Origin of the sequence: Nocardia wallacei, from assembly GCF_029869545.1 — a bacterium.
Taxonomy (GTDB): Bacteria; Actinomycetota; Actinomycetes; order Mycobacteriales; family Mycobacteriaceae; genus Nocardia; species Nocardia wallacei_A.
Genome location: NZ_JARWQD010000300.1, coordinates 1 through 42912, shown reverse-complemented (window position 1 = coordinate 42912; position 42912 = coordinate 1). Strand labels below are relative to the sequence as shown.

Sequence of the window (42912 nt, the reverse complement as noted above, 5' to 3'; positions counted from 1 at the left end):
CCCCCGCCCCGTCTCGACCCCCCCCCGCCTTTCCTCCCGCCCCCCGCCCCGCCGGGCGGCGCGGGGGGGGGGGGGCGGGGACGTGGAGGGCGTGCGGGAATAGGGGTTATCGCAGGGGCTGGGGGCGGCCCCGGGGGGCGGTGCGGAGCGGTGTGAGGGGGGTGGTGTGGATGTCGAAGCGGGTGCGCAGGGCGTGGCGGGCGGCGTAGAGGCCGGACATGCCGTGGACGCCCGGGCCGGGTGGGGTGGCCGAGGAGCAGAGGTAGACGCCGGGCAGCGGTGTGCCGTAGGGATTCCAGCGCGGGGCGGGGCGGAAGACGGTCTGCCACAGGCTCATTGCACCGGCCGCGATATCGCCGCCGACGTAGTTGGCGTTGTAGGCGGGCATGGCCGAGGCCGTGCGGACGTGCTGGGCCAGGATCAGGTCGCGGAAACCCGGTGCGAAGCGCTCGATCTGGGCGATGACGGCGGCGCTGACATCGCGGGTGGAGCCGTGCGGCACGTGTGCGTAGGCGTAGAGCGTGTGGCCGCCCTCCGGCGCGCGGGTCGGATCCACGACGCCGGGCTGGATCGCGAGGACGTACGGGCGCTCGGCGTGTTCGCCTGCGGCCACGGACTTTTCGGCGGCGACGGCCTCGGCACGGGTCCCGACGAGGTGGAGCGTGCCCGCGCTGGCACAGCCCTCGGCCTGCCACGGCACCGGGCCCGACAACGCGAAGTCGACCTTGCACGCGGCGCCGCCGTACCGGAAGCGCCGCAACCGCCGCGAATACCCGCCCGGCAGGCGATCACCGGCCAGGCGCAGCAGTTCGGCGGGGGCGGTGTCGAGGAGAATCGTTCGCGCACCGGCGAATTCGGCGAGCGAGTCGACCCGGTGCCCGGTCACGATGCGACCGCCGTGCAGCTCGACCTCGGCGGCCATCGCGTCCACGATGGCCTGGCTCCCGCCGCGCGGCACCGGCCAGCCGCCCGCATGCGCCAGAGTGCCGAGCAGCAGCGCGACGCCCGCGGCCGCGAACGCCCGCGGCGGCGTGATGGCGTGCGCGCTGACACCGGTGAACAATGCCGGTGCCATCTCCTCGCGAAAACGCAGGCCCCACAGCGGACTCGACTGTTCGAGCAGCCTGCGCCCGAAGCGCACCCCGGTCGGCGCGTCCAACGGTGGGTGCCGCAGGTCCGACATCCCCAGCTCGACCAGCCGCTCCCAATGCGCGACCAGCGGTCCGAACAACCGCCGCCAAGCGTTGCCGTCGCGCCCCAGCCCGGCGGCCGTCCGATCCAGGTCGCGCCACGCCACCCCGGCCACGCCGCCGTCGAGCGGATGGGCGTAGGAGGCCTCGGGCGTCAGCAGGTCGACACCGTGCGCGGCCAGATCGAAGGCGCGGAAGAACGGCGACGCCAATGCCATCGGATGCGCGCCCGCGCACACGTCGTGCCGGTATCCCGGCAGGGTGAGCTCGGCCGTCCGGCATCCCCCGCCGATCGTCTCCGCGGCCTCGTGCACCTCGACCTCGAGCCCCGCCCGGGCGAGAATCACTGCCGCGGCAAGCCCGTTCGGCCCCGACCCGACCACTACCGCATCCGCCATGTTTCCCACTGTATGCGCGCCGCACCGCCCGTCCCGCCACCCATGACCGGAGTCACCGAGACGACGACAGCCGCGAACGGGCCTCAGCCGCGGGTCCAGTGCCGCACGAGAATGGCTAGGCGCTGGTCGCGAAAGTCGGGGCGCAGGCGGCCGTCCTGGTCGAGGGTCGCCAGGCCGTGCAGTGCGCTCCAGGCGACCTCGGTGAAGGTCTCCACGTCGTCGTCGCCCGCGAACGGGCCGAACACCGCCGCCAGTTCGGCGAAGGCGTCACGCAGGGCCTGCGGTGCGTCCGGGCCGAACTTCAGGTCCACCTTCATCACGAACATGGCGTTGTAGAGGGCCGGACTGGTGCGGGCGAATTCGAGGTAGTCCCGCGCCACCGCCGTCAGCGCCTGTTCGGGAGTGGCCGCGGCCGTGCGCAACCGGCGCGCGCGGTCGGCCAGCACGGCGCAGCCCTGCTCGGCCACCGCGGCGACGATCGCGTCCTTGCCCGCGAAATGGCTGTAGAGCACCGGCTGGCTGTACTCGATCGCATCGGCCAGGCGGCGCACCGTCACCGCATCCCAGCCCTGCGTCTCGGCAATCTCGCGGGCCGTGTCGATGATCTGCTGATGCCGCTCGGCGCGCTGGCGTTCTTTCCGGGTCTGCGTGCTCATCCGCCAAATTCTAGCACCGCTAGACAAGATAGCCATGCCTGCTTGCCCGCCGCACCGGATTCCGGCCAAAAGCACGCCGGAAATTCGGATGGAGCGCTGGGCGGATATGAGTGCGCTGAGCGGGAGGCTTTCTATACGTCGGTGGAGAAGCGGATGCCGCCGTCGGGGATTTCTACGCCGGGCCAGACTCGGGCGCCGCGTAGTAGTTCGCAGCGGGCACCGACCTCGGCGCCGTCGCCGATCACGGCGTCGCGGACCAGGGCGCGGGGGCCGATGCGGGCCCCGAAACCGATGATGGACCGCTCCACGGTGGCGCCGGCCTCGACTCGGGCGCCGTCGAACAGCACCGCGCCGTCGAGCCGGGCACCGGCGCCGACCTCGGCGCCGCGGCCGACGACGGTGCCGCCGATCAGCAGTGCGCCCGGCGCGACCCCGGCGCCGTTGTGTACCAGGGACTCTCCGCGCTGGCCCGGCAGCGCGGGCGAGGGCGCGATACCGCGCACCAGATCCGCGGAACCGCGCACGAAATCCTCCGGCGTACCCATATCGCGCCAGTACGAGGTGTCGACGTGGCCCTGGATGTGGGCACCCTCGGCCAGCAGCGACGGGAACACCTCGCGCTCCACCGAGACGGGACGACCGGCCGGGATCTTCTCGATGTATTCGCGCCGGAACACATAGCAGCCCGCGTTGATCTGATCGGTCGGCGGATCCTGGGTCTTCTCCAGGAACGCCGTCACGCGGCCGCTGTCGTCGGTCGGCACGCAACCGAACGCGCGCGGATCGCTGACCCGCACCAGATGCAGCGTCACATCGGCATTGGCGGAGACGTGGGTATCGAGCACCGCCCCCAGATCGGTGCCGCCGAGCACATCGCCGTTGAACACCATCACGGTGTCGGCGCGCAGCTTCGGCAGCACGTTGCGGATGCCGCCACCGGTGCCCAGCGGCTCGGTCTCGGTGACGTATTCGATCTCCAGGCCCAGGTCGGCGCCGTCACCGAAATGCTCCTCGAACACCTCCGCCTTGAACGAGGTCCCGAGCACGACGTGGGTGATCCCCGCGTCGGCGATGCGGGCGAGCAGATGCCGTAGGAACGGGAGACCGGCCACCGGCAGCATGGGCTTGGGCGCCGACAGCGTGAGCGGGCGCAGCCGCGTGCCCTGGCCACCGACCAGGATCACGGCATCGGTCCCGTTGTCGGCGGCGGGCCTGGTGTCGGTGTCCGGCATCAATCTCCCCTGTTCAGGTTCGGTCCACGCGAGCGTGGTTCAACTCGTCGCGCACTACTGCTGCGCGGTGCGCTCGCGCAGCGCAGATCGAACCGCAAGCTTGCAGCGGATCGCAAGTCCGACTCGCAACGCGAGCCGCAGCGGCGCCTGCCACCAGTGCGGATGCCGGTCGGCCTGGAAACGATAGGCGGAAGCGTGATGGGCGGGCAGCATGGCCTCCGGATTGCGCCCGGCCGCATGGCCCTTCGCGTGCGTGACCTCCGCCGACGGCACGAATACATTGTGCCAGCCGGCGCGGCCCATGCGGTCGCCGAAGTCGACGTCCTCCATATACATGAAGTAGCGGGAGTCGAATCCGTCGATGGCGTCGAACGCGGAGCGGCGCACCAGCAGGCAGGAGCCCGACAGCCAGCCCACCGTGCGCTCGGAGACCTGCTCGTTCTCCTGCCGATAGCGGCGCGTCCAGGGATTGCCGGGCCACAGGGTGCCGAGTACGGCGTGCCCCGCGCCGTCGAGCAGTCCGGGCACCGAGCGCGCGGACGGATACAGGCTGCCGTCGGGCTCGCGCACCAGCGGACCCAGCGCGCCCGCGCGTGGCCAGCGGCGCGCGGCGGCGAGCAGCTCGTCGATGGCGTCGGTGCCCCAGCGGATATCCGGATTGGCGAGGATGACGAACTCGATCTCGGGGTCGATCTCGGCGACCGCGCGGTTGATGGCGCCGCCGTAGCCGATGTTGCCGCCGGTGCGCAGCAGGCGCACGTGCTCGTTGGCCTCGGCCGCCAGTTCGGGAGTTCCGTCGGTCGAACCGTTGTCGGCCAGGATCACCTGCGGCTTCTCCGCGGTGGCGGTGGCCAGGGTGCTGATGAAGTGCTCGAGATGCTCACCGGGGGAATAGGTCACCGTGACGACCGCCAGGCTCGGGCGCGCTGTGTCGGGGGTTCGCTCACTCACGACGATGCAGCCTAGTCGGCGAGGCGGTGCAGCGCGTCCCCCAGTGCATCGCGCCAATCGCGCAGCGGTGTCAGCCCGGCGTCGATCCAGGCGCGATCCGACAGCACCGAATACGCCGGGCGCCGTACGGGACTCGGGAATTCGGCACTGGTGCACGGCCGCACCCGGCCGGGATCGGCGCCCACACCGGCGAAGACCGCGCGGGCCAGGTCGAACCAGCTCGCCCGGCCCGCGTTGGTGGCGTGCAGGATCGGCGGGACGGCGGCGCCCGCGGCACGGCGGGCGACCAGGTCCAGCAGCGCGGCGGCCAGGTCGGGGGCGAAGGTCGGCGAGCCGATCTGGTCGTCGACCACGCTGACGGTGTCGCGCTCGCGCTCGAGCCGCCGCATGGTGGCGACGAAATCGCCGTGGTCGCCGGTATACACCCAGGCCGTGCGCACGATGTGAGCCGACGGCGCGAACCGCAGCACCGCCCGCTCCCCCGCCAGCTTGGAACGCCCGTACACGCTGGTGGGTCCGGTCGGATCGCCGGGCTCGTACGGCCGATCCGCCGTGCCGTCGAAGACGTAGTCGGTGGACAGATGCACCAACCCGGCGCCCACTTCGGCACAGGCCGCGGCGAGCACCGCCGGTCCGGTCGCGTTACCGGCGAAGGCGGCGTCGGGATCGGACTCCGCGGCATCGACGGCGGTGTAGGCGGCGCAATTGAGCACCGTGTCCCCGGGGCGCAGCACCGCCCGCACCGCGTCGGCGTCTTTGATGTCCAGGTCGCGCCGGGCGAACCCGACGGCCTCGGGTGCCAGCGCGAGCAGGGCGCGGCCGAGCTGGCCCCCGGCCCCGGTGACGATGAGCCGCGGGCGTTCACCAGCGGCGTTACCCCGCGCCGAGGCCACCGGCGCACGGGCGACGCCGGGCGACGCAGCGGCGGGATCGGGACCGGCGGGGGCGGGATCGGGACCGATGGCGGCAGCGCCGCCATGGGACTCGGGCGGGGGCACAGCAGGCACGCGGCCAGTCTGGCACGCCGCGCCATCAGCGGTTGAACCGTCGGCGCCGCCGCGTTGGCTAGCCTCGTTCCGGGGAAACAAACACTGTACGGGGTCATCATGCCGGGGTTGGGGGAAATGCCCGAAAGGAACGGAAGAGTGCCGGAGAGCAGACGCGAATCGGTGCGGCCGCGCAGCGCCGGTTTGCCGCCGCTCCACGGCACCCGAGCACGGGTGGGCGGGCGGCCGCCGCACCGATCGGCCCGGACGCTGGCCCTGGCCGCGGCCGCCATCGTCTTCGTGGTCACGGGATTCGGCTGGCACAGTGTCGACGGCCTGATCTCCGGGATCAACCGGATCGGAAACCTGGGCCTGGGCGGCGCCAAGGACGGCGCCACCGACATCCTGATGGTCGGCATCGACAGCCGTACCGACGCGCACGGCAATCCGCTCAGCGACGACGAGCGGGCCATGCTGCACGCCGGCGACGAGGTCGGCACCAACACCGACACCATCGTGCTGGTCCGCGTGCCCAACGACGGCAGCTCCGCCACCGCCGTCTCCATCCCCCGCGACTCCTATGTCGACATCCCGGGATCCGGTATGGGCAAGATCAACTCGGCGTACGGCAACGCCAAGGAGGGTGCCCGCGCCAAGCTGCTCGCACAGGGTAAATCGGATGCCGAGGCGGAGCAGCAGTCCACGCAGACCGGGCGGCAGGCGCTGATCAAGTCGGTCGCGGGCCTCACCGGCATCACGGTCGACCACTACGCCGAGGTCAGCCTGCTCGGCTTCGTGCTGCTCACCGACGCCGTCGGCGGCGTCGAGGTGTGCCTGAACGACGCGGTCTACGAGCCGCTGTCGGGCGCGGACTTCCCGGCCGGGCAGCAGCGCCTCAGCGGTCCGCAGGCCCTGAGCTTCGTGCGCCAGCGCCACGATCTGCCGCGCGGTGACCTGGACCGGATCGTGCGCCAGCAGGTGTTCATGGCGTCGCTGGTGCAGCAGACGCTGAGCGCGCGAATCCTCGCCAATCCCGGTAAATTGCAGCAGCTCAGCGATGCGGTCGGCCGCACCATCGTGCTCGATGAGGACTGGGATGTGGTGCGGTTCCTGCAGCAGCTGCAGGATCTGTCCGGCGGGCAGGTGAAATTCGAGACGATCCCGGTCAAGGATCTCAACGGCAGCACCGCCGAGGGCGAATCGGTGGTGAAGGTGGATCCGTCGGCGGTCAAGGCGTATGTCAAGGCCATGATCGCCGGAAGGTCCGAGGGCAAGGATTCCGACGAGGTCGCTCCGGCCACGATCACCGCGGACGTCTACAACGCCGGCGGCACCCCGGGCCTGGCCGGTCAGGTGGCACAGGCGTTGGTGGGCAAGGGTTTCCGCACCGGCACGGTGGACAACTGGATCGGCGGGCCGGTGCAGAGCAGCCGGGTGCTGGCCGGTTCGACCTCCGACGAGAAGGCCGAGGCGGTGGCCGAGGCGCTGGGCGGGCTGCCGGTGCGGGCGGAGGCCGGGCTGCCGGAGGGGGCGGTCCGGGTGGTGATCGCCGGTGACTACTCTGGTCCGGGTTCGGCGGCGGGCAGCCTGTTCGACCTGTCCGGGTCCTCGGGCACGGCGACACCGGTGCCTCCCGCACCACCCATCGACGCCGGCCAGAACGGACCGAAATGCGTGAACTGAATCAGACCGTCACCGAGGCCCTGCTCGACCCCATCCTCGCCCGCGACCCCGCCGGACCCCGGATCACGTACTACGACGACGCCACCGGCGCCCGCATCGAGCTGTCCGCGCTGACGCTGGCGAACTGGGCGGCCAAGACCGCCAACCTGATTCGCGACGAGTTCGGCATCACGCCCGGCGGCCGGGTCGCCGTGCTGCTGCCCGCGCACTGGCAGACCGCGGCGGTGCTGCTGGGCTGCTGGTGGGCGGGTGCCGAGGTGGTGCTGCGGCCCGACGAGGACGCCGAACTGGCGCTGGTCACCGCGGACCGGCTGACCGATGTCGAGGATGTCGCCGAGGTGGCGGCGCTGTCGCTGGATCCGATGGGCCTTCCGGTGCGCGATCTGCCGCTGGGCATCACGGACTTCGCGACCTCGGTGCGCACCCACGGCGACCAGTTCCTGCCGGGCGGCGTGGGTGTCGCGCTCGACGGCCTGCCGGTCGCCGACGTGCTCGCCGAGGCCCGCAAGTCCGCTGCCCGCCAAGGGTTTTCCGCCACGGACCGGGTGCTGTCCAGCACGCCGTGGGACACCCCCGCCGAACTGATCGACGGCCTCCTCGCCGTCTACGCCGCGGGCGCCTCCCTCGTCCAGGTCGTCAACCCCGACCCCGCCGAGCTGGATGACCGCACCCGCACCGAGCGGGTCACCACCACCCGCCCCTGACCCGTCACGCACCCCTTACACGATCCCGCACCCGGTACAGGGCCATGCAAGGCGTGCGAGAACATGCAAGGCGTGCGGCGTTGCGAAGTTGGTCGTGCGTCCTACTCGGGTAGGTGGCGTGCTCCGACTGTGGGACGTTTCACTGCGGGGCGTTGTTCCGTACCGTGAGAGAGAGGTCGGACGACGAACGGGGATGGGCGATGAAGCCGCGGTACTGGTTCCGGTGGTTGGTGGTGCAGGGCACGCCACGACTGGTGTTGAAGACCTACTCCCGGCGCGGAGAGGCGCTGGCGCGGTTGATGTCCGCGCCCTCCTCGGTCGAGGATCCGATACCGCTGCTGGAATCGCTGCGCGCCCGGGGACGGATCGTGCGCACCCCGCTCGGCTGGGCGACCACCGACCACGAACTGTGCCGGACCGTCCTGCGCGACAGCACCTTCGGAGTCGCCGCGGCCGAGGGATTCGTGCCCAAGCCGCTGCGGCGTTTCATGGAGCGGACCGAGCTGCCGCCGAATCCGGTGAGCCCGCCCTCCATGCTGGTGATCAATCCGCCCGACCACACCCGGATGCGCAAGCCGGTGGCCTCGGCGTTCACCCCGCGCGCGATCGCACGACTGCGCGACCGCGTCGAATCGGTGACCGCGGAACTGCTGGACGCGCTGCCGTCCGGGGGCGCGGCGGATCTGGTCGCCGCCTACGCCGCACAGGTGCCGATCGCGATCATCTCCGAGATGCTCGGATTCCCCGACCACGAGCGCGAACGCTTCCTCGCCTGGGGTGATGCCGCCTCGCCGCTGCTGGATATCGGCACCAGCTGGCGCACCAACCGCGCCGCCTCGGCCGCGATCGTGGAAATGGACCGCTACCTCGACGAGCACATCGCCCGGCTGCGCCGCGAACCCGGCGAGGACATCCTCTCCGGCCTGGTGACCGCCGGGGAGCTGGACGACCGGGAGCTGAAGGCGTCGGCCACGCTGCTGATGGGCGCGGGCTTCGAGACCACGGTGAACCTCATCGGCAACGGCGTGGTCCAGCTGCTGAACCACCCCGGCCAGCTGGCGCGCCTGCGCGAGGAGCCGGAGCTGTGGCCGAACGCCGTCGAGGAGGTGCTGCGCTTCGACGCGCCGGTGCAGAACACCGCGCGGATCGCCGGGCGCGACCTCGAGCTCGGGGGCGCGCCGATCCGCGAGGGCACCACGGTCGTGCTGCTGCTGGCCGGGGCCAACCGCGATCCGAAGGTCTTCGACAATCCCGAGCGATTCGACATCACCCGCCCCAATGCCAAAGAGCACCTGACGTTCTCGTCCGGCATCCACGTCTGCCTCGGCGCCAGCCTGGCCCGCATGGAGGGCACCTACGCGCTGCAGGCATTGTTCGAACGCTTCCCCGACCTGAAACTCGCGGGCACCCCGCAGCGGCGGCCACTGTTCACCCTCCACGGCTACAGCCACCTGCCGGTCACGCTCGGCCAGCGCGCCGAACAGACAGCGCCCGTATAGGCGCCCGGCCGTATAGGCGCGCCGCCCGAATTCCCGGCCCGAGCAGCCACCCCACCCGCGTTTCCGGACACGAGCAGCACCCCCGCGTTCCGGACGCGGGTAGCACCCCACCCGCGTTTCCGGGCGTGAGCAGCATCTCCACCCGTATTTCCGGCGTGCTTTTCGCCGGAATCAGCTGAAGCCGACGACCTGGTCGCCCCAGGCGGTGAGCAGGTCGTGGTCGGGGTCGTCGACGACACGGTCGGCGGCGTCGATGACCAGGGTGGTGCGGGTGGACTCGCGGTAGGGCGGCCAGTGCTTGGAGCCGTCGAGCGCCGCGGGCACGCCGTGTTCGGCGAATGCCAGCCAGCGCCGCATCATCCGGCCCGACACCTCCGTCGCGGCCCTGCGCCCGCCCAGCCAGAACGTCGGATCGTGGTTCAGGGTGCCGAAATTGCCGAAGACGTACGGCAGTTCGGTGGCGTGACCGGCACCGACCCGGGCCGCCTTGAGCATCGGCGTGGCCTGGTCGAAGCGGTACATCCAGGTGCGGGTGTGGCGGGAGTGCGCGTCGGCGACCCAGTGCGCCGGCATCCGGAAGGCGGCGTCGGTGGACATCGCCAGGGCGCCGCGCGTCGTGCCCAGATCCGGGTAGGCGGAGGTGATCTCGGCGATGCGCTCGGCGGGCAGATCGGGGTGATCGGCGGCGACGGCGTTCAGCATGGCGTTCACCGCATCCGGGGTGACGGGCATGATCGGCGAGCGGAACAGCCGGAACAGCGACGCCTCCTCGCGATTGGTGCCGATGATCAGCGGCACCCGATGCGAACGGCCCTCCTGGAAGCGGTCGGTCGGATAGGCGGGCAGCAGGTCGCCGTCGACCACCGGCGCCGCCGCCAGCCGTCCCGGACTCTGCAGCGGCACCTCGTCGAGCAGGATGCCCGCGGCGTCGACGATCCGCTCGATCGGACACTCCAGCAGTTCGCTGGCGCGCTCCCGCGGCAGCTCCAGCAGCTCGAGGAAGCGGCGCGCCACACCGGCGGCCCGCTCCGGCCCGAAAACCGTTGTCGCGGGCGGGCTCTGCGCGATCGCGCGATGGAACAGCCCGGCCGCCCGCGGCGAGGTGAGCAGCGCGGTGACGCAGCCCGCGCCGGAGGACTCCCCGAAGACGGTGACATTGCCCGGATCGCCGCCGAACGACGCGATATTGTCGCGCACCCACTCCAGCGCGGCGATCTGGTCGTGCAGGCCGAGGTTCGGAACGAAGTCGTGGCCCAGGGAGGACAGGTCGAGGAAGCCGAGCGCGCCGAGCCGGTAGTTGACCCCCACGACGACGACCCCGCCGGTCTCGACGAGCTTGCGGCCGTCGTAGATGCCCTGGGCCGCGGTGCCGAGGCAGTAGGCGCCGCCGTGCAGCCACACCATCACCGGGCGCGGCTCGTCGGAGGTGGTGGCCGGCGCCCAGACGTTCACCCACAGGCAGTCCGCCCCCATCCGCAGGCCGGAGTCCACCGGCACCATGGCACCCATGGACTGCGGGGCGATCTCCCCGATCTCCGTGCAGTCGCGCACGCCGTCCCACGGTTCGGGCGGCTGGGGGCGGCGGAACCGCTTCGGTCCGGCGGGGGCGGCCGCATAGGGAATGCTGCGCCAGACGTGCACCGAGCCGTCCCGCACACCGCGCACCTCGCCCGCCGTGGTCCGCGCGACGGGGCCGGGGCCGAACTCGTCCACGCCGGGGGCCGACTCGAAGTATTGAGTGCTCATCGTTCCGCACCTCCTCGTACTCCCTTCTAACGAGAGTACGTCCGAGATCATGTCCGACGGCTGTATCGATTCGGCGACACCCTCAGGAGGGTTCGATGTGGCCGCGATCGATGTGGCCGAGGTCGCGATCGGGATCGATGCGGTCGCGGACCCGCTGCTTGAGTACCGCGATCTCGGGAAATCCGCCGTCGGCTTTGCGTTCCCAGATCTGTTCACCGTCGAGCGTGATGCGGAAGACCCCACCCGAACCCGGAACCAGCGCGACCTGCGACAGCTCCGTGCCGAAGGTGCTCAGCAATTCCTGGGCCATCCAGCCCGCTCGCAGCAGCCAGCGGCACTGGGTGCAGTACTCGATCGCGACGTGTGGCATATCCGAACCCTACGCGAGGCGTCAGGGGCGGATCTGTGTGAAAGCGTTCTTCGGGCCACCCCTTTGCGTCGGTCTCTCGTATTTCTATCTGGAACAGTATGGGCGCCATTCGGGCGTCGCAACCTTTTCTAGCACATTCACGGCAAACGTTACGATTCGATATCACCGTCGATATACACCCACGCACCGCGCACCCTGGCAAACCTGCTGCATTCATGTAGGAATCCGCGCTTGCCCGCCTCGCGGTAGTGGGCGCGGAATTCGACAACACCGGTGTCGTCGAACGGCCCGCCCCGCTCGGTGCGCTCGATCTCGAGAAACAACCAGCGCTGGTGCGGGTCGAGCGTCAACCGCCGCGGCCGGGTACGCGGATGCCAGGTGGTCAGCAGATAGTCGGCGTCGCCGAGCGCGAAGGCCGTGTAGCGCGAACGCATCAGCGCGGCGGCGGTCGGGGCGGGCCGGGTGCCGTCCAACCGGGGCCCGCAGCACTCGCCGAAGGTCTCGCCGCTGCGGCAGGGGCACGGTGCGGTGACGGCGGGGCGCTCGGGCATGCGCCGATTATCCAGGGTGTGCCGGGGTGCTCGCGGCGCGGCCGAGCCCGTCCAATTCCTCGGCCAGCCGGGTGGTTTCGTCGTACCACCCGCGCAGCTCCACGACCGTCGGCGCCAGCTCGTAGTCCTGGTGGTGGCCCGCCCGCGACAGCGTCGCCCACAGCGCGGCGATCCGGGCGGCGGTATCGGCCTCGGTATAAGACTCCAAGGCCAGCAGCTGCGCCCGCATGCTGCAGCGCGCCACCGGCGGCGCCACCCGCAGCCACAGCTGATCGATGGACTGCTCCAGCACGATGCGCAGGATCCACACCGTGGCGCGCGACCACAGCCCGCCCGCGTCGGTGACCGATCCGCGCAGCAGTTCGTCGGCGGCGGCCAGGCGCTGCGCCACGGTCGGGGTCAGGGATTGATCCACTTGACGAGTTTCCTTGTGCCGGAGAGCAGTTCGCCGCCGCCGCGATCGATGCGGATATGCGCGCCCGCGGCCGCGTCGCGCAGCACCGCGCGCGCCCAGGCCGCCTCGCGGTCCATCAGGGCGTTGAGGTCGTCGACCCGGTCCGGATCGCCGAACACCGCCAGCGACACCTTCTCCCAGGTGGTCCGGGCGGCGTCCACGCGGCGCTGCACCTCCCGGTGGTCGACGCCCGCACCGAGCAGCGTGCGCCGGGCCCGGGCGAGCGCGGCGGCCTCGATCGCCGAGCGGCAGCAGGTCACGACCAGCTCCGCGGCGATGGCCCGCGGCAGCTGCCGGGTGCGCAGCAGGGCATTGGCATCGCTGAGATAGCGGCGCACCGGATCCTCGGTCACGCGGATCTCGACCGTGGAGCGCTCCCGCCGCTGCACGTCGAGCACGGTGGCATCCAGGCGCAGCCGCCGCACCGCCTCGGCCAGGCGCTCGTCGTGGGTGAACACCACGACCTGGCGGCCGCTGCGGGCGGCGGCGGCCAGCACCCGGGCCAGCCCGTCCACCTTGGCCGGGTCCATCGCCTGCACGGGATCGTCGATCACGACGAATCCGAACGGGCTCTCCGGCACGGTGGCCCGCGGCAGGAACAGCGCGAGCCCCAGTGCGTGCAGTTCGCCCTGGCTCATCACGCCCAGGGCGGTGCCGCCGGTGTCGTCGACGGTGACGTCCAGCAGCACCTTGCGGGTGGCTCCGGCGTTGCCCTGCAGGCGAATCGCGCCCAGGTCCACATTGCTCTGCTGGCGCAGCCCGCGCCAGATGCGCCGGGCGTGGTCGGCCAGCGGGGCCATCCGCTCCTCGCGCAGGCCCGCCGCGGCGGACTTGAGCCACTCCTCGGCGCGGCGCATGGTGCGCAGTTCCGGCTCGGCCGCGGCCACCGCCGTGGCCTCCTGCAGCCAGGCCGCGATGCGCGGGACCAGCGGAGTCCAGACCGCGTCCAGGCGGTCCAATTCCTTGCGGGCCGAACGGCGTAGCGTCTCCAGCCCGCGCACCGCGTCGGCGTGTGCGACCCGGAGCCGGTCGGCCAGGTCCGGAGAGTAGTCGGCGTCGCCGAGCGCGGCCCAGGCCGACCAGGTCCGCCGCGCCGGGCCGGTGTCAACGTTCGGTGCCTGCGGCGGGGGCGGATCCAGTTCCGCCGGAACGGGTTTCACCAGCAGCCGCGCCCGGTCCACGGCCCGCTGCAATGCCGTGCGGGCGGCGGTGAGCGCCGCGGCACGATCGGTCAGGCGGGCGATCTGGGCGTCGGTCTCGCGCTGCCAGGTCTGGTCGAGCGCGCCGCGGCCGCAGACCGGGCAGGCACAGCTACCGGCGGCGTCGACATGCGCGCGGGCCCGGCGCAGCAGATCGAGCACGCGCAGTTCGGATTCGGTGTCTCCGGTGGCGCGCGTCGCCAGGTCGGCGGCGCATCGGTCGATATCGACGGCGGCGGCATCGACCTCGGCCGGTTCGGGCAGCCGCAACCGCAGGATGGCCTGCAGGGCGGCCGCACCGGTGGGATCGTGCCGCGCGCCCGCCAGTTCCCGGCCGATCGCCCCCAGGTCCGCGGGCGTGCCCCGCAACAGCTCGGCGACCCGGGTGGCACGCTCGTCCGCGACGGTGGACAGCGCCACCAGCAGCGCACTGCGTTCGTCCCGCGATTGCCGTGCGGCACGCTCCAATTCGAGCCGGCGGATGCGGGTGCGCTCCTGGGCAGCGGTGAGGTCGTCGAGGCCGAGGAGCTGATGCAGGGCGTCGAACAGATCGCTGGGGCGGCCGTCGACGAGGGCACCGAGTTCGCTGTAGGACAGGAACGGCCGGTACAGCTCCAGCGCCCGGGCCCAGCCCTCGGCGTGAAATTCGGTGGGCGGCCCGTCCTTTCGCCCCTGTGTCCAGGTGCCGCCGGTGAGGTCGGCGCCGTCCGGCCACTCCCGGGTGATGGTGAGCTCACCGTCCGGGCCCGCCGTAGTCAGTTCCAGGTCGATGCGGGAGACGCTGCCGTCGTGCAGGTTTCGCCAGCCCTCCCGCCAGACCGCGGAGCGGCCCTCCCAGCGGCGATTGACGCCGGTGAGGGCCAATTCGGCGGCCTCGGCGAAGCTGGACTTGCCGGATCCGTTGCGGCCCACCACCAGCGTGAGGCCCGGGCCGGGGCGCAGCTCCAGCGCCGCGGCCGGGCCGATGCCGCGAAAGCCGCGAACCCGGATGGCGCGCAGGAAGATTCCGGTATATCCCGGGCCGGAGTGGGTGCGGTCGGACTCGCCGCCGAGCGCATCGAGCACCGTGTGCGCGACTTCGGGGGTGACGGACGGGTCGGAGTTCAGGCGGCGGGATACCAGCTCGGGCAACCGCGGCGCGACATCCTGCAGTCCTTCCCCCAACTGCCCTCCTCGTGCGCTCGGCCTTCGATGGGTGGGGCCCGCGACGGACCCCACGTCGTGCCGAACGCTACCGGATGGCAGCTGAATCCGCGCCCACGACAGCACATCCCGGTGAACCGGCCCGGGCGGGACGCTATGGCCATCGATACGGTTGATCCGCCCGATGTCCACCCCTCGGCCGTCCCGGCCGGGCAGTTCTACGGGGTTCACCCGAAATCGGGTGGCTCGGATCAACCGAACAGGTCAGAATGCCAGAATCGGGCAAGATAAGCAAGGCTGCTTAACATTGCAATCGTCCTCTGCGCCATCACATTTGGCTCGCTACCGACCAGCGAACCTACCGGGCGGCGCGCAGCAGGCGCAGCTGCCCGATCTCGGCGGCGTTCTTCATCAGCTCCGCGTTCACCCACGCCGCCGTGTGGGCGACGGTGCGATCCGCGTCCTCGCCCCAGGGGAATGCGGCGGGCGAGTCCAGGTCGGCATCGGTGTAGCTCTCCAGCCGGCGGCGCCAGCGGTCGCGCAGATCGCCGAGCCAGTCGACGACCCCGTCCTCGCCGGGCCAGTGGATCTCGCCGCGCTCGCGCGCCGGATGCCCCTCGGCATGGTCCAGCGTCACCGACCACCACCAGCCGATATGCCAGGTGAGCCAGGCGATCGTGGGTACCGGGATCGGATCGGGCTCGGTGTCGGACCAGTCGGGGATCCAGGCGCCGTCCGGGCCCGGCCGGACCGTCCAGACCAGCGGCGCCGGTTCCCAGCGGTAGTCGGCGGGGACGAGTGCGGTCAGATGCAGGTCGAGCAGGGCCCAGGTCAGGTCGAATTGCCAGCACAGCAGGTCACGGCGGGAGGTCGGCATCGGGCGATGATCGCACGGCGCGGCGGGGGACGCGATCGAGTTTGTCGGTGGGGTGGAGTAGAAATCCGGTCAGACGAGCGAACGGGGGGCGGCGGTGACGACGACACGAGCGGGGGTGCAGCCCATGAGGTGGACGGCGGAGCAGGTGGCCGCGCTGGCCCCGGATGCCGCCGCGCTGCACGCCGCGCGGAAGCTGCAGAGCGCATGGCGCGGCACCGGCCGGAGCGGATCCGCGCTGTGGGGGCTGTGCCAGGGCAGTGGCTCCGCGCCGTACCGCACGATCGTGGATCTGAGCGGGCCCGCGTACAAATGTTCCTGCCCGAGCCGGAAATTTCCCTGCAAGCACGCGCTGTCGCTGCTGCTGAGCTGGTCCGACGGAGCGGTCGGGGAGGCCGACGAACCCGCCGACTTCGCGGCGGAATGGATCCGAGCGCGGGCGGCACGGACCGACAAGCCCGCCGCCACGAAGACGCCGAGGGCGGCGACGGCCGAGCAGCGCCGGGCCCGGGTGGCGGCCGGGCTGGAGGATCTCGACGTCTGGCTGTGTGATCAGGTCCGGACGGGGCTGGCCCAGGCCGATCGGTCCTTCGGCGCATTCGAGGCGGTGGCGGCGCGCATGGTGGACGCGCAGGCGCCGGGCGTGGCCGCGGCGCTACGGCAACTTCCTCGCAATGTGGTCGTGCGCGAGGACTGGCCCGCGCTGCTGCTGCGCGAGTACGGCCGTCTGCGCCTGCTGATCGTCGCGCACCGGCGGCTCGCCGAGCTTCCTGCGGCCTTGGCGGCGAGCGCCCGCGCCCACCTCGGGTATCCGGTGACGGCCGACGCCGTGCGCAACGAGCCGCCGGTGCGCGATCGCTGGATGGTGCTGGGGCGGCGCATCACCGAGGACGAGCGGCTGTACACCCGGCGGGTCTGGCTGCGCGGACGCGGCACGGGTCGCTGGGCGGTGATCGTCGACCACTGTTTCGGCAGCCCCGGCTTCCCCACCGATATGCCCGCACCCGGCCTGATGATCGACGCCACGCTCCACTTCTATCCGGGCGCGGCCGCGCTCCGCGCGCTGTGGGGCGCCCGGTACGGCGCACCGGAGCCCTTCACAACCATCCCCGCCACCCCGACACCGGGCACATCTCCCGTCGGATCGATCGCGGACCGTGCGCGGGCGGTGGATACCGGTGCGTGCGGCGCTGTTGCCGGGGCGCTTGCGGACCATGCGCGGGCGTTGGGTGCCGATCCCTGGCTGCGGGCGTGGCCGATGCTGTTGCGTGAGGTGGTGCCGGTTGCGGGCGAGAACGGTTGGTGCGTCGCCGAATCCGACGGGACGGCGCTGCCGCTCGCGCGCACGGCCGAGGAGCCGTGGCAGTTGCTCGGGCTGTCCGGGGGCCATCCGGTCACGGTGATCGGTGAGTGGACGGCCGATGGGCTGGTGCCGATTTCGGCATTCGCGGCGGGCGAGATCGTCGATATCGGTGTGGAGGCGATCGGTGGTTCCGTCATCGCCTCGTCCGAGGAGTTGACCTCGGTCGCCTTGCTGGGGACGGCCCGCCGGGCACCGGATCCGACCCGATTGCCCGCGCCGGTCGCTACCCCCGCCGCACGGTTGACCGGCGATCCGGCGCAGGTCCTGCTCGACACCGCCGCGCTGCTCGACACGTTCGCACGCGGCGGCGTGGCCCCGGGCACGGCGACGCTACCGGAACCCGCCGCCGACGACGACCGTCCGGCACTACCGCCGCCCGCCGCGGCGCGCCTGGCGCGGCTGCTCACCGAGCGCTCCGCCTTCCTGCCCGAATGGTTCGAGGCGATCGCCCCGCACGACTACCGAGCCCCGGACGCGCTGTGCAGCCTGCTGCTCGAACAGGCCAGAAGCCAAGCGGCCCTGCGGGAACCGCTGCTGCGCCTGGCCGGAGAGCGGGGCCGCTGGCTGGCACGCCACAACCCGCGGTGGCGGAACCTGATTCGCCCCGGCGACGGGGACGACGTCTGGACGCACGGCCGTCCCGCCGAGCGCCGGGCATGGCTCGCGGCGCTGCGCGGCCGCGATCCCGAGGCCGCGCGCCGGATGCTGGCGGCGAGTTGGCGCACCGAGCCCGCCGCGGCACGCGCGGAGCTGCTGGCCGTCCTCACCGAGGGGCTCGCCCCGGCCGACGAGCCGCTGCTGGAATCGGCCCTCGACGACTCCCGTGCCGACGTGCGCCGCCGCGCCGCCGATCTGCTTGCCCGCCTGCCCGATTCGGCATTCGCCCGGCGCATGCGCGAGCGCGCGGCGCGGTGGCTGACACTGTCGGGCCAGCGGCTGGTGGCACAGCTCCCCCGCACCCTCGCCGATGCCGACCGTCGCGACGGGATCGCCGACCGGCCCGCCGCCACCGCCTATCGGCTCGACGGGGCACCGGACGCCGCGGCCGAATGGCTGCGCCGCGTCGTGGCGGCGACGCCGCTGCCGCACTGGGAGTCCCTGCTGACCACGCCCGACGCCGCGGTCCGGGTACGAATGGAGGAGGGGATGCTCGGCCCGATGTTCGCCGGGTGGGCCGACGCCGCGCTCGCCCAGCGCGATACCCGCTGGGCGGCAACGTTGTTCGACGTCTTGACCGCAACCCCGACCCTCGGCGCCGACCCGGATCTGCGCCGGGAGCTGTTCGCGCTGCTCCCGCTGGACGACCGGGTGCGCTACCTGCGGAAGCTGGACAGCAGCTGGCTGGCGGAGTTCGAACTGCTCGTGCGGGCGGTGCCGCGGCCCTGGCCGGTGGCACTGGCCGAACATCTGATCCGGCTGCTGCTCGAGCGCGCCCGGCTCGCGGCGGCGCGTCCCGGCGGCCCGGGCCTGTCCCCCGCCGCGTACCGGACCCTGTTCCGGACCGCCGCCGTGCACTTCCCGGTCGCCGTGACCGGCACCGTCGCCGCCGTCGCGCATCGCTGCGGTGATCCCTCCTGGCAGCGCGCCTTCGACCAACTCGCCCACGACCTGACCCAACGCACCATGATGCTCGAGGAGCTGCAGTGACCACGACCCAGCCGGCACCCGACGATCTGCTGCGCCCGCACGCCGAGCAGGCATTCGCCGAGGAACTGCGCGCCCTGGCCGCGATCGACGACCGTCCGCGTCCGCCGTCGTGGCGGCTGTCGCCCTGGGCGGTGGTGACCTACCTGCTCGGCGGCACCCTCGACGACGGCACCGTCATCAGCCCGAAGTACGTCGGGCCGCGCCGGCTCATGGAGGTGGCGGTGGCCACCCTGGCCACCGATCGCGCCCTGCTGCTGCTCGGGGTGCCCGGTACCGCGAAAACCTGGGTGTCGGAACATCTTTCGGCCGCCGTCTGCGGGACGTCCACGCTGCTGATCCAGGGCACGTCCGGCACGGCGGAGGAGGCGGTCCGCTACGGCTGGAACTACGCCCGCCTGCTGGCGGAGGGGCCGAGCGAGGGTGCGCTGGTGCCCTCGCCGATCATGACGGCCATGCGCCGGGGCGCCGTCGCCCGCGTCGAGGAGCTGACCCGCATCCCGTCCGACGTCCAGGACGCGCTCATCACGGTGCTGTCGGAGAAGACGCTGCCGGTGCCCGAGCTCGGCATCGAGGTGCAGGCGGCCAAGGGCTTCACCGTGATCGCGACCGCCAACGACCGCGACCGCGGGGTGAACGAGCTGTCCTCGGCGCTGCGCCGCCGGTTCAACACGGTGGTGCTGCCGCTGCCGGCGAACGAGGACGAGGAGGTCGCCATCGTCACCCGCCGGGTCGAACAGCTCGGCGCCGCACTGGAATTGCCCGCGGTGCCCGCCGCCGCGGAGGAGGTGCGCCGGGTGGTGCGGGTGTTCCGGGAGCTGCGCTCGGGCATGACCGCGGACGGGCGCACCAAACTCAAATCGCCGTCGGGCACGCTGTCGACCGCCGAGGCCATCTCGGTCATCACCAGCGGCCTGGCGCTGTCGGCCCACTTCGGCGACGGCGTGCTGCGCGCCTCCGACGTGGCCGGTGCGGTACTCGGCGCCGTCGTCAAGGATCCCGTCGCCGACGGCGTGGTCTGGACCGAGTACCTCGAGGCCGTCGTGCGCGAACGGACCGACTGGGCCGACTTCTACCGCGCCTGTCGCGAGGTACACGAATGAGCACGACCCGCGGCGACGCCACCGCCAGCGCACGCCGCACTTCCACCGACCGCGACGCCGAACACCCTGTGCGCCTGAGCGGTTCGATGGCCGAGTGTTCCGGTCGCGCTCGGGACGGGGCCGAGCCGCGCGCGGTGGCGCGGGGCTCGGGTCCGGAGACCCGGGTCTTCGGGATTCGCCATCACGGGCCCGGGTCCGCGCGGTCGTTGCGGTTGGCGCTGGACGCCTTTCGTCCCGATGCGATCCTGATCGAGGGACCCGCCGATGCCGATCCGCTGGTCTGTCATGTCGCGGCCGAAGGGATGCGGCCTCCGGTCGCGCTGCTGGCATATGTGCCGGACTCGCCCGCGCGGGCCGCCTTCTGGCCCTTCGCGGTCTTCTCCCCCGAGTGGCAGGCGCTGCGCTACGCGGTGGAACACGCCGTGCCCGTGCGCTTCTGCGACCTGCCCGCCACCCACACGCTGGCCCTCGACGCCGAACCCGGCGACCGCACCGACCCCCTCGCCGAACTCGCCTCCGCCGCCGGTTACGACGACCCCGAGCGCTGGTGGGATGCGATCATCGAATCCTCCGCCGACGCGGACACCTTCACCGCGATCACCGAGGCCATGGCGGCCCTGCGCGAATCCGCCGGAACCGCCGAACCGGAAATGCCTGCGGCCGTGAGACATTCGCACGGTGCTCGCACCCCTCGAGCAACCGCCTCTTCCCCGAGCCCAGGCGGCGACAATGGTACCGGCGGGCAGGGTGATTCGATTCGCGAGCCGGTCGATGCGCATACGCTGCGGCGCGAGGCGTATATGCGGCAGGCGATGCGGAAGGCGTTGAAGGACGGCGCTACCCGGCTGGCGGTGGTGTGCGGGGCCTGGCACGCACCCGCGCTGGACGGGAAACTCGGCCCGGCGGCGCCGGACGCGCGGCTGCTCAAAGGAATGTCGAAGGTGAAGGCGACGCTGACGTGGGTGCCGTGGACGCATTCGCGGTTGGCGGGAGCCTCCGGCTACGGCGCCGGAATCACCTCGCCCGGGTGGTATCACCACCTGTTCACCGAGACCGAGCAGCCGATCGCGCGCTGGCTGACCAAGGTCGCCGCCACGCTGCGGGTCCACGATCTGCCGGTGTCGAGCGCGCACATCATCGAATCCGTCCGGCTCGCCGAGACCCTCGCGGTGCTGCGGGCGCGGCCACTGCCCGGGCTCTCGGAGGTCACCGACGCCACCCGGGCCGTGCTGTGCGACGGCGACGAGACCATGCTGCGCATGATCAGCACCGAACTGGTGATCGGCGAGGCGCTCGGCTCGGTCCCCGAGGACACGCCCACGGTCCCGCTCGACGCCGACCTGCGCGCCCGGGCCCGGTCGCTGCGACTCCCTCAGCGGGCGGCGGCCCGGCAGCTCGATCTGGACCTGCGCCGCGATATCGACACGGCGCGATCCCATCTGCTGCATCGGCTGCGGCTGCTCGGAATCGACTGGGGCACACCGGCTGTCGGCGAGGTGCGCAATACCGGCACCTTCCGCGAGACGTGGACGCTGCGGTGGGAGCCGGAGCTGTCGGTCGCCGTCATCGAGGCGTCCCGCTGGGGTACCACGATCCGCACGGCGGCCGAGGCGAAGCTGCTCGACACCGCGTCGGCGCCCGGATCCTCCGTCGCCGATCTGAGCGCGGCGCTCGAGCGTGCCCTGCTGGCCGATCTCGGCGGCGCCGTCGGTGGTCTGGTGGCCCGGCTGGAATCGGCCGCGGCGCTGGACCACGACGTCACCCATCTGCTCGCCGCCCTGCCCGGCCTGGTCCGCACGCTGCGCTACGGCGATGTGCGTGGCACCGATGTCGCGGCGCTCGCGCACGTCGCCGACGGCCTGCTGGTGCGGATCTGCGCGGGTCTGCCAGGTGCGGTGACGGGACTGGACACCGACGCCGCGACCGAGGTGCGCACCCTGATCGACGGCGCCCACCTGGCCCTCGCCATCCGCGAGAACGCCTGGGCGACCGAACAGTGGCTGACCGCGCTGCGCACCCTCGCCGACCGCCCCGACATCCACGGGGCACTCGTCGGCCGTGCGGTCCGATTGCTCTGCGACGCGGGCATTTTCGATGATGAGGAGGCGGCCCGGAGATTGTCCGCCGCACTCTCGATCGGCCCCGCCCCCGCCGAGAAGGCGGCCTGGATCGACGGCTTCCTGGGCGGCCGCGGCCTGCTGCTAGTCCACGACCGGGAACTGCTGCGCCTCATCGACACCTGGCTGCGCGCCCTCGACGACGACCAATTCGTCGCCACCCTCCCCCTGCTCCGCCGCACCTTCGGCGCCTTCGAATCGGGTGAACGCCAGGCCATCGCGGGAGCCATTCGCGACGGCGGCCCGGTCACGGCCGCCCCACCCGGCAGCACCACCCGCGATGCCCGGCGCGGCGTACTCGCCATGCGGGCGGTCACCGACATCCTGGAGGTCACCGGATGACAACGAGTCACAGCGCGGACCTCGGAGACAGCGTTCTCGATGGGCCGCCGCGGACGTTCGGTTCACGAAACCTTTGTGCGGCACCAGCTCCCGAAATCGGCGTAGTCCGGAACGCAGCACCCGACGCCGTACCGAACGCGACGTCGGCACGGCACGACGGAGAGGCGGCAGCGTGACCTCGAGCGACGAAATACAGTCTCGCCGTTGGCGTTTGGTGCTCGGTGCGGCCGCGGAGCCGGAGTTGGGCGGGCTCGGGTCCGGGGCGGATGCGGCGATGGATCGGGCGCTGTCGGCGTTGTACAACGCGGACGAGCAGTCGGCGGCGGAGAAGCGGGCGGCCGGGCTGAGTGGGTCGGCGCCGAAGGTGGCGCGCTGGCTGGGCGATATCCGCACCTATTTCCCGTCGACCGTCGTGGAGGTGCTGCAGCGCGACGCCGTGCAGCGACTCGACCTCACCCAGCTGCTGCTCGAACCGGAGCTGCTGGAGGCGGTCGAACCGGATGTGCATCTGGTGGGCACCCTGCTGAGCCTGAACCGGGCGATGCCCGAAACCACCCGCGCCACCGCACGCACGGTGGTGGAGAAGGTCGTGCGCGAGATCGAGCGCCGCATCGCCGCCCGTACCGTCGCCGCGGTATCCGGCGCCCTGAATCGGGCGGCGCGGATGTCACGACCGCGGCTGCGCGATATCGACTGGGACCGCACGATTCGCCGCAACCTCGCCCACTACCTGCCCGAGCACCGCACCGTGGTACCGGAGCGCCTGGTCGGCTACGGCCGCCGGGCCCGGGCCGTGCATCGCGACGTGGTGCTGGCGATCGACCAGTCCGGCTCGATGGCCTCCAGCGTGGTGTACGCGTCGGTGTTCGGCGCGGTGCTGGCGTCGATGCGCTCGCTGCGGACCTCGCTGGTCGTCTTCGACACCGCCGTCGTCGATCTCACCGACCGGCTGGCCGATCCGGTGGACGTGCTGTTCGGCACCCAGCTCGGCGGCGGCACCGACATCAACCGCGCGATCGCCTACTGCGCGCAGCTGATCACCCGCCCGGCGGACACCCTGTTCGTGCTGATCTCCGACCTCTACGAGGGCGGCATCCGCGAGGAGATGCTGCGGCGCATCGCCGCCCTGCGCGAGTCGGGAGTCCAGGTGGTGGTCCTGCTGGCCCTGTCCGACGACGGGGCACCCGCCTACGACCACACCAACGCCACCGCCCTGGCGGATCTCGGCGTCCCCGCCTTCGCCTGCACGCCCGACCGCTTCCCCGACCTGCTGGCCGTCGCCCTCGACCGCGGTGATGTCACGGCCTGGGCACACGCCAACACCGGGAAGAGTTAGCCGAGAACCGAAGCGTCGCAACAGCTCCGGCGTCGGCAGGCCGCATCGCCGGTGCCGCACGCGAGCCGAGTCACGCGTCCGCGATCGCCGCCAGCGGCGGGGTCCGCGCGGCCCGCACGCCGGGCCAGAGCGCGGCCAGCACACCGACCACGCCCGAGCCGATCAGCATCGCCACCACCTGAATCCAGGGCACGGTGATGGTGCTCAGGCCGAGATCCCGCAGCGTGCGCAGGAATCCGACGCCCAGCCCGAGCCCCAGCACGACCCCGACCACCGCGCCGAACACCGCGATCAGCATCGACTCCAGATAGATGCTGCGGCGCACCTGGGCCCGCTGCATACCCACCGCGCGCAGCATGCCGATCTCGCGGCGGCGTTCGACCACCGACAGCGCCAGCGTGTTGACGATGCCCAGGATGGCGATCACCACCGCCAGCGCCAGCAGCCCGTACAGGATCGCCAGCATGGTGTTGATCTGCTGCCCCTGCGCGCCCTTGAACTCCTCCCGATCCTGCACCTGCACCACCACATACGGTGCCGTCGCCTTCTCGAGACCCGCACGCAGCGCGGCCATATCGGTGCCCGGCGCCGCGGTCACCAGCGTGAGCACATCGGTCCGGAACGCCACCGGCATCACCTGGTTGTACAGCGCCGGCGACACCACCATCGGCCCCAGCAGCTGGGTGTCCTTGTAGACGCCCGATACCGTGACACCGAACTTCTTGTTGTCCAGGCTGATCAGCTCCACCCGGTCACCGGCGTGCCAGTTCCGTTCTCCCGCTACGGTTTCCGAGATCAGGATGTCGTTGTCGCCGAGCGTACCCGGGCCGGAACGGATGTCGTAGTTCAGCACCCGGTCCAGCGCGCCGCTGGGCGAGGTACCGAACAGCTGATCGTCGCCGATCTTCATCGCCACGCCCCGCAGCGACACCACATCCTGCACGCCCGCGACATCCTTCGCCGCCTGCGCGGCGCCCAGGGGCACCCCGATCATCTGCGGCCCGGCCAGCACGTAGTCGGCCTTCACGCCCTTGTCGACCAGCTCACCGACGCTCGCCTTCGCCGAGGAACCCAGCATGCCGAACAGCGACACCAGCATCAGCCCGAGCGTCAGCGCGAACGCCGTGGCGGCCGTGCGCCGCGGATTGCGGGTGGCGTTGTTGCGAGCCATCCGCCCGATGGGGCCGAACGGCCGCACCAGCACCGACAGCCCGCCCACCACCGGCCGCGACAGCGCGGGCGACGCGGACAGCATCGCGAAAATCAGTGCGGCGGCGCCGATTCCGACGGTCAGCGCCGCGCTGTCGCCGGTATTGCGGGCACCCAGCACCGCCAGCACGACACCGGCCACCGCCAGCACCGCGCCGATGACCGTCCGCAGCCGCAGCGACTCGCCGACCGACGCGAACTCCTCGCGCATGGCCTCCACCGGCGGGATCTTCGCCGCCCGCCGCGCCGGTGCGTACGCACTGGCCACGGTCACGACAAGGCCGACGGCGAGCGCCGCGAGCACGGTTCGCGGCAGCACCTGCATGGTGCCGGTGGGCAGCCCGAGATCGAAGGCGTTGAGCAGCGCCGACAGCCCGAACGCCAGCCCGATACCGGCCGCGAGACCCACCGCGCTGCCGATCAGCCCGATCACGGCGGCCTCGGCGACCACCGAGGTGCCGACCTGCCTGCGGCTGGCGCCGACCGCGCGCAGCAGCGCCAGCTCGCGCAGGCGCTGCGCCACGATCATCGAGAAGGTGTTGTAGATGATGAACGTGCCCACCAGCAACGCCACCGAACCGAACGCCAGCAGGAAGTAGTTGACGAACTTCAGCGCATCGCCCAGCTGCGCCTTCAGATCCTCGCGCACCTGGTTGCCGTCCATCACCTTGTACTGCGGCTGCTGCAACTGCTGCGCGATCCGATCGCGCAGCACCTGATCCGAAACCCCCGGCGCGGCGGCGACATCCACGTAGGCCACGTGCTGGCCGTCGGTGAACAGCTGCCGCGCCTGCGCGTCCTCGAACAGGACCGCGATGAAACCGCCGGTGTCGGAGGCGACGTCGTACACGCCGCTGATGGTGACGTCGACCGTGCCGTGCGACGGGATCAGGATCTTGGCCCGATCACCGGCGGACAGGCCCGCCCGCTCCGCGCCGCCGGTGTTGATGGCGACCTCCCCCGCCCGGCTCGGCGCGGCGCCCTCGACGAACTTCTCCGGCTCCGCGATCGCCCGGTCCGGCGGCAGATACGATTTGCCCAGGCTGGGCGCGCCGCCGGTCTGCACGGCATGGCCGTCCTTCAGCAGCACCACCGGACCCTGCACGGCCGGGGCCACCGCACGCACCCCGGCGACGGCGCCGATCTTGTCGACATCGGCGTTCGGAATGCCCAGGGACTGGCGCTCTTTCGGCTCCACCCGCACGTCGACGCCCTTGGCCTGTTCGGCGAAGATGCCGTCGAAGGTGCGCTGCAGCGTGTCGGTGAACACGAAAGACCCCGCGATGAAGGCGGTGCCGAGGATCACCGACAGCAGCGTCAACGCCAGGCGGAGCTTGTGCGCGGCCAGATTGCGCAGGACGACCTTGCGCATGGGCTTACCCGACATCACAGGTTCTCCAGCGATTTCATCCTGTCCAGCACGGATTCGGCCGTGGGGTCGCGCATTTCGTCGACGATGCGCCCGTCCTCCAGGAACACCACCCGATCGGCGTAGGCGGCCGCGTGCGGTTCGTGTGTCACGATCACCACGGTCTGGCCGAATTCGTCCACCGCGGCCCGCAGGATCGACAGCACCTCCCCGGACGACCGCGAATCCAGGTTGCCGGTCGGTTCGTCACCGAAGATGATGTCCGGCTTGCCCGCCAGTGCCCGCGCACACGCCACGCGCTGCTGCTGCCCGCCCGACAGCTCGCTGGGCCGATGGTCGAGCCGGTCGCCGAGACCCAGCCGCTTGATCACCGTCTCCAGCCACTCGTGGTCGGGCTGGCGTCCGGCGATATCCAGGGGCAGCGTGATGTTCTCCTGCGCCGTCAGCGTGGGCACCAGGTTGAACGCCTGGAATACGAAGCCGATGCGGTCGCGACGCAGCCGCGTCATCTGCTTGTCCGACAGCGTGGTCAGGTCGGTGTCGCCGATGTGCACGGTGCCGGAGGTGGCGCTGTCCAGCCCGGCCAGGCAGTGCATGAGCGTGGACTTCCCCGATCCGGACGGGCCCATGATGGCGGTGAACTCGCGCTGTGCGAAGTCGGCCGACACCCCGTCCAGCGCCCGGACCTGGGTATCCCCCGATCCGTACAGCTTCACCAGGTCGGTCGCGCGGGCCGCGGTGGCAGTCGTCATGTGTCCAGTCTTCCGGGACGGCGGCACTCTCGCCATCGGGGATCTCCCCCAATACCTTGGGCGGAACATTCCCGCCCGTGGGCGGAGCATCTCCCGCGGTCCCCCGGCCTGCGCATACCCTCGAAACCATGGCCCTGCTCGTGGTGACAGTCACGATCGCGATCGTCGCGGTCGTGCTCGTGCGGCGCGGGCTGCTGTCGCGAGCGGGCGGCGGCATCCTGGTCGCGGTCGTCGCACTCCCGTCCGCCGTCGCCGAGCTCGCCGAGGGGGTGCTGAACAACGACGGCGCGACCCGCATCGATGGGCCCACGATGGACTGGGCGGTCGCGCAGCGCACCGGCACGCTGACGCCGATCGTGCACGCGATCACCGACCTGGGCGACACCCTGTCGATGACGACGATCACCGTCACCGCGTGCGCCTGGCTCGCCTGGCAACGGCGCTGGCCACAGGTCGTGCTGACGGCGACGGTGGCCGTGGGCGCCGGGGTGACGGTGGCGGTCGTCAAGCGGCTGGTGGGCCGCCGCCGCCCGCCCGTCGATCACCTGGTGACCGAATCGAGCCTGTCGTTCCCGTCCGGACACGCCCTGAGCACCACGGCGATCGTCGGTGTGGTCACCACCGTGACGGTGCTGGCGCTGCGGCGGCGCGCGGCCAAGATCGCCGTGGGCACGCTCGCCGCCCTGTTCGTGCTCGCGGTGGGGGCCTCGCGGGTGTACCTGGGCGTGCACTGGCCCACCGATGTGCTCGCGGGCTGGACCCTCGGCATCCTGTGGGTGGTCGTCGGTATCACGGTGTTCCGCGCCGCCCGGTCTCCGGACGATCCGGCACCGATGCCCGACGGCGACCGCGCGGACGTCAGCGCGTCAGCACACCAAGGACGATGAGCGCCACCAGCAGCAGCACCATGCCACCGACGATGAGGCCGACGGTCGCCCCGGAACCCGACTTCTGCTGTTGCGGCGGCGGATAGCCGTACCCGCCGGGCTGCGAATACTGCGGCGCCTGCTGATATACCGGCTGCGGCGGCGGAGTCGCCGACCGCACCGAGGCCGTCGGCTGCGGCCCCGGACCGGTGGCCGGGTGCGGGGCGTGCGGCATGCCCGGCCCCGTCGACGGCCGCGGACCCATCGCCGTTCCCGGCTGCCCTGCCTGCGGCATCGCCGGGCCGGTGAAGCCCCGCCCCGCCACGGGCATCGACGGCGCGCTCGGCGAGGCGAAGGCACGGCGGGCGGCGGCCGCGAAATCAGCGCACGTCGCGAAGCGATCGTCGGGCCGCTTGGCCATCGCCTGCAGCAGGACGCCGTCCAGCGCCGCGGGCAGGCCCTGCCGCACGCTGCTCAGCGCCGGGGGCGGCCCCTGCAGATGCCCGCGAATCACCGCCGCCGGACTGGCCGAGGTGAACGGCCCGGTCCCGGTGAACAGCCAGAACAGGCTGCACGCCAGCGAGTACTGGTCCGAGCGGCCGTCCAGCGAAGCACCGGTGAGCTGCTCGGGTGAGGCGTAGGTCAGCGTCGCGGTGAACGTTCCGGTCTGGGTCAGGTGGCCGCCGTCGTCGCGCAGCCGCGCGATGCCGAAGTCGGTGAGGTAGACCCGCTCACCCTTGCCACCGGTCGACTTGGCCAGCAGCATGTTCGCCGGTTTCACATCGCGGTGCAGCACGCCGTTGTTGTGCGCGTAGTCCAGCGCCTCGGCGACCTCCGCGACGATCTGCACGGCCCGTTCGGGCGGCAACCGCTGCGGATCGACGCTGGCGGCATCGATACCGTCGATGTACTGCATCGAGATCCACAGCTGACCGTCCTCGAGCCCGCGGTCGTACACGGTGACGATCTTCGGATGATCGAGCTGGGCGACCAGGTCGGCCTCGCGTTCGAAGCGGGCGCGAATCTCCTCGTCGGACACCATCTCCCGGTTGAGCAGCTTCAACGCCGTCATGCGCGGCAGCCGCGGATGCCTGGCCAGATAGACCGATCCCATGCCACCGCGGCCCAGTTGCCGCTCGATGACATAGCCGGCGAAGACGTCACCGTTGGCCAGCATGCCCGCTCCCATTTCCCGTGCCGCGCACCGGGACCCGCCAGTGCACGGCAGTACCGCAGATGAACCGCCGCGGCCGCGCCCGAATGCCTCGGCGGACCACGGAAAACACCGAAACCATAGCAGTCCGGTTCGAGTGTCGGTGGCTACCTATACTCTCGTCCCCATGCGCATTGGAGCACACGTCAGGCAGGACAGTGATCCGATCGGCTTCGGCGAACGCCTCGGTGCCGACGTCATCCAGATGTTCGTGGTGGACCCGCAGAGCTGGGACAAACCGCAGCCGCATCCGCGGGCCGAGGAGATCAAGGCCAGCCCGATCGACGTGGTCGTGCACTCCTCGTACCAGATCAACGTCGCCAGCACGAACAACCGGCTGCGCATGCCCTCGCGCAACGCCGTCGCGCAGCAGGCGCAGGCCGCGGCCGATCTGGGCGCGTTCGGCCTGGTCGTGCACGGCGGCCACGTGCGCTCCGACGCCGAGATCGAGGCGGGAATCGTCAACTGGCGCAAGCTGTTCGACCGCCAGCAGGAAAAGGGCGGCTTCGCGGTCCCGATCCTGATCGAGAACACCGCCGGCGGCAATCACGCCATGGCCCGGCACTTCGACTCCATCGCCAAGCTGTGGGACCAGGTGGGCGATTTCGGCGCGGGTTTCTGCCTGGACACCTGCCACGCCTGGGCGGGCGGCGAGGAGCTGATCGGCGTGGTGGACCGGATCAAGGCCATCACCGGCCGCATCGACCTGGTGCACCTCAATTCCTCCCGCGACGACTTCAACTCCGGCGCCGACCGGCACGCCAACTTCGCCGACGGCACCATCGATCCCCAGCTGCTCGCCGAGGTCTGCCGCACCGCGGGCGCGCCGGTGGTGCTGGAAACTCCGGCCGAGGGGGTCGCGGAGGATTTGGCGTATCTGCGCGAGCACGTGGAGTAGTTCCCGGCCGACAGCATGCCGGGAAATGGTGGCTCATGCGTGCACCGTCACATCCGGCATGCGTGCACCGTCACATCCGGCATGCCCGCACCCTCATGTTTCCGGCATGCTTTTGGCCGGAATCCACCGGGTTTCGATCGCGCTGACCGCAACCCTGGCTCGCGGCAACCGCCGGTGGTGTTCTCGGAACGTCGTACGTTTCGAGAAAGGGCCCCCGCAATGTCAGTCGCTCAGGCAGGCACCGTGACCGTCGTCAAGCTCGGCACCCACATCGGCGCGCGGATCGAGGGAGTCCGGCTCGGTGGCGATCTGGATCCCGATGCCGTCGCCGCGATTCGCGCCGCGCTCAACGAGCACAAGGTGATCTTCTTCCGCGATCAGCACCACCTGACCGAGGACGGGCAGTACGAGTTCGCGCAGTTGCTCGGCTCCCCCACCACCCCGCACCCGACCGTCACCTCGGCGGGTGTGAAGAGTCTGGCCATCGACTCCCATCGCGGCCGCGCCAACAGCTGGCACACCGACGTCACCTTCGTCGACCGCATCCCGAAGGCGTCGATCCTGCGCGCGGTCTCGCTGCCCAGCTACGGCGGATCGACCACCTGGGCCTCCACGGTCGCCGCCTACAACTCGCTGCCCGAACCGCTCAAGCGGCTGGCCGAGGGCCTGCGCGCCCGCCACACCAACCAATACGACTACGCCGCGGCACAGGACGATTCGCCGAACGAGAAGGCCAAGGCATATCGCACCGAATTCGAGTCCACCTACTACGAGACCGAACACCCGGTCGTGCGCGTCCACCCGGAGACCGGCGAACGCGCCCTGCTGCTGGGGCATTTCGTGAAGAAGCTGGTCGGCCTGACGGGTAACGAGTCGCACGCGCTGTTCCGGCTGTTCCAGGATCGGGTGACCCGGCTCGAGAACACCACCCGCTGGAACTGGTCGCTCGGCGACGTCGCCATCTGGGACAACCGTGCCACCCAGCACTACGCGATCGATGACTACGACGGCAGCGAGCACCGCAAGCTCACGCGCATCACCCTCGCCGGGGACATCCCGGTCGGCGTCGACGGCACCCCGAGCACGGTGATCGCCGGGAACGCCGATCACTACTCGGTCGTCGACGAGGTCTCCAAGGCCGCGTGAGCCCGCACCCCGGGTGGTTGAATCGTCGGCATGGAGATTCGGCCGCTGGACGGGGTTCGCGTACTGGAGCTCGGCAACTACATCGCCGCGCCGACCGCCGGGCGCATCCTCGGTGACTTCGGCGCCGAGGTGATCAAGGTCGAGCGGCCGAAAACCGGTGACGAACTGCGCAATTGGCGACTCTACGGCGGCGATACCTCGATGCTGTACCGGACCGTCAACCGCAACAAGAAGTCGATCACGCTCGACCTGCGCACCGACGCCGGGCGCGGCATCGTGCTCGATCTGATCCGGCACTGCGATGTGCTGCTGGAGAATTTCCGGCCGGGCATGCTGGAGAAGTGGGGCCTCGGGCCGGAGGTGCTCGACGCGGCGAATCCCGACCTGGTCGTCACCCGCATCTCCGCCTACGGCCAGACCGGGCCGCTGGCGCAGCGGCCCGGATTCGCCGCGGTGGCCGAGGCCGTCGGCGGGCTGCGCGAACTGGTCGGCGACCCGGACCGGCCGCCGGTGCGCACCGGCGTCTCCATCGGCGACTCGATCGCCGGGATCTACGCCGCCTTCGGCACCGTCATGGCACTGTTCCAGCGCACCCGCACCGACGAGCGAATTCCGCTGGCACAGCGGGTGATCGACGTGGCCCTCAGCGAGTCGATCCTGTCGGTGATGGAATCGCTGGTGCCCGACTACCTCGCCTACGGTATCCGCCGCGAACGGGTCGGCGGCCGGATGGAGGGCATCGCCCCCAGCAACGCCTATCCGTGCGGCGACGGCACCAGCATCATCATCGGCGGCAACGGCGACGCGATCTTCCAGCGCTACATGCGGGTCATCGGCAGGCCGGACCTGGCCGACGATCCGGAGCTGTCCGACAATGCCGGGCGCTGGCGCCATCGCGACCGGCTCGATGCCGCGATCGCCGAGTGGACCCGCCGGCACACCCGCGACGAGGCGCTGCGCATTCTCGAGGAATCGGCCATCCCGTGCGGTCCGATCTATACCGCCGCCGATATCGTCGACGACCCGCAGTACCGGGCGCGCAACATGATTCAGCGGTTTCCGGTCGACGTGGGCGAACGCGAACCCAAGCAGGTCGGATTCCCGGGCATCGTGCCCGTGCTCGGCGGGCAATCGCTGCCCATCCGCTCGGTCGGCCCGGATCTGGGTGAGCACACCGGCGAGGTGCTGTCCACGCTGCTGGGAATGTCGGAGGCCGATATCCGCGCGCTGGAGGACAACTGACGCCGCGGGACCGGCAAGCGATCGCATTCGGGGGCCGGTTACCGACCCGGCGCCGGTGAACCCGCGGTACCGCATACCACATTCTCCGGAAATTCCCCCAGCGCAACGCATTTCGGTGTGCAATTACATCTCCGGCAATGTAGATCGTGTCCGTTTCACAACGAACGGCGGCGCCCCCGACGTAGAATTGCACCGTTGTCTTCCCGAGTCCCGAAGCGTGGCTCCCCATCCTCGGCGGTTGGCGACTCTGGAGGAGAGATGGATCCTGAGCATCCCTGCGAGCAGCCAGAATCCCTTATGGCACAGAACTTTTCGTCGCCCCTCGACGAATCACGCGGGCAGCGCGGCCGCCGAGTTCACCCGCTCGGGCCTCCGGCCGAAGTGCCCCACTCTCGCCACCGAATTGCAATTGCAAACGGCGCGTACATTTTTCGGGCACCCACCGCTCGACACACAACAGACACACAACACCCGGCGCAGGTGTATTCGTTCCCACGATCCCTCAGGAGGCTTCATGCTGTTCCTCGATCGTCGCGACGCCGGCCGCCGACTGGCCGGACATCTGATGGCCTTCCGCGGCCCCGATATCGTGGTGATCGGACTGGCCGGTGGCGGAGCCGCAGTGGCATCGGCCGTTGCGACCGAATTGCGCGTGGCGCTCGATGTCATGGTGGTCCACCAGCTGCGCCCTCCGGAGCATCCCGGCCCCGCCTTCGGCGCGATCGCCGAGCGGGGTGTCCGGGTGGTCGACGGTGAGCAGGCGCGGGCCCTGCGCGCCGGGGCCGCTGAGCTCACGCGGATCGAGCGACAGGAACGAGATGCGCTGCGCCGCAGGACCGAACGGTTGCGCGCGGGCGGGCAGCGCCCCGAGCTGGCCGGGCATACGATCGTGATCGTGGACGAGGCACTGCCGACCGCGACCTCCGCGCGGGCGGCCTGCCGGGCGGCCTACGCGCACGGCGCGATCCGCGTGGTGGTGGCGGCGCCGGTGGGTGCCGAACCGGCCATCGCGGGACTGGTCGGCGACGCCGACAAGGTGGTCTGCCTGCACACCCGCGACCGGCTCACCGATATCGGCAGCTTCTACGAGGACTTCGGCCCCCTGAACGACGACGATGTGCGCGATCTGTTGCGCGAGGGCCCCGGACCGGCGCTCCTCGCACCGCCGCCGCTGCAGCGGACCGGATGATCCCTAGCCGGACCCGGGCAACCCGAACCGCTCGGTGAGCCCGTCCAGCAGGCAGCCCAGCGTCCAGGAGACCGGATCGCCCGGCCCGGCGCCGGTGCGGCCGTGGAACCAGCGGGCGAAGGCCGGATAGCGGCCGTCGGCCAGCATCGGTTCCAGCAGCGGGCGCGCCGCCGCCGCGAGTTCCTCCTCGCTGCGCAGCCCTGCCCGCGCGCGCATCCGCTGCTCCTCGGCGTATTGCAGTGCCGTGCCGAACAGATGGCCGTCGACGGCCCCGGTGATCAGCGTCAGGTCGTCGGCCGAGAGCCCCAGCGGTTCCAGCAGCGCGAACCGGAAATCGAAGTAGCGCAGGGCATGCGGACCGATCGGCGGCCGCGAGTACACCAGCTCGCCGAACCACAGATGCCGCTCGATGACGGTCCAGGAATCCATCGTCAGCCGCTCCAGCGCCGACCGCCAGGAGTCCGAAGGCGGTGCGCTCAGCGGAATCTCGCCGTAGACGGCATCGATCATCAGGTCGACCAGCCCGTCCTTGGAGCCGACGTAGCGGTACAGCGACATCGGCGTCGAGGCGCCGACCGCGGTCGCCACCCGGCGCATGGTCAGTCCGCGCGCGCCCTCGGCATCGGCGACCGCCATCGCGGCGCGCAGAATGTCCGACCGGCTCAGGCTCGTGGTCGGCCTGCCCGGCGGCTCGGGCAGCGACCAGATCAGCGGGCCGGGCGACGACTCCTCCGTCACGTGCACCTCCTTGCCCGCATTCAATCATTCGTGTACAACGTACACATGATGTACAATGTACACGCACCTCGGGTTCTGATCGCCGGTGGCGGCCTGGTCGGACTGTCCGCGGCCCTGTTCCTGCGCCACCACGGCGTGGATACCGTGCTGGTGGAGCGCCGGACGACGACCTCGCCGCAGCCGAAGGCACGGCGTGTCAACCTGCGCACGATGGAGCTGTTCGGGCAGCTCGGCATCGCCGGTGAGGTCCTCGACGCCGCAAGCGGCCTGGCCGAATATCAGGCGATGGCGGCCGGTCCCACACTCGCCCAGGCCACCGCGCTACCGTTCACGCTGCCCGGCGGCATGCCGGACTGGGCCGCCATCACCCCGGCGACCAGCTGCCTGTGCGCCCAGGACCTGCTGGAACCGGTACTGCGACGCCTGGCCACCGCCCGCGGGGCCGATATTCGCTTCGGGGTGGAACTCACCGATTTCGCCACGGACGAGAGCGGCGTGCGCGCGACGGTCCGATCCGGCGACGGCACCGTCGAACGACTGCGGGCGGACTATCTGATCGCGGCCGACGGCGCCGCGAGCCCGATCCGGCAGCGCCTCGGCATCCCGCGCAGCGGCCGCGGCACCCTCGGCCGCGCCGTGAACGTCTACTTCCGCGCCGATCTGCGAGAGCTGGTGCGCGGCCGGGAATTCAATCTCTGTCAGATCGAGAACGACGCCGCCCCCGGCGCTTTCGTCTCCGTCGACGGGGCGCAACGCTGGATCTTCACCACCTCCGACGGCGTCGACCGGCCGCGCGAGCAGTGGCCGGATGCGCTGCGCACCGCGATCGGCGTGCCCGACGTCGAGATCGAGCTGCTGAGCGTCCTGCCCTGGGAGCCGGGCATGTTCGTGGCCGACCGCTATCGGTCGGGCCGCGTGTTCCTGGCCGGGGACGCCGCGCACGTGATGCCGCCGTACGCGGCCGCGGGCGCCAATACCGGGATTCAGGATGCGCACAATCTGGCGTGGAAGCTGGCCTACGTGCTGCGCGGCAGGGCCGATCCCGCACTGCTGGACAGTTATCACGCCGAACGCCGTCCCGTCGGATGGTTCACCGCCGACCAATCCAGCGTGCGCACCGCGAACCTGCGCGCGCTGAACACCGAATCCACCGACGGGACCCCGCTGGCCGACCCGATCGCCCTGATCCTCGGCACGCGATACACCAACGGCGCCATCGTCTCCGACGCGAGCGCCCACACGATGGGGCGTCTCGACCTGTCCGGTCAACCGGGAACGCGCGTGCCGCACGGTGTGCTGCCCGACGGCCGCAGCAGCCTCGACCTGGCCGACCGCGACTTCGCCCTGCTCACCGGCCCCGACAGACGACGTTGGCGGACACCGGATCTCGGGCTGGCCGTCCACGAGATGGACGAGAAGTGGTGCACGGCAGCCGGTCTCACCGCCTCCGGCGCACTGCTGGTGCGGCCGGACCAGATCGTCGCCTGGCGATCGCCGACGCTACCGGGCGACCCCGGCGGTGCGCTGCGGACGGCCCTGGATCGCCTGCTGGGCAGCGCATCCCGGGCAGGCGATGTCGTGCCGGGCGCTCCCGCTCAGACGAATTCGTAGTGCGCGAAGTTGCGGACCGGTTCGAAGCCGATCGAGCGATAGATCTTGTTCGAGGTGGGGTTGGCGAGATCGGTGAACAGGCAGACCCCGGAACCGCTGTCGCGCAACAACTGGGCGACGTGGGCGGTGAGGCCGCTGGCGTAGCCGTGGCCGCGCGCCTCGGGCGGGGTGTAGACGGGACCGATGCGCGTCCAGCCGTAGGCCCGGGCCTGGTGGGCGACCATGCACACCGGTCGCCCCTCGTCCTCCCACAGCCACCAGCGGCCCAGCGCGACGCGAGCGCGAATGGCATCGGCGCTCAGTCCGATTCCCACCTCGCGGCGCATCTGCTCGGACCATTGCGCGCACAGCTCGATATCGGATTCGCCGGCGCGGCGGGCGGTTCCGGGCACCTGCGGCATCGACAGCTCGCCGAGCTGGTACAGCCTGCTCGCCACGTCCATCCGGAACTTGCTGCCGCACAGCGCGCTCCAGCGTTCCGCGAAGACCAGCGCGGTACCGGGCGGGCCCTCCACCCCGGGCGCGGCGGGAACCCGCTCCTCGAAGGCCGCGGCCAGGTCCGGCACCGCCGGATCGGGCACGCCGCCCAGATAGACGCTGTGCCCGGCGGTGCACATGCTGGCACCGATCACCGCGCCGTCGACGTGCACCGCCGCGAAAACCGCGGGCCCGTCCGACAATCCGGTGACATAGCTCTCCACCACGGTGGCGATGACGGTATGCAGCAGGGGATCCCGCCCCAGAAACGCCGCCGTGCGACGCTGGAACTCGGCCGCATCGTCGGTCAGTTCGATCCTCATACTCGCCACGGTAGGCGCGTTATCGGCCGCGGCCCACCGCTTTGCGGTACCGCGGAATCACACCGGGCCGTTGGCGTCCGCGCGCAGCTTCAGCAGCACCAGTCCGGCGGTGCAGGCCAGGATCAGGCCCGCGACCGTGATCAGCACGCGTAGATCGGCGATGCCCAGCACCGCACCGGCCACGCCGCCGAGGAAGATCAACCACGCCGCCACGCGGGCCGCGATCGCCCAGGCCGTGCGCCCGGATTCGGTTGCGTCCGAATCGTTCTGCGACACCGCGCGTAGCGGGGATGTCGAGTACGCTCCCATCACCACTCCTAGATGACGCCCGCCGATCTGCGAATTCAGCAGTGCCATCAGCAATCTTCAGGCGTCGCACGTGTAACTTCTCACACAAGGTAGTTCCCCGTTGCCGAATCGGCACACGACACGTGCGAACGACACGCCGAAGTGACCGTTTCGATATGTGACCCGTCACTGTTTGAGATGCATTTCCGGTATCTTGCGCAAGGTTCGGCCCGTCTGGCCCGACAGCCCCGCCTTGGCTAAGGTGAGGCCCACCCGACACGTACGAGGAGCGGCGGACCCATGGAGAACAGGGCGGGTTCGGGGGGACGCGCGGACGACACCCCACGCCGCCTGAACCCCCGAGTGGCCGGACCGGCGGCCGCCGCCGGCGCGGTCTCGCTCGGGCTGGTGCTCATCGGCTCCTGCGGCCTGGGCCAGCGCGACGTCTACGTCTCCCCGCCCCCGCTGCAGGCGGACCTGCAATCCGCGCCCGCGGGGAGCGCGACCCCCTCGGGCACCACCACCCCGGGCGTGCTCATCCCGCCCTCGCCCAGTTGGCGGGTCGCGGTGAATCCGCCGCCGCGGCGCACCCCCTTCGGCACCCCCACGAGCGCGGGCGCCACCGTCTCCGCGGTCGACACCACCCTCCCCGCGCCGCACCACCGGCCCGGCGATCCCACCGCGACCAGCGACGACCCGGACCCGACCACCACGACCACGCGGCCGCGAATCACCACCACCCGCCCGACGACGACCCGCCCGGCGCCCACCACGCAGGACGCGCCGTCGTCGGAGGACGGGTGGGACAACTGAGCCGCTAGAGCTCGACCAGTCCGTAGTCGCCCACCTGCCGGCCGAGCACCCGCAGATGGTCGAGACCGCCGCCGAAGGTGCGCTCGATCGCGGTCAGCCGCGCCGTGTAGTGGCTGACCGGATACTCGGTGGTGATGCCGATACCGCCGTGCATCTGGACCGCCTCCTGGCCGATATGCCGTGCGGCGCCGCTCACCTGGAGCCGGGCGCGCGACGACAGCACCGCGTCGGCCTCGCCGTCGGCGAGGGCGGCGGTGAGATACACGCTCATGCTGCGGGCCAGCTCCAGCGAGACGTACATGTTCGCCGCGCGCTGGGTCAGCGTCTGGAACTTCGACAGCGGAACGCCGAACTGCTTGCGGGTCTTCAGGTAATCGGTCGTCAGCCGCAGCGCCTCCGCCATCGCGCCGACCGATTCCGCGCACAGGCTCGCCTGTGCCGACCCGATCTCCGCGGCGAGCGCCGCACCGGTGGTCGCCGCATCGCCGAGCAATTCGGCCGGGGCGGCGGTGAATTCCACCTGGGCCCCGCGGCGCTCGTCGAAGGTCCGGTACGGCTTGCGCAGCACGCCCTCGGCGTCGGCCGCGACCAGGAACAGCCCGACCACACCGTCCGGCAGCACCGCGCTCACCACCAGGTCGTCGGCGCAATCGCCGTGTGCCACCGGATTCTTCACACCGGTCAGGCGGTAGCCGTCGCCGTCGGCCTCGGCCCGGGTCGTGACCTGGGTTGCGGGCCAGCGGGAGCCGGGCTCGTCGTGCGCCAGGGCGAGCAGCTTCGTGCCCGCCGCCACCTCCGGCAGCACCCGCTGCCGCTGCGCGGGCGAACCCAGCCGGGCGATCAGGCCGCCCGGCAGCAGCACGGCATCCAGCAGCGGCTCCGGCGCCAGGCGGCGGCCGATCTCCTCCATGACCACCATGGTCTCCACCGGTCCCGCGCCCGCGCCGCCGTCCTCCTCGGCGAAACTCAGTCCCAGCACGCCCAATTCGGCCAGCTGCGACCACACCTCGCGGCTCCAGCCGAGATCGGTCTCGAGGACCTTGAGCCGGGACTCCGGATCGTAGGCGCGGGCCAGCAGGTCGCGCACCGTATCGCGCAACAGGACCTGTTCATCGGTGAGTTCGAAATCCATGGCTGCGCCTCACAATCCGAGGATGGTGGAGGCGATGATGGTGCGCTGCACCTCGCTCGAGCCTCCGTAGATGGTGGTCTTGCGGTAGTTCAGATATCCCGGTCCGGTTCGCTGCGCCCAGTCCGGCGAGGCGATGTCGTCGGCGCCGACCGGCAGCGCATCCGGGCCCGCGACGTCGAGCAGCAGTTCGGTGGCGGCCTGCTGCAGCTCGGTCCCGCGCAGCTTCAGCACCGATGACGCCGGATTCGGCTTGCCCTCACTGGAATTGGCCACCACCCGCAGCAGCGTCAGCTCCAGCGCCAGCAGCTCGTTCTCCAGTTCGGCCACCCGCGCCGCGAACAGCGGATCCGCCAGCAGCGTGCCGTCACCGACATTCGTCTGTGCCGCATACTTTTTCGCGACCGCCAGCCGGACCTTGGTGCGGCCGACGCCGGTGATGCCGGTGCGCTCGTTGCCCAGCAGGAACTTCGCGTAGGTCCAGCCCATGTTCTCCTCGCCGACGAGCTGGTCGGCGGGCACCCGCACGTTCTCGAAGAAGACCTCGTTCACCTCGTGGTGGCCGTCGATCAGCTTGATCGGGCGGATCGTCACGCCGGGGGTGTTCACGTCGAACAGCAGCAGCGAGATGCCCGCCTGCTTCTTCGGCGCGTTCGGATCGGTGCGCACCAGGCAGAAGATCCAGTCGGCGTACTGGGCCAGCGTGGTCCAGATCTTCTGGCCGTTGACGATGTAGGAGTCGCCGTCGCGCACCGCAGTGGTGCGCAGCGAGGCCAGGTCGGAGCCGGCGTCGGGCTCGGAAAAGCCCTGGCACCACCAGATGTCGAGCGCGGCGGTGGGTGGCAGGAAGCGCTCCTTCAGCTCCTGCGAACCGAATTGGGCGATCACCGGGCCGATCATGTTGGCGTTGAACGTCAGCGGCTCGGGCACGCAGGCCAGCTGCAGCTCGTCCTCCCAGATGTGCCGCTGGATCGGTGTCCACTGCTTGCCGCCCCACTCCACCGGCCAGTTCGGCACCGCCAGGCCGTGCTCGTGCAGGATCTTGTGCGAGGTGACTATCTCGTCGCGGGTGAGCTCGCGGCCGTACTCGACCTTCTCGCGAATCTCCGCGGGGATCTCGGTCCGGTACAACCGGCGCAGTTCGTCCCGGAAGGCCACCTCATCGGGTGACAGGGCAAGTTTCATGGGCGTCTCCCACCGTGTTCGGATGTCCGATGTCGAACTTACCCCTCGGTAATCTGACGCTGTCAGGTGGATCACAAGCCCGGATCGGCCGGATTCCGCGGGCCCGAGTCGACAGTGAGCCGGCCGGGTCCTGGTAGGTTGCTGCGGACGGGCCGCGCTCGTCCCGACGACGCCACGCGACGCCGGGATCTCTCCTCGCCGGCCGGAGAGTTCACGACAAGGAGCACCACAAGTGAACGGCAAGACCTTCGCGCGTCTGGTCGCGATCGCGGCCGCCTGCGGACTGGGCACGGCCGCGACCTTCGGCAGCGCCGCCGCCGAACCCACCGCCTCGCCGATCGACGCCGCCGTCGAGCGGCTCACCACCGAGGCGGGCACCGACCCCGCCGCCCGGGCCGGTGTCGACTCGCTGGCGAAGACGGCGCATCTGATCAGCGCCGCCAAGCTCGACAACATCGCGGGCGGCTTCACGCCGTTCTGGTACCAGGCGCCGACCTTCGGCTGCGGCACCAACTTCCCCATCTCGCTGACCGCCGTCGCGGGCGCCGCCGGTGTCCCGGGCCCGGACCGCGGGATCGCGGGCGAGTACGGCACGGTGCGCTTCCAGGCCACTCCGAACATGTCGGGCTACCCCATCGCGTCCGGCCTGACGGTCTCCTGGCTCAACACCGGCAACGGCCGCAGCGGCACCGCAGCCCTCGACGAGCGCACCGACTTCGGCACGCCCAGCCTGTCCAAGACGGTCGACAGCGGCCCCGGCACCATCATCGCGAGCATGTGGGGCACCATCGGCTACCCCGGCGCCACCTGCGTCATGGCCCCCACGGTAGGCGTCATCACGGTCTACCCCAACCCCCTCACCGACCCCTACGCCCCCAAGCCCAAACCCGCGGGCTAGCGGGGCCAGAGCCGACTCTTTTCAACCCGCGCAGGCCCCCAACTCCCGCCCTCGGGTCAGGAGCGGGGCTTGCGGCGGTCGGGGCGGCGGTATTCGCGGCGGGGGCCGCGGCTCATGGAGCGGTGGCCGGGCGGGCCCTGGTCGGGCTGCAGCTGGATGAGGATGCCGCTGATGCGGGTGCGGCGCAGGGCGTCGAGGGTCTCCGGGGGCAGATCGGCCGGTAATTCGACCAGGCTGTGGTCGGGGCGGATGCTGATGTGCCCGAAATCGCTGCGGCGCAGGCCGCCCTCGTTGGCGATGGCGCCGACGATCGCGCCCGGCACGACCCGGTGGCGCTTGCCGACGGCGATGCGGTAGGTCGCCATATCGGCGCCCGTGGTGCGGTGCTGCCCGCCCGGCTCGCGGCGGCGTTCCCGGTCGTCGAACTTGCGCGGGCCCCGTTCGCGGCGCTCCGGTTCCGGCTCGGGCTCCATGAAGAAGTTGTCGCCGTCGTGCCCGCCGACCGCGAGCGCGGCCGCGATGTCGGCGAGCGGGATGTTGTGCTCGGCCTCGTAGTCCTCGATCAGCTTGCGGAACAGCGCCAGATTCGGCGAGGCCAGGTTCTCGGTGATGGCGTCGTGGAACTTGACCACCCGCTGCGCGTTCACGTCCTCCACGCTCGGCAGCCGCATCTCGGTCAGCGGCTGGCGCGTGGCCCGCTCGATCGCATCCAGCAGCCGGCGCTCGCGCGGCGCCACGAACAGCAGCGCCTCGCCGCTGCGCCCGGCCCGCCCGGTGCGGCCGATGCGGTGCACATAGGACTCGGTGTCGTGCGGGATGTCGTAGTTGACCACGTGCGAGATGCGGTCGACGTCCAGGCCGCGGGCGGCGACGTCGGTGGCGACCAGGATGTCCAGCGCCCCCGACTTCAGCTGCCCGATCGTGCGCTCGCGCTGATTCTGGGCGATGTCACCGTTGATGGCCGCCGCCGAATACCCGCGCGACCGCAGCTTCTCGGCGAGCTCCTCGGTGGCCTGCTTGGTGCGCACGAAGATGATCATCGCCTCGAAGGGCTCGACCTCGAGGATGCGCGTCAGGGCATCGAGCTTGCGGTGATGGGAGACGTGCACCCAGCGCTGGGTGATATTGGTGGCCGTCGCCGTCTTGGACTTGACGGTGATCTCGACCGGATCCTTCAGATACTGCTTGGAGATCTTGCGGATCGCGCCCGGCATGGTCGCCGAGAACAGCGCCACCTGCTTGTCGGTGGGGGTGTCGGCGAGGATGCGTTCGACATCGTCCTGGAAGCCCATCTTGAGCATCTCGTCGGCCTCGTCCAGCACCAGGTACCGCAGCTGGGACAGGTCGAGGGTGCCTCGCTCGAGATGGTCGATGACGCGGCCCGGCGTGCCGACCACGACCTGCGCGCCGCGGCGCAGCCCCGACAACTGCACGGCGTAGTTCTGGCCGCCGTAGATCGGCAGCACGTGCACGCCCGGCATGTGCGCGGAGTACTTGCCGAATGCCTCGGCCACCTGGATCGCCAGTTCGCGGGTGGGGGCCAGGATCAGCGCCTGCGGCGCCTTGCCCTTGCCCTGCAACCCCATCAGGATCGGGATCGCGAACGCGGCCGTCTTCCCCGTGCCGGTCTGTGCCAGGCCGACCACATCGGCCCCGGTGAGCAGCGGCGGAATCGTCGCCGCCTGGATGGGCGACGGCGACTCGTAACCGACGTCGGCGATGGCCGCGAGGATGCGATCATCGATACCGAGATCGGCGAAGGACGGGTCGGCTGCGTCCCTCTCGTCGGCTGGGGAACCACTGTCGACCGGTGAGGTGCTCATTGACCAGTACTTTACTTGCTGGCGGTGGCCGCCCCGACCGTCGGCCCAATACCGTGAGACCTATGCAACCGCTCGAGCCGACCGTGCCCGGTGTCACCACGACCCCGACGACCACGAGCTACTCGACCACGCGGGAGCCGAGCCCACCGCCGGCTACCACGGCCGTCGAGCTGGAACCGGCCGCGGCCGCGCAGCCGCGGAC

The 42912-nt window shown here is 71.1% G+C and carries 35 protein-coding genes; 15 read left to right on the top strand and 20 right to left on the bottom strand.

What is annotated here, in order from left to right; genetic code table 11:
- Positions 1–106 precede the first annotated feature (106 nt).
- The 5 genes from QH290_RS26380 to rfbD form a co-directional block, all read right to left on the bottom strand.
- Complete coding sequence (locus QH290_RS26380; protein WP_280385828.1) at positions 107–1588, bottom strand: phytoene desaturase family protein; 1482 nt, start codon at positions 1586–1588, stop codon at positions 107–109.
- An 83-nt stretch (positions 1589–1671) separates the two neighbouring features.
- A complete protein-coding gene (locus tag QH290_RS26375; RefSeq protein ID WP_280266240.1) occupies positions 1672–2244 on the bottom strand; it encodes a TetR/AcrR family transcriptional regulator in 573 nt (190 codons plus the stop codon).
- A 131-nt stretch (positions 2245–2375) separates the two neighbouring features.
- Complete coding sequence (manB, locus tag QH290_RS26370; protein WP_280266239.1) at positions 2376–3476, bottom strand: mannose-1-phosphate guanylyltransferase; 1101 nt, start codon at positions 3474–3476, stop codon at positions 2376–2378.
- 54 nt (positions 3477–3530) lie between these two features.
- Positions 3531–4427, bottom strand: coding sequence for a glycosyltransferase family 2 protein (locus tag QH290_RS26365; protein ID WP_280266238.1), 897 nt, complete (start codon positions 4425–4427; stop codon positions 3531–3533).
- Between the two features lie 11 nt (positions 4428–4438).
- Positions 4439–5320 (bottom strand): dTDP-4-dehydrorhamnose reductase, encoded by an 882-nt coding sequence (gene rfbD, locus QH290_RS26360; protein WP_280266245.1) that lies wholly within the window; start codon positions 5318–5320, stop codon positions 4439–4441.
- A gap of 231 nt (positions 5321–5551) precedes the next feature.
- Here rfbD and QH290_RS26355 point away from each other — a divergent pair, with 231 nt between their 5' ends.
- The 3 genes from QH290_RS26355 (at position 5552) to QH290_RS26345 (ending at position 9299) form a co-directional block, all read left to right on the top strand.
- Positions 5552–7096, top strand: coding sequence for an LCP family protein (locus QH290_RS26355; RefSeq protein WP_425301726.1), 1545 nt, complete (start codon positions 5552–5554; stop codon positions 7094–7096).
- Positions 7084–7800: a TIGR03089 family protein gene (locus QH290_RS26350; RefSeq protein WP_280266237.1), complete on the top strand. Its 717-nt coding sequence runs from the start codon at positions 7084–7086 to the stop codon at positions 7798–7800. Before QH290_RS26355 ends, QH290_RS26350 begins: the two co-directional genes overlap by 13 nt.
- Positions 7801–8000: 200 nt before the next feature.
- Complete coding sequence (locus QH290_RS26345) at positions 8001–9299, top strand: cytochrome P450 (protein ID WP_280385826.1); 1299 nt, start codon at positions 8001–8003, stop codon at positions 9297–9299.
- Positions 9300–9470: 171 nt separating this feature from the next.
- On the opposite strand, the gene QH290_RS26340 is transcribed toward QH290_RS26345, so the two are convergent.
- From QH290_RS26340 to QH290_RS26315, 6 genes are all read right to left on the bottom strand, one after another.
- A complete protein-coding gene (locus QH290_RS26340; protein WP_280266235.1) occupies positions 9471–11045 on the bottom strand; it encodes a carboxylesterase/lipase family protein in 1575 nt (524 codons plus the stop codon).
- An 82-nt stretch (positions 11046–11127) separates the two neighbouring features.
- Positions 11128–11415: an Rdx family protein gene (locus QH290_RS26335; protein ID WP_280266234.1), complete on the bottom strand. Its 288-nt coding sequence runs from the start codon at positions 11413–11415 to the stop codon at positions 11128–11130.
- A gap of 149 nt (positions 11416–11564) precedes the next feature.
- Entirely contained in the window at positions 11565–11966 is a 402-nt protein-coding gene (locus QH290_RS26330) for a YchJ family protein (protein ID WP_280266233.1), read from the bottom strand.
- 7 nt (positions 11967–11973) lie between these two features.
- Positions 11974–12381: a hypothetical protein gene (locus QH290_RS26325; protein WP_280266232.1), complete on the bottom strand. Its 408-nt coding sequence runs from the start codon at positions 12379–12381 to the stop codon at positions 11974–11976.
- Entirely contained in the window at positions 12366–14783 is a 2418-nt protein-coding gene (locus QH290_RS26320) for an AAA family ATPase (RefSeq protein ID WP_280385824.1), read from the bottom strand. Before QH290_RS26320 ends, QH290_RS26325 begins: the two co-directional genes overlap by 16 nt.
- A 337-nt stretch (positions 14784–15120) precedes the next feature.
- Positions 15121–15639, bottom strand: a complete 519-nt coding sequence (locus QH290_RS26315; RefSeq protein WP_280266230.1) for a DinB family protein — start codon at positions 15637–15639, stop codon at positions 15121–15123.
- 124 nt (positions 15640–15763) lie between these two features.
- Here QH290_RS26315 and QH290_RS26310 point away from each other — a divergent pair, with 124 nt between their 5' ends.
- The 4 genes from QH290_RS26310 to QH290_RS26295 all read left to right on the top strand — a co-directional run bounded on the left by QH290_RS26310 (position 15764) and on the right by QH290_RS26295 (position 23541).
- Positions 15764–18646 (top strand): SWIM zinc finger family protein, encoded by a 2883-nt coding sequence (locus QH290_RS26310; protein WP_280385822.1) that lies wholly within the window; start codon positions 15764–15766, stop codon positions 18644–18646.
- A complete protein-coding gene (locus QH290_RS26305) occupies positions 18643–19746 on the top strand; it encodes an ATP-binding protein (RefSeq protein ID WP_280385820.1) in 1104 nt (367 codons plus the stop codon). The genes QH290_RS26310 and QH290_RS26305 overlap by 4 nt, the downstream gene beginning before the upstream one ends.
- On the top strand, positions 19743–22205 hold the full coding sequence (locus QH290_RS26300) for a DUF5682 family protein (protein ID WP_280385818.1): 2463 nt from the start codon (positions 19743–19745) through the stop codon (positions 22203–22205). The genes QH290_RS26305 and QH290_RS26300 overlap by 4 nt, the downstream gene beginning before the upstream one ends.
- A 172-nt stretch (positions 22206–22377) precedes the next feature.
- Positions 22378–23541 carry a VWA domain-containing protein gene (locus tag QH290_RS26295; RefSeq protein ID WP_280385816.1) on the top strand — a complete coding sequence of 388 codons (1164 nt, stop codon included), beginning with the start codon at positions 22378–22380 and terminating at the stop codon, positions 23539–23541.
- A 70-nt stretch (positions 23542–23611) separates the two neighbouring features.
- Here QH290_RS26295 and QH290_RS26290 read toward each other — a convergent pair whose 3' ends face one another.
- Together QH290_RS26290 and QH290_RS26285 are read right to left on the bottom strand one after the other, a co-directional pair.
- Positions 23612–26137, bottom strand: coding sequence for an ABC transporter permease (locus QH290_RS26290; RefSeq protein ID WP_280385830.1), 2526 nt, complete (start codon positions 26135–26137; stop codon positions 23612–23614).
- Positions 26137–26871: an ABC transporter ATP-binding protein gene (locus tag QH290_RS26285; protein WP_280266224.1), complete on the bottom strand. Its 735-nt coding sequence runs from the start codon at positions 26869–26871 to the stop codon at positions 26137–26139. The genes QH290_RS26290 and QH290_RS26285 overlap by 1 nt, the downstream gene beginning before the upstream one ends.
- A 128-nt stretch (positions 26872–26999) precedes the next feature.
- On the opposite strand from QH290_RS26285, the gene QH290_RS26280 reads away from it, so the two are divergent.
- Positions 27000–27758 (top strand): phosphatase PAP2 family protein, encoded by a 759-nt coding sequence (locus QH290_RS26280; RefSeq protein WP_280266223.1) that lies wholly within the window; start codon positions 27000–27002, stop codon positions 27756–27758.
- Here QH290_RS26280 and QH290_RS26275 read toward each other — a convergent pair.
- Entirely contained in the window at positions 27730–28914 is a 1185-nt protein-coding gene (locus QH290_RS26275; RefSeq protein WP_280385814.1) for a serine/threonine-protein kinase, read from the bottom strand. The two genes, QH290_RS26280 and QH290_RS26275, sit on opposite strands and share 29 nt — an antisense overlap.
- A gap of 163 nt (positions 28915–29077) precedes the next feature.
- Here QH290_RS26275 and QH290_RS26270 point away from each other — a divergent pair, with 163 nt between their 5' ends.
- The 4 genes from QH290_RS26270 (at position 29078) to QH290_RS26255 (ending at position 33425) form a co-directional block, all read left to right on the top strand.
- Positions 29078–29848 (top strand): deoxyribonuclease IV, encoded by a 771-nt coding sequence (locus QH290_RS26270; protein WP_280385811.1) that lies wholly within the window; start codon positions 29078–29080, stop codon positions 29846–29848.
- 219 nt (positions 29849–30067) lie between these two features.
- A complete protein-coding gene (locus QH290_RS26265) occupies positions 30068–30994 on the top strand; it encodes a TauD/TfdA dioxygenase family protein (RefSeq protein WP_280266220.1) in 927 nt (308 codons plus the stop codon).
- 30 nt (positions 30995–31024) lie between these two features.
- Positions 31025–32236, top strand: coding sequence for a CaiB/BaiF CoA transferase family protein (locus tag QH290_RS26260; RefSeq protein WP_280385809.1), 1212 nt, complete (start codon positions 31025–31027; stop codon positions 32234–32236).
- 514 nt (positions 32237–32750) lie between these two features.
- Positions 32751–33425: a phosphoribosyltransferase family protein gene (locus QH290_RS26255; protein WP_280266218.1), complete on the top strand. Its 675-nt coding sequence runs from the start codon at positions 32751–32753 to the stop codon at positions 33423–33425.
- Between the two features lie 3 nt (positions 33426–33428).
- Here the strand turns inward: QH290_RS26255 and QH290_RS26250 are convergent, their stop codons facing one another.
- On the bottom strand, positions 33429–34163 hold the full coding sequence (locus QH290_RS26250; RefSeq protein ID WP_280266217.1) for a TetR/AcrR family transcriptional regulator: 735 nt from the start codon (positions 34161–34163) through the stop codon (positions 33429–33431).
- 45 nt (positions 34164–34208) lie between these two features.
- Here QH290_RS26250 and QH290_RS26245 point away from each other — a divergent pair, with 45 nt between their 5' ends.
- Positions 34209–35774, top strand: coding sequence for an FAD-dependent monooxygenase (locus tag QH290_RS26245; RefSeq protein WP_280385807.1), 1566 nt, complete (start codon positions 34209–34211; stop codon positions 35772–35774).
- Here the strand turns inward: QH290_RS26245 and QH290_RS26240 are convergent.
- Together QH290_RS26240 and QH290_RS26235 are read right to left on the bottom strand one after the other, a co-directional pair.
- Positions 35759–36574, bottom strand: coding sequence for a GNAT family N-acetyltransferase (locus QH290_RS26240; RefSeq protein ID WP_280266215.1), 816 nt, complete (start codon positions 36572–36574; stop codon positions 35759–35761). The genes QH290_RS26245 and QH290_RS26240 overlap by 16 nt on opposite strands.
- A 57-nt stretch (positions 36575–36631) precedes the next feature.
- Positions 36632–36931, bottom strand: a complete 300-nt coding sequence (locus tag QH290_RS26235; protein WP_280266214.1) for a hypothetical protein — start codon at positions 36929–36931, stop codon at positions 36632–36634.
- Positions 36932–37162: 231 nt separating this feature from the next.
- On the opposite strand from QH290_RS26235, the gene QH290_RS26230 reads away from it, so the two are divergent.
- Positions 37163–37675 carry a hypothetical protein gene (locus QH290_RS26230; protein WP_280385805.1) on the top strand — a complete coding sequence of 171 codons (513 nt, stop codon included), beginning with the start codon at positions 37163–37165 and terminating at the stop codon, positions 37673–37675.
- A gap of 4 nt (positions 37676–37679) precedes the next feature.
- Here the strand turns inward: QH290_RS26230 and QH290_RS26225 are convergent, their stop codons facing one another.
- Together QH290_RS26225 and QH290_RS26220 are read right to left on the bottom strand one after the other, a co-directional pair.
- Positions 37680–38807, bottom strand: coding sequence for an acyl-CoA dehydrogenase family protein (locus tag QH290_RS26225; protein WP_280385802.1), 1128 nt, complete (start codon positions 38805–38807; stop codon positions 37680–37682).
- A 9-nt stretch (positions 38808–38816) separates the two neighbouring features.
- Positions 38817–39989, bottom strand: a complete 1173-nt coding sequence (locus tag QH290_RS26220; protein WP_280266211.1) for an acyl-CoA dehydrogenase family protein — start codon at positions 39987–39989, stop codon at positions 38817–38819.
- 232 nt (positions 39990–40221) lie between these two features.
- Here QH290_RS26220 and QH290_RS26215 point away from each other — a divergent pair, with 232 nt between their 5' ends.
- The gene (locus QH290_RS26215; protein WP_280385800.1) at positions 40222–40887 is read left to right on the top strand and encodes a hypothetical protein; all 666 of its coding nucleotides are present in this window, start codon (positions 40222–40224) and stop codon (positions 40885–40887) included.
- A gap of 56 nt (positions 40888–40943) precedes the next feature.
- Here QH290_RS26215 and QH290_RS26210 read toward each other — a convergent pair whose 3' ends face one another.
- Positions 40944–42710 (bottom strand): DEAD/DEAH box helicase, encoded by a 1767-nt coding sequence (locus QH290_RS26210; protein ID WP_280385798.1) that lies wholly within the window; start codon positions 42708–42710, stop codon positions 40944–40946.
- Positions 42711–42912 lie beyond the last annotated feature (202 nt).

Bases quoted from the DNA above. Each gene is read 5' to 3' on its own strand.
- QH290_RS26345 (WP_280385826.1), top strand. From the start codon at position 8,001: ATGAAGCCGCGGTACTGGTTCCGGTGGTTGGTGGTGCAGGGCACGCCA.
- QH290_RS26315 (WP_280266230.1), bottom strand. From the start codon at position 15,639: ATGCCGACCTCCCGCCGTGACCTGCTGTGCTGGCAATTCGACCTGACC.
- QH290_RS26285 (WP_280266224.1), bottom strand. From the start codon at position 26,871: ATGACGACTGCCACCGCGGCCCGCGCGACCGACCTGGTGAAGCTGTAC.
- QH290_RS26210 (WP_280385798.1), bottom strand. From the start codon at position 42,710: ATGAGCACCTCACCGGTCGACAGTGGTTCCCCAGCCGACGAGAGGGAC.
- QH290_RS26270 (WP_280385811.1), top strand. From the start codon at position 29,078: ATGCGCATTGGAGCACACGTCAGGCAGGACAGTGATCCGATCGGCTTC.
- QH290_RS26235 (WP_280266214.1), bottom strand. From the start codon at position 36,931: ATGGCACTGCTGAATTCGCAGATCGGCGGGCGTCATCTAGGAGTGGTG.
- QH290_RS26375 (WP_280266240.1), bottom strand. From the start codon at position 2,244: ATGAGCACGCAGACCCGGAAAGAACGCCAGCGCGCCGAGCGGCATCAG.
- QH290_RS26290 (WP_280385830.1), bottom strand. From the start codon at position 26,137: ATGTCGGGTAAGCCCATGCGCAAGGTCGTCCTGCGCAATCTGGCCGCG.
- QH290_RS26255 (WP_280266218.1), top strand. From the start codon at position 32,751: ATGCTGTTCCTCGATCGTCGCGACGCCGGCCGCCGACTGGCCGGACAT.
- QH290_RS26220 (WP_280266211.1), bottom strand. From the start codon at position 39,989: ATGAAACTTGCCCTGTCACCCGATGAGGTGGCCTTCCGGGACGAACTG.
- QH290_RS26310 (WP_280385822.1), top strand. From the start codon at position 15,764: ATGAGGTGGACGGCGGAGCAGGTGGCCGCGCTGGCCCCGGATGCCGCC.
- QH290_RS26355 (WP_425301726.1), top strand. From the start codon at position 5,552: ATGCCCGAAAGGAACGGAAGAGTGCCGGAGAGCAGACGCGAATCGGTG.
- QH290_RS26230 (WP_280385805.1), top strand. From the start codon at position 37,163: ATGGAGAACAGGGCGGGTTCGGGGGGACGCGCGGACGACACCCCACGC.
- QH290_RS26280 (WP_280266223.1), top strand. From the start codon at position 27,000: ATGGCCCTGCTCGTGGTGACAGTCACGATCGCGATCGTCGCGGTCGTG.
- QH290_RS26300 (WP_280385818.1), top strand. From the start codon at position 19,743: ATGAGCACGACCCGCGGCGACGCCACCGCCAGCGCACGCCGCACTTCC.
- QH290_RS26330 (WP_280266233.1), bottom strand. From the start codon at position 11,966: ATGCCCGAGCGCCCCGCCGTCACCGCACCGTGCCCCTGCCGCAGCGGC.
- QH290_RS26380 (WP_280385828.1), bottom strand. From the start codon at position 1,588: ATGGCGGATGCGGTAGTGGTCGGGTCGGGGCCGAACGGGCTTGCCGCG.
- QH290_RS26225 (WP_280385802.1), bottom strand. From the start codon at position 38,807: ATGGATTTCGAACTCACCGATGAACAGGTCCTGTTGCGCGATACGGTG.
- QH290_RS26340 (WP_280266235.1), bottom strand. From the start codon at position 11,045: ATGAGCACTCAATACTTCGAGTCGGCCCCCGGCGTGGACGAGTTCGGC.
- QH290_RS26245 (WP_280385807.1), top strand. From the start codon at position 34,209: ATGATGTACAATGTACACGCACCTCGGGTTCTGATCGCCGGTGGCGGC.
- QH290_RS26240 (WP_280266215.1), bottom strand. From the start codon at position 36,574: ATGAGGATCGAACTGACCGACGATGCGGCCGAGTTCCAGCGTCGCACG.
- QH290_RS26275 (WP_280385814.1), bottom strand. From the start codon at position 28,914: ATGCTGGCCAACGGTGACGTCTTCGCCGGCTATGTCATCGAGCGGCAA.
- QH290_RS26335 (WP_280266234.1), bottom strand. From the start codon at position 11,415: ATGCCACACGTCGCGATCGAGTACTGCACCCAGTGCCGCTGGCTGCTG.
- manB (WP_280266239.1), bottom strand. From the start codon at position 3,476: ATGCCGGACACCGACACCAGGCCCGCCGCCGACAACGGGACCGATGCC.
- QH290_RS26350 (WP_280266237.1), top strand. From the start codon at position 7,084: ATGCGTGAACTGAATCAGACCGTCACCGAGGCCCTGCTCGACCCCATC.
- QH290_RS26265 (WP_280266220.1), top strand. From the start codon at position 30,068: ATGTCAGTCGCTCAGGCAGGCACCGTGACCGTCGTCAAGCTCGGCACC.
- QH290_RS26260 (WP_280385809.1), top strand. From the start codon at position 31,025: ATGGAGATTCGGCCGCTGGACGGGGTTCGCGTACTGGAGCTCGGCAAC.